Raw genomic sequence first — 56958 nt, 5'->3', positions numbered from 1 at the left:
TGGGGCGGTGCGGGCCAAGACCGGCTCTACGGCGGCCTGGGCGACGACGTCTATCGCTTCGAGAAGGGCGACATCGAGCAGGGGCGCAAGGAGATCATCGTGGACGAGGGCGGTACCGACCGCATCGAGTTCACCGCCGGCCTGTCCGCGCAGGACCTGTACGTCCGCCGCGTGGGCGGGGAGATCGTGCTGTCCATGGCCGGCGGCGGCAGCCTGGGCGTGCAGGGAGACATCCGGGTCATCGAATCCGTCCAGTTCTCGGATGGAACCCAGTGGTCTTCCGCCGATCTGGTGCGGGAAGCGACGCGCACTAGCGACGGAGGCGATACCGTCCAGACCGTGGTGGCCGATTCGGCCGTGGATGGCGGCAAGGGGGACGACAGCCTGACCGGCGACGACTGGAAGGACACCCTGCTGGGCGGTGCCGGCGATGACACCCTGCAGGGCAAGGGCGGGGACGATGTGCTGGACGGCGGCGCCGGCAATGACAAGATCATGGGCGGGAGCGGACGCGACACCGTGCTGTTCGGGCGCGGCGACGGCCGGGACGATTACTACGCGGGTGCGGCTGCGCAGGGGTCGGGCGATGTGCTGCGCCTGAAGGAGGGCGTGGCGCTTTCCGACCTGGTGCTGCTGCGCGCGCAGGACGATCTGGTCGTGCGCATCGCGGGTGGAACGGACCAGTTGATCGCACACTCGGCGTTTTCGACGCAAGCGCTGGACCGGCTGGAATTCGCGGACGGCAGCGTGGTCGCGCTGGCGGATCTGAAGCTCGCATCCGGGCAGTCGCAGGCCACGGAGGGTAACGACGTGATCTACCTGCCCGCGGGCGGAGATACCGTGAATGCCCTGGGGGGCAACGACACGGTGCAGGGCGGAGCGGGCAATGACACCATCGATGGCGGCGAGGGTGACGATCTGCTGAGAGGCGATGCCGGCAACGACGTGCTCACGGATTTCCGGGGGGATAACACCTTTGATGGCGGAGATGGCGACGATCGCATCACCGGGACAGGTTCGTCTGTTTACGCCGGAGCGGGCAACGATACCGTGGACGTGCCGGATGCCACGCTGATGCTCGGCACCGGTGACGATACGGTGGTGCTGCGCAAGGCCTCCGGTGCACCTAACCGCTATGCGCGGCTGATCGACGGCGACCTGGGTGCAACCGCCCAGCGCACCATTCGGTTCGCGTCAGGTATCGCCCCGTCGGATGTGGCGTTCTCGAGTGTGTCCACACAGGGCCGCAAGGACCTGCGGGTCACCTGGCCTGGCGCTACGGCGGATCGCCCGCAGGCGCTGCATGTCGAGGGCTTCATGGATTTCTCGCAGGCTGCACGGGCGGGCTTCCGCTTCGTGTTCGAGGATGCGCCGGACACCGTGTGGAGCTTCGACGACGTTTTCCGGCGTGCGAATTCCGGCACGCCCGGCGACGACGCGCTGCGGGGAACGGATGCGGACGACACCCTGTCCGGGCTGGCCGGCAACGATACCATCGATGGCCTCGCGGGCAACGATGTGCTCGATGGGGGCGCTGGATTCGATACGCTGCGTGGCGGGACCGGCAACGACGTTCTGAGGGCCGGCGAGGGAGGACCTGGCGGGACGGATGTGCTCTATGGCGACGATGGGGACGATACGCTGTATGCCGCTGTCGGCGGAGCATCGACGGAGATGCGTGGCGGCGCCGGGGCCGATACCTTCCATGTGGGAGCGGGCGGTGGCACGCACACGATCATGCGCGACGATGCGGTGGCGCAGGACGTGCTGGAGTTCGACGCGTCCATCGCTCCGGGCGACGTGAGGGTGCGCCGTTCTGGAGACGGGGCTGCATTGCAGGTCAAGGATCCGGTGACAGGGGCGGTGCGCACCACGGTGATGATCGTGGGCCTCTTTGCCACCGCGCAACCCGGCGGCGTGGCCAAGGTGCGCTTCGCGGGCGACCCATCCACGGTGTGGACCGTGGAGGATCTGCGCCAGCGGGCCCTGATCGGTGAGAAGACGGCCGACGAGCTGGCAGGCTTCGACTTTGCCGACGACCTCTTGACGGGCGGCGCCGGAAACGATGTTCTCGCAGGCCAGGGCGGCAACGACGTGTACCTGTACCGCCCGGGCGATGGCCGCGACGTGATCACCGAAACCAGCGGCAACGACACCCTGCGCTTCGGCGCCGGCATCTCTGCTGCCGATGTACGCCTGGTGCGTACGTCCAGCACACCGGCGGATTGGAGAGGCGAATCCACATACTACAAGGCCACCGACACACTCGTCGTGGCCTTGCCCGACGGGGGACAGGTATGGATTCCCGGATTCTTCACGGAGGCCGGTGCCCTGGAGACCTTCGAGTTCGCCGATGGCACGCGATGGAATGCGCAGGACATCCAGGCCCGCATCACCGATGTGCGCGGCACGGCCAACGCACAGCAGGGCTCCACGTCCGACGATATCTACACGGTGGACCACCCGGACGATTCCGTGGCGGAAGGCGCGAACCAGGGGCAGGACATCATCCGCAGTTCCGTGTCCTACACGTTGCCCGACAACGTCGAGAACCTCACGCTCACCGGTACGCTGGATATCGCCGGCATCGGCAACGGCGTCGGCAATGTCATTGTCGGCAACGCAGGCAACAACGTGCTCAACGGGATGGGGGGTATCGACCGCCTGGAGGGCGGGGCGGGCGATGACGTCTATGTGGACCTCAACTACAACCCGTACAACTCCGATCAGGACCAGATCGTCGAGCAGGCCGGTGGCGGCTACGACACCCTGCTGCTGGATGCCCAGAGCCGCAGGCTGCCGGACAACGTCGAAAAGCTCGTGCTGGTCGATTGGTCGAATAGCGTTCGACGGTTTTCCACCAATCCCTTCTTCGGCTTTCAGCATTCCTACCGCGCCTACGACGCGCAGAGCGACGACACGAGGGTGTGGCTCGGAGGTAACTCCCAGGACAACGTCATCGATGCCACCAATGAGGGGCGCATTTCCCAAGCCATGATGCGCGACCGCTCCAGCTACTTCGGCGGCGTGGTGCTGGACGGTGGCGAGGGCAACGACACGATGATCGGTGGAGCGGAAGACAACTTCTACGTCGTGGACAGCCTGGGCGACAAGGTGATCGAGACGGGCGGAAAGGAGAGCCAGGACACGATCGTGTCCTCGCGCATCTCCGTGGACCTGGCTGGCCAGACCGGCATCGAGAACATCGAACTGCTGGGCTCCTCGGAGATATCGGCGACCGGCGACGACAACGCCAACACGATCCGCGGTTCGCGGAACACGGCCCGCAACGTCCTTGCGGGCAAGGGCGGCGACGACACCTACTACGTGGGGCTCAACGACGTGGTGGTCGAGACTGCCGGCGGCGGGACGGACCGTGTGATCCTGGATGTGACCGCCATGGGGCAGGCGGCCTGGCGATCCAGTGGGAAGGTATTCCACCTGGACGACTATGCGAACGTGGAGAACATCGCGGCCAATGGAAAGCTCCGCGGACAGGATGCGGCGCAGGGCATTCACCTGGTGGGCAACGCGGGCAACAACACCATCAGCGGATCGTTCCAGGATGACATCGTGGACGGCGGTGATGGCGATGACGTGGTGGAAGACCAGTACGCCGCCATCGTTCCCGGTGACGGCCCCGGCTATGTACCAATGGACCAGGATGAACTGAAGGGGGGTGCGGGGAACGACCGGCTGGTGAGCTATGCCGGCCTGGACACGATGGATGGAGGTGCGGGCGACGACGTTCTGGTCGGAGGCGATATCTATCTCTTCGGGCGCGGCGACGGAAACGACACGATCGAGTCCTGGACGGGAAGCGTGAATGGTGGCCGCACCCAGACGTTGCGCTTCAAGTCGGGTGTCGGCGCGCAGGATGTGCTGCTGCAGCGTGACGGCGACGCGCTGAAGGTGAGCCTGCGCGGGTCGCAGGATTCGATCACCGTCCGCTCGTTCTACAGCCAGAACGCGTCCGCAACCGGTGTGCGCCGCATCGAGTTCGCCGACGGTACCGCGTGGGGCTATGACACCTTGGTGCGCAGGGCGGACCCTACCGTGGTAAACCACGCACCGGTGCTCGCCTCGCCGCTGCCCGACGTGCGTGCCGCGGCCGGTACGGCGTTCCAGATGTCGGTACCTGCGGGAACCTTCACCGATCCCGACGCCAACGATGCGCTGGGTTACCGCGCAAGCCTGAAGGGCGGAGGCGCGTTGCCGTCCTGGCTTCGCTTCGATGCTGGAACTGGGTTGCTCAGTGGAACGCCTGCTGTGACGGATGCGGGGACCCTGGACGTGGTGTTGACCGCCTCCGATTCCATGGGGGCGGAGGTGTCTGACCAGTTCACGATCACGGTGGCGAGTCCTAATCGCGCGCCGGTCGTCAACGGCTACATACCGGAACAAGGCGCCACGAAGAACATGCCATTCCGTTTCACCATCCCGGACGGGTTGTTCGTGGATCCGGACGCGGGCGATCACCTCACCTTCAGCGTGAGCATGTCATACGGCGAGTGGCCTGCCTGGCTGACTTTCGATGCCGCCACGCGGACTTTCAGCGGCACCCCTGCGGCGATGGACGGAGGCAAGGACGCGCGCTTCATCGTGAGGGCGACGGACACCGCGGGTGGATGGAATGCCGCGGAGTTTTCGCTGTTCGTCAACCAGCCCCCCGAATCCCGCAAGACCATCGCTGCGCAATCGTTCAAGCAAGGATCGGCGTGGAGCTACACGGTACCGGCAGGTACGTTCGTCGATGACGACGCGGATGAGATCCTGACCTACAGCGCCTCGCTGTCGGACGGTGCCGCGCTGCCCGCCTGGCTGACGTTCGATGCCAAAACCCAGGCCTTCAAGGCCGGCAGCAATGCTCCGGTTGGAAGCTATGACATAGCGATCAAAGTCCAGGACTACTGGGGCGCCAGCGTGAGCCAGCGCTTCTCGATCACCGTCCAGGCCGGTGCCATCACCGGCACCTCCCGCAACGACACGCTGACCGGCACGAGCGGCAACGACACGATCGACGGGCTCGCTGGCGCCGACACCATGTCCGGCCTGGCGGGGGACGACACCTATATTGTGGACAACACCGGAGACAAGGTGGTCGAGTCGGCCAACGCCGGCACGGACACGGTGATGTCGAGTGTCACCTACACGCTGCCATCCAACGTGGAGAACCTCGTGCTCACCGGTTCCAGCGCGATCAACGGCACGGGCAACGCGTTGGACAACCGGCTCACCGGCAATGCGGGCGCCAACGTGCTGACGGGTGGCGCGGGCGCCGACTACCTGGATGGCGGGGCAGGGGCCGATACGCTGGCGGGTGGCCTGGGCAACGACACCTACTGGCTCGCGCGTGGCCACGGGACGGACACGGTCCAGGAGAACGACACGACCAGCGGCAACCTGGACACCGCGAAGTTCGCGGGCGACGTGTCCTCGCGCCAGTTGTGGTTCCGCAAATCGGGCAACAACCTGGAGGTGAGCGTCATCGGCACGAGCGACAAGTTCCTGGTGACCGATTGGTACCTGGGCTCGCGCTACCAGGTGGAGCGGTTCGAGGCCGGCGACGGCAAGGCGCTGCAGGCCAGCCAGGTGCAGAACCTCGTGCAGGCGATGGCATCGTTCTCACCGCCGGCCGCAGGGCAGACGCAGCTGCCGGCGAACTACCAGAGCAAGCTGGAGACGACCCTGGCGGCCAACTGGAAGTAAGCCCCAGCGCGCGGCCGTGGCGGCCGCGCTGCTGTCGTGCTTTGCAAATCCGGCCATTGCGGCGATCATGTTTCCCGCGGCGCCCGGCGCCGTGCCGGGCGCCCGCGCGCGCCCGTCTTTGCGCCCGAGAGAAACAAACATCGTTCACCCAACGGAGACAAGCGCATGGCCTGGCAGCAAATCTACGACCCGTTCGGCAGCATGGTCCTCTCCACCGCCCTCGCCGCGGTGCCGGTGGTGGTCATGCTCGCGGCCCTCGGCTTCTTCCACATCAAGGCGCACATCGCCGCGGGCATGGGCCTCGCCGCGGCCCTGCTCGTGGCCGTCTTCGCCTATGGCATGCCGGCGAACATGGCCGGCCGGGCGGCGCTGCTGGGGGGCTTCACGGGCCTGCTGCCCATCGGCTGGATCGTGCTCAACATCATCTTCCTGCACCAGCTCACGGAGCAGAACGGCAGCTTCAAGGTGCTGCAGGATTCACTCTCGGGCATCACGGAGGACCGGCGCATCCAGTTGCTGCTGATCGCGTTCTGCTTCGGCGCGTTCTTCGAAGGGGCGGCGGGCTTCGGCACGCCGGTGGCGGTGACGGCGGCCATCCTCATCGGGCTGGGCTTCTCGCCGCTCGCGGCCTCGGGGCTCTCGCTCATCGCCAACACGGCGCCGGTGGCGTTCGGTGCGCTGGGCACGCCCATCCTCACGCTCGCCAAGGTGCACGGCTACGACGTGATGGCGGTGACGGCCATGGTGGGCCGCCAACTGCCGTTCTTCTCGCTGCTGGTGCCGTTCTGGCTGATCTGGGCCTTCGCCGGGCGCAAGGGCATGGTGGAGATCTGGCCCGCGATCCTGGTCACGGGCGTGTCGTTCGCCGTGCCGCAGTTCCTGGTGTCCAACTTCATCGGGCCGGAGCTGGTGGACATCATCGCGGCCATCGTGTCCATGGTGTGCCTGATCGCCTTCCTGCGCGTCTGGAAGCCAAAAACGGTATGGACTTCGCCTTCGCTGCGCGGCAACGACGTGAGCGCGGCCGAGGCCAAGCCGCCTCAGCCCGTGGCGCGCCACACCCGGGCCGAGCTGGTGGCCGCGTGGATGCCCTGGGCCATCCTGTCGGTGTTCGTGTTCATCTGGGGGCTGCCGCCCGTCAAGGCCTGGCTCAACGGCCTGTTCGCGCCGTCCTTCCCCATGGCGGGGCTGCACAACCTGATCGAGAAGGTGCCGCCCGTGGTGCCCGTGCCCACCAAGGAGGGCGCGGTCTATACGCTCAACCTGCTGTCGGCCACCGGCACGGCGATCCTGCTCTCGGCGGTGGTGAGCGCTTTCCTCATGAAATACAACCCGCTGACCATCGTCCGCACCTTCTTCAAGACGATCTGGCTGGTGAAGTTCTCGCTGCTCACCATCGTGCTGATGCTGGCGCTGGGCACGCTCACCCGCTACTCGGGCACGGACACCACGCTGGGCCTGGCGTTCGCCAACACGGGCGTGCTGTACCCGTTTTTCGGCACGCTGATGGGCTGGCTGGGCGTGGCGCTCACGGGCTCGGATACGGCTTCCAACGTGTTGTTCGGCGGCATGCAGAAGGTGGCGGCCGAGCAACTGGGGCTGTCGCCCAACCTCATGGGCGCGGCCAACAGCTCGGGCGGGGTGATGGGCAAGATGATCGATGCGCAGTCGATCGTGGTGGCCTCCACCGCCACGCGCTGGTTCGACCGCGAGGGCGAGATCCTGCGCTACGTGTTCTTCCACTCCATCGCGCTGGCCTGCCTGGTGGGGCTGTATGTGACGATGCAGGCGTATGTCTGGCCATTCACGCTGATGGTGGTGCATTAATGTCGGTTCACATGGAACCTGGCGGCAGTTCCTTCAGTGCATCGCGGATCGTGCGCGCGACCAGCTGCTGGCGCTCGCGCGGCATGCGCGCCAGCGTGGTGGCCACGCTGACGGCCGCCACCGGCCGGCCGCGCGCGTCCCGCACCGCCATGCCCACGGCCAGCACGCCGCGCGTGGCGTGGTTGCCGATGACGGACCAGCCGCGCTCGCGCGTGGCGCGCACCAGCAGGCGCATGCGCTCCGGCGTCATGCCGCCGTAGGCGGCCAGGCGCGGGGCGTTGGCCGCGATGATGGCTTCCACTTCCGCATCCGGCAGGGCGGCGAGCAGAGCCAGCCCCGCCGCCCCCACGCCCAGCGGCTGGCGCGTGCCCACCTCGATCACCAGGATCTGCACCGGGTGCGTGCCCACCTGCCGCGCGATGCAGTGCGACAGCGGCCCTTCCCGCACGATGGCGAAGGCCGCGTCGCCACAGGCGGCGCTGATGCGCGCGAGCAGCGGCTGCAGGTGCACCGCGCGGTTGGGCAGCGCGCCGGCCGGCGCGAGCGCCGCCATGCGCGGCCCGGGCACGTAGCGGAAGCGCCCCTGCCGCGCGACGTGGCCGGCCTCGAGCAGCGTGGACAGCAACCGGTACACCGTGGCCCGCTCCAGCGCCACGCTGCGGCACAGGTCCACCACGCGCACCCCTTCGGGGCCGCCGGCCAGCACGGCATCGAGCACCTGCAGGCCGCGCCGCAGCGTGCGGCTGCCCGGATCGTCCGTCTCCTGATCCGGGGCCTGGTGGCGTGGATCGTCCGGCTGGCGGACGTTTCGATTCGTGGTGCGTGGGGGCATTGCGAAGAATCCAGGTGTCGATGAAGTCCGTGCGCAGTGTGCCCCAGGCCGCGCGACCCGGACCGCGATCGCCCCGTGCCCACCCAGGAGACAAGACCATGACCGCTGCACCCCTGCACCCTGTTCCCGCCGACCCCTGCGCCTGCCCCCTCCCGTACCTCATCGCGCGCCGCCGCATCGCGGGCCTCGGTGTCGCCCTGTGCGCCGTTGCCTGCGTGGCCGGCGCGGCACTGCATGCACCCGCCGCGCATGCGGAGACCTCATCTTCCGGAGCATGGCCGACGCGTCCGATCCGTCTCGTCGTCGGCTATGCGGCGGGCGGCGCGACCGACGTGATCGCGCGCATCGTGGCCGTGAAGCTGGGCGAACGCCTGGGGCAACCCATGATGGTGGACAACCGGGCGGGAGCCAACAGCAACGTGGGCGCCGAGGTGGTGGCGAAGTCGCCGCCGGACGGCTACACGCTCTACGTCTTCACCATCGCCAACACCATCAACGCCTCGCTGTACGGCCGGCTGGGCTACGACCCGCAGAAGGACTTCGAGCCCATCGGCCTGATCGCCAAGATTCCCAACATCCTGGTGGTGAACAACCAGCTGCCGATCAAGAGCGTGGCCGACTACATCCGCTTCGCCAGGGAGTCGAAGGACGGCATCACCTTCGCCTCGTCGGGCAGCGGCTCGTCCATCCACCTGTCGGGCGAGATGTTCAAGATGCAGACCAAGCTGAACATGCTGCACGTGCCCTACAAGGGCAGCGCGCCGGCCATGACCGACCTGCTGGGCGGCCAGGTGCAGTCGATGTTCGACAACACGCCCTCGGCCCTGCCGCACGTGCAGGCGGGCCGGCTGCGGGCCATCGCCATCACCAGCGCGCAGCGCTCGCCGCTGCTGCCCGACGTGCCCACGGTGGCCGAGTCGGGCTTCCCGGGCTTCGACGTGCAGTCGTGGTTCGGCCTGGCCGCGCCCGCGGGCACGCCGAAGCCCGTCATCGAGCGCGTGAATGCCGAGCTGGTCAAGGTGCTGAACATGCCCGACGTGCGCCAGCGCCTGCAGGACCTGGCCGCCACGCCGGAGCCTGGCACGCCGGCGCAGATGCGCAGCTTCGCCTCCGCCGAGATCCAGCGCTGGCGCGAGGTGGTGAAGGCGTCCGGCGCGAAGGCCGAGTGAGCCGCCACCCGTTTCCGGTCCGCTGACCCGATCCCTTATTCGCAAAGGTTCCCGAGCCCATGTTCCCGATCGATTTCTTCTGGCGCGCCGCCACGCGCTGGCCCGACCGCATCGCCATCGACGCGCCGGAGGGCGCCATCCGCTACGACGTGCTCGCCGCGCGCGTGGCCGCCCTGGCGGCGGCGCTGGTGGCGCGCGACCCGGCGCCGCAGAGCCGCGTCGGCATCTGCGCGCACAACAGTGCCGACCACATCGCCGCGCTGCTGGCGGTACTGGCCTGCGGCAAGGTGTGGGTGCCGCTGAACCCCAAGAGCACCGCGCCGGAGATCCGCCGCATCACCGACGCCACCACGCCCAGCATCCTGGTGCTGGACGCCGATTGCGCCCCGCTGCTGGAGGGCGTGGCGGGCGCCCGCATCCATGCCCACGGGCCGCACAGCGAGGCCGTGCCTGGCGTGGCGGCGCTGGTGCAGCGGCATGCGGGCGCGCCGCGCCCGGTGTTCGACCTGCCGGACACCGCCACGCAGGCCATCAAGTTCACGGGCGGCACCACCGGCGCGCCCAAGGGCGTGATGCAGCCCTACCGTGCGTGGATGGCCAACATCGCCAACCAGATCCATGCCTGGGGCTTCGACGAGCACGAGCGCTACATCGTCGCCGCGCCGATCACGCACGGCACCTCCACCTACCTCCTGCCCATCCTGGCGCAGGGCGGCTGCCACGTGGTGCTCCAGGGCGCGGGCGCCGAGGCGGTGCGCACCGCGTTCCGCGAGCGCGGCGGCACCGTGTGCTTCATGCCGCCCACGCTGGTGTACATGCTGATGGCGCTGCCCGGCGCCAGCCGCGCGGACTTTCCCCGCCTGCGCCGGCTGATCTACGGCGGCGCCCCCATGCCGCCCGAGAAAATCCGCGAGGTGCGCGCGTTTTTCGGGCCGGTGCTGGGCACCACCTACGGGCAGACCGAGGCGCCGCAGATCCTCACCGTCATGCGGCCGGAGGATTTCGAGGACGAGCGCAACTGGGCCGCCGTGGGGCGCACCACCTGGTTCAGCGACGTGGCCATCATGGCGCCGGACGGCCGCCTGCTGCCCCCGGGCGAAGTGGGCGAGGTGGTGGCGCGCGGCGACCTGCTCATGACCGGCTACTGGCGCCTGCCAGAGAAGACGGCCGAAACCCTGGTGGACGGCTGGCTGCACACGGGCGATCGCGGCCTGATCGACGAGCGGGGCTACCTCTACCTGAAGGACCGGCTCAAGGACATGGTCATCACCGGCGGGTTCAATGTCTATCCGGTGGACGTGGAAAACGCCCTGGGCCAGCACCCGGCGGTGCACGAGTGCGCCGTGTTCGGCATCCCCGACGACAAGTGGGGCGAGGCGGTGCAGGCCGCCGTGCAACTGCGCCCCGGCCAGCAGGCAGGAGAGGCGGAGCTGATCGCCTTCGTGCGCGAGCGCCTGGGCCCGGTGCAGACGCCCAAGCGCATCCACTTCCACGCCAACCTGCCCCGATCGCCCGTGGGCAAGGTGCTCAAGAACGCCGTGCGCGAGCAGGCGCTCGCCACCCCCTGAACCGGAGAACCCATCCCATGACATCCGTCCGCAACGACGCCCCCGTCACCCGCCTGTGCACGCACACCCTCACCAGCCTGCATTACCGCGATGCCGACCTGGTCGAGGACCTGATGGGTAAAAAGACCTTCACCGAGGTGATGCTGATGCAGATCCTGGGCCGCACGCCCCGCCCGGTGGACCTGCGCATCACCGACGTGGTGCTCATCGTCCTGATGGAGCACGGCCTCACGCCCAGCGCCATCGCCACGCGGTTGATCTACATGAGCGCGCCGGAAAACCTGCAGGGCGCCGTCAGCGCCGGCCTGCTGGCCGTGGGCAGCTCCTTCGTGGGCACCATGGAGAACTGCTCGCGCCTCCTCGACCGCATCATGGCCGCGGAGGATCCCGATGCCGAGGCGCTGGCCATTGCGCAGGAGTGCAGGGCGAGGAAAAGCGCCGTGCCCGGCTTCGGCCACCACCTGCACAAGCCCGTCGATCCACGCGCCTACAAGCTGCTGGAACTGGCGCGCGCCGAGCCCGACCTGGCCGGCCGCCACATCCGGGCGCTGGAAACACTGTCCAAAGCCGTGGAAGCGGTCGCCGGCCGGCCCGTCACCATCAACGCCACGGGCGCCGTGGCCGCGCTGCTGGGCGAGATCGGCGTGCCCACCGCCGTGATGCGCGGCTTCGCCGTGATCTCCCGGGCAGCGGGGCTGGTGGCCCACATCGTCGAGGAGCAGCAGAGCCCGTCGGGCCGCTTCATCTGGGACACCGTGGAGCATGCCATTCCCTATGTCGGCGAGGGCGGCAGGCCTGCGGCCGGCGGGGAGCCGGCATGAATGGCGGCGACGCCGGCGCGGGCGCCCGCCGCCCGCCCGCGCTGCCATTGGACCTGTCCGGCCGCGTGGTCTTCGTCGCCGGCGGGGGCTCGGCCGGCCCCGGCTGGAGCATTGGCCGCGCTGCCTGCGTGACCTATGCCCGCCTGGGCGCCACCGTCTGCGTGGCCGACCGCGATGCGGCATCGGCCGAGGAAACGACCGCGCTCATCCGGGCCGAGGGCGGCGAGGCCGTCACTTTCGTGGGCGACGTGGCGCTGGAGGCCGACGTGCAGCGCCTGTTCGCCGAGGCACGGGCGTGTTTCGGCGCCATCGACGCGCTGCACCACAACGTGGGCATCGGCAAGACCGGTGGCCCCATGGATACGAGCGCGGAGGACCTGGACCGCATCCATGCCGTGAACGTGCGCAGCCTGCTGCTGTGCAGCCGGCAGGTGCTGCCGGACATGGTGGCGCGCGGGCGCGGATCCCTCATCGCCATCTCGTCCGTGGCCGGCATGCGCTATGTGGGCTATCCGCACCTGGCCTACAGCGTCACCAAGGCCGCGGTGACCCAGTTCACGCGCATGGTGGCGCAGCAGTACGCGCCCCACGGCATCCGTGCCAACACGGTGGTGCCCGGCCTGATCGACACGCCGCGCATCGCCACCACGGTGGCGAAGATGTTCTCGGATGGAAACCTGGACGAGGCCCGCGCCGCCCGCGCGCGGCAGGTACCGATGGGCCGCATGGGCACGGCCTGGGAGGTCGCGCATGCCTGCGCCTTCCTCGCTTCCGACGCCGCCGCCTATGTCACCGGCACGGAACTGGTCGTGGACGGCGGGCTGACGGGCAAATACGCCTGAGGGCCGGCCCCCGGGACGGCTGCGCAGCGCAGGGGTATCCGCCGCACGGGTTGGCTTTCCGGGGCCGGGTTGTGGATACTGTGGGCCTGCCGGCTCATCCGTCGGCACTGCCGACCTGCCACAGCCTGCCCCGGACCATGCACGACCCCTCCACCAAGGCCCTGGCCGATGCCCCGGATACCGGCGGCATCGGCGATCTCCTGATGCGGCAGTGGATGGCGCTTGTCGAAGTCTCGCAGCAGGGATACGCCCTGTACGACGGCGACGACTGCCTGCGCTACGCCAATGCGGCCTTCCGGTCCGCGCTGGGCGTGGGCGAAGGCGAGTTCCTCCCCTGGGAGGAGCTCATGCGCAAGAGCTACCGTTCTTCCACCGGCACGGTGGTCGAGACCAGCGATTTCGAGGTCTGGCTGCGCTCCGCCAGGAGCCGGCGCGGCAAGCTGCCCTACCGCACCATCGAGACGAGCCTGAACGACGGGCGCTGGGTGCTGACCACGGAAACCACGCTGCCCGGGGGCTGGATGCTGTGCGTGGTCACCGATGTCTCCGAGCTGGGCATCGGCTTGCGCGAGCTGCGGCAGGAGCGCGACAAGGCCATGAAGTCGGCCCTCAGCGACGAGCTGACCGGCCTGAGCAATCGCCGCTACGCCATGGACTTCCTGCACCAGAAGCTGGGGCCGAACAAGGCCCAGGCCATGGCCGTCGCGGTCATCGACATCGACCATTTCAAGGCGGTGAACGACCGCTTCGGGCACGCGGGCGGCGATCTGGTCCTCAAGGACTTCGCGGCGCGCCTGGCGGAGGCCGCCGGCCGCGACGACATGGTCGCGCGGATCGGCGGGGAAGAGTTCCTGCTCGTCCTGCAGGGCGCCCGCACCCTGGGTGCCGACAGCGTGCTGCGCTGCCTGGGGGCCAGCCTGGATACGGTCTCCCCGCTGCCCGAGGCACCGGAGTTCCGCTACAGCTGCTCCGCAGGCGTCGCGCTGGTCCGCCCCGGTGAAACGGTGGGCGAGGTGCTGCGCCGCGCGGACGAGGCCCTCTACCAGGCCAAGCGCGCCGGGCGCAACCGCGTCGTCATCCACGCAGAGAGCCAGCCGGCCGGCGACGGGCACCCCTGCGCAGGCAACGCTGCCTGAGCGGATCAGCCGCGGCGGGCGTCCGGATCGCTGGGCCCGTTGCGGTCGGACAGCACTTCCGCGGGGGGGTCCAGGTCGCCGCTGTCGCCGCCCTCGGCCTCCCAGGTGCCGCCCTCGCGGCCGGTCTTGCCGCGCGGGTAGCCCATGGTGGTGCCGTCGTCGAAGTTGAGCGGGCCACCCTCGCGCGGATCGTCGAAGGGCTGGGCCGAGATTTCGTCGATGCCGTCGGAGACATCGCGCTCCGCGTTCAGGTGGTCGTTGAGGTCGTCGCCCTCGGGCAGCTCCGCCGTGGGGTCGTCGCTGGGGTCGATGCCGGGTTCGTCGTCGATGGTGGGGGTGCGCATGGCGGTCTCCTGGGTGGAAAGGGCCCCGCTGGCAAGCCGGGCCGCGATGCCCGCAGCTTCGCGCAGGTGCGGTATCCAGGCGGTGGGCCCCCTGCCTGAACGCGGGTAGGAGAGGTGCCATGCCGCGGCGCGGTACGCCCGTCGCAGGCCGCGAGCGCCTAGGAGGCGGAAGTGGTGCCTGGCAGGGCGTCCGCGCGGCCGAACACGTTCAGCGGTATGCGCAGGTACGCGATGCCCTCCGGTCCCGGCTCCGGCAGGCGCCCGCCGCGGACGTTCACCTGGATCGACGGCAGCAGCAGGCGTGGCACGGCGAGGGTGGCGTCGCGCGCCTGGCGCAGCGCCACGAAGGCGCGCTCGCCGGCCTGCCGGCCCACGTGGATGTTGCTCCGCCGCTGGGCCTCCACCGTCGTCTCGCAGGCCGGTGCCCGGCCTTCGGGCGGATAGTCGTGGCACACGAACATGCGCGTGTCCCCCGGCAGGTCCAGCAATCGCTGGATGGAGCGGTACAGGGCCACCGCATCCCCGCCGGGAAAATCCGCCCGGGCCGTGCCCACGTCGGGCAGGAACAGCGTGTCGCCCACGAACACCGCTCCATCGATCCGGTAGGCCATGTCCGCCGGCGTATGGCCCGGCACGCCGATCGCCTGCGCCCGGGTGGCGCCGATGCGGAACGCCTCGCCGTCTTCGAACAGGTGGTCGAAACCGTCGTCCTGTGCGGAGGGCTCCATGCCGAACAGCGGGCCGAAGGTGCGCTGCACCGTGCGAATGGCGGCCCCGATGGCCACCTTGCCGCCCGTGGCTGCCTGGATGCGGCGGGCGGCGGAGAGGTGGTCCGCATGGGCATGCGTCTCCAGGATCCATTCCACGCCCAGGCGCTCTGCCTGCAGGTAGTCCAGCAGCAGCTGCGCGGAGGCGTCGTGCGTGCGGCCTGCATCGGGGTCGTAGTCCAGCACCGGGTCGATCACCGCTGCCTGGCGGGTGGCATGGTCCCAGACCACGTAGGACACGGTTCCTGTCCTGCTGTCGTAGAACGGTTGCACCGTGGCGGTGGCTCCGGTGGAAGAGGGCAGGGGAAAGGATGTCATGGTGGCTCCGTCCATCAGTATGTTCCTTAATATTATGTTTTTTGGTATATTGATGTCAATGCCATCCACAAGCCCTTCCCTGCCGCGCCCATCTTCCGCCGCGCCGCCACCGCTCGATCCCCAGGCGCTGCGGCAGGCCGCCGTCCAGGCCGTCGCCCGGCTCAAGGTGCTCGCCAACGAAGACCGGCTCCTGCTGCTGTGCCAGCTCTCCCAGGGAGAGATGTGCGTGAGCGAGCTGGAGGCCTGCCTGGACATCCGCCAGCCCACCCTGTCGCAGCAGCTCGGCGTGCTGCGCCGGCAGGGCGTGGTGGCCACGCGGCGCGAAGGCAAGAACATCCATTACCGGGTGGCCGATCCCGCGCTGCTCGAGGTGCTCGCGGTGCTCTACCGCCTCTACTGCCCCAAGGAGTGATTCCCATGGCTGCCATCGACTGGTCTTCCTTCACCCCCGGCACGGCCCTGGCCGGCGGCGCGCTCATCGGCCTGGCGGCCGGCGCCCTCATGCTGGTGTCCGGCCGCATCGCCGGCATCAGCGGCGTGCTGGGCGGGCTGCTGCGCCCGGCGCGTGGCGACATGGCCTGGCGCGCGGCCTTCGTGGCGGGCCTGGTGGCCTCGCCCTGGCTGCATGCGCTCTTCGCCCCGCTGCCGGAGCCGCGCATCGACGCGGGCACCGGCACCCTGGTGGTGGCCGGCCTGCTCGTGGGATTGGGCACGCGCTACGGCGCGGGGTGCACCAGCGGGCACGGGGTCTGCGGGATTTCGCGGCTGTCGGGGCGTTCGCTGGCGGCCACGCTGGTGTTCATGGCCGCCGGCATGGCCACCGTGTATGTGCTGCGGCACGGGGCGGCGTGGGTTGCCTGATGCCGTCGGCGCAATGGAATGCACAACGGCAATCAAGGAGCGAATGATGGCAAATATCCTGGCGGCCCTGGCCGTGGGCCTGGTTTTCGGCCTGGGGCTGATCGTCTCGGGCATGGCCGATCCGGCGCGCGTGCTGGGTTTCCTGGACGTGGCGGGCCTGTGGAACCCCTCGCTGGCCTTCGTGATGGCGGGCGCCGTCGCCGTTGCCCTGGTGGCGTTCACCATCGCGCGGCGGCGGGGCCGCACGCTGCTGGGCGGGGCGCCGCTGCAGTGGCCCACGGCTCGGGGGCTGGATGCGCGGCTGATCGGGGGGGCGCTGCTGTTCGGTGCGGGCTGGGGCCTGGCGGGCTTCTGCCCGGGCCCGGCCCTGGTGGGGGTGGGCATGGGCCTGCGCGGAGCGGTGGTCTTCGTGGCGGCCATGCTGGCCGGCATGGCGCTGTTCGAACTGCTGGAGCGCCTGCGCCATCGGCCCTGACGCATTGCATCCCGCGGAGCCTCCTGAACATGACGCTGCCTGGCATCTTCCTGCCATGCTCCCTGCCTGTCTGGGCCGGCGCCCTGGCCACCCTGGGCATTCCGCTGGCCTACGAGGCCTGGTCCTCCGCTGCAGCGCGGCATCGCCCGTTCTCCCGGGCCCGCGGGGCCCACGCGCATCTGCGTGCCGATTGGCTCGATGCCGTCTCCGCCCAGCCCGGCTCCGAAATCCTGGCGGTGCAGACGCTGCGCAACGCGATCATGTCGGCCACCATGGCCGCCTCCACCGCCATGCTGGGGCTGATGGGCACCGTCGGCATCGCCGCGCCGTCGCTGCATGCCCTGCTGCAGGGAGCGGCCACTCCGGCGCCTGACGCCCCAGTGGTGGCTTCCGCCCTGCTGGAGTTGGCGCTGCTGGTACTGCTCTGCGCTTCGCTCACCGCCCTGGTGGCGGCCGTGCGCCACTACCACCACGCGGGCTTCGTGGCCGGCATGCCCGTCGGCTCCCCGGCGCGCCAGCGCTGGACCCCCACGGGCCAGGACCATCTTCGCCAGGCCGGACTCTTCTACAGCCGCGGCCTGCGCTGGCTCCTCCTCGGCGTGCCGGTCACCGCCGGCCTGCTCCATCCGCTCGCAGGCGTGCTCGTGGCCGTTCTCTGGGTAGCGGGGTTGATGTGGTGGGATGCGCCGCACGCAGTGGCGTAGGTGGGGCGATTTACGCATCATCAATTATTCGATGATTAATGAAAAATAAGATTATTTGAATTAACTTGCAGAGGTTGAGCCATAAGATCAAGGGCCTTTCCATTCAGCCGTTGCAGGCTCGTGAAAATGGCACTACCTCAGGACGATAGAAATTACTGGATGCTTCCGCAAAATCCGGAAGAGGGCGGTTATTAAAACTATGGTACGCCCATGCACGGAGCCGGCCAGTATTGCCACCCTCAGCTCCTGAATTTTCTCCTGGCTGCGGGGCGCAAATGGGCGTTGATGGACCACCGACGCTTCGGCGTCGGAAACATCAGTCTGGCTGGCGGTGCAACGTTCAGCCCGCACCACAGCCACCGTAACGGGCTGCAGGTCGACATCCGCCCGCTCCGGAAAGATGGCCGGCAGCTTCCTGTGAAGCACGGCAGCCCTGACTATGACCGGCAGGCCACCGCCAGACTCGTGGCATGCTTCCAGTCCACTGGAATGGTCCGGACAGTATTCTTCAATGACGGCCGCATCCCCCGGGTCCACCCTCTCGCGGGGCATGACGACCATCTGCATATCGAGGTGCATGGATGATCCGATCCCTGGGAAGGCTATTGCCTCTGCTTTTTATCGCGCTTTTCTGCCAGGCGGTCCTCGCCGCAGGCGAAGAATGGCAGTTCCAATACAAGCCGCTTGCAGGCGCCTATGAGGTCTATTCCGGGGCGCTGGGCGAGCCCCGGCCTGCTGGGAAATCCGGTTCCAGCCTTGCCATCCGGATCGACAAGGATGCTGCCCGCCAGATCTTCGAACAGATGGAGCGAGACACCCCCAACCTGTGCCCTTCCGAACCCGGCGAGAGGATGCGGCAGAAGAACGACCTGACCTGCTACCGGACCCGGTCCGGAAAGCACACCTGCTACGTGGGATTCGACCTGAAAAGCGGCAGGAGCCAGGCCGGCCACATCTGCTGAGGGGCCCCGGACTTCAGGCGTTGTCTGCGGTCCTGCGCGTGACCCACCAGGCCGCCCCGACGATCAGCAGCCCGCCGATCCAGCCCTGGACCGTCATGCGCTCGCCCATCCACAGCATGGCGATGAGGGCGCCCCACAGCGGCTCGCTGCCCATGAGCAGGGCCACGCGCGAGGGGCTGGTGCGCGATGCCGCGTGGTTCTGCACGAAGAACGCGAACAGCGTGCACAGCAGCACCAGGAACGCCATGGCCCCCCAGAACGGCGCGGTGCGCGGCAGGGGCGGCCAGGCGGGGCCCTGCACCGCGAGCATCAGGGCCGCCGAGCCCAGGGCCATCACGCCCATCTGCACCGCGGTCACGGTGAGCGCGGGCAGTCCGTGCCGCCGGCCGTGGCGGGGCGTGAGGCAGACCATCGCGCCGCGCAGGAAGGCCGCGAGCACCATCAGGCCGTCTCCCCAGGCGAGTCCGGAGACCCCGCCGTGCTGGAAAGCCAGCAGCCCGGCGCCCAGCAGCGACAGCGCGGCGGCCGACAGCACGGCGCGGCCGGGCCGTTCCCTGAGCAGCCACCATTCGCACAGCGGCGTGAAGGCCACGCAGAGGCTGATCAGGAAGGCCGCGTTCGATGCCGTGGTCAGCGAGACGCCGAAGGTCTCGCACACGAAGATCGCCAGCAGGTTCAGGCCCAGCACCGATGCACCGGCGAGCGCCGCGCGCCAGCCCGGCACGGCCAGCCCGCGCAGTGCCGGCAGCAGGAGCAGGAAGGTGAGGCCGAAGCGCAGCACCAGGAACTGCAGCACGGGCACCTGGGCGGTGGCGGTCTTGGCAGCGCTGTAGCTGCCGCCCCAGATCACGGCCACCAGGAGCAGCAGCGCCTCGGTGGCGCCGAACCGCGGCATGCGCCGCGCACCGATGTTTCCGTCAACGCGGATGCCGCTTGCCTGCATGCCTGTGCTCCTGGGGTCCTGTGTGCCGGGATTGTTCGCCGCGCTGCCGGGCATTGACTAGACTGTGCGGCAGAACAGGAGCTGTGCCCGGTGAGAACAGATGACGCCCTCGAGGTGATGGTGGAACTCGTGGCCTTCGTCCGCGTGGCAGAGGCCGGCAGCTTCTCCGCGGCCGCGCGCCGGCATGGGCTGACACCTTCCGCCGTGAGCCGGCAGGTGGCGCGCCTGGAGAAGACCCTGGGCGTCTCCCTGCTGCAGCGCACGACCCGGCAGCTGCGGCTGACGGAGGCCGGGCTGGAGGTGCTGGAACGCGGGCGGGCCATGGTGGCCGAGGCCCGGGCCACCCTGCAGGCCGCCGAAGGCCATGTCGGTGCGCCCCGGGGGCTGGTGCGCCTCAGTGCGCCCAAGGCCTTCGCGCGCCATGTGCTGCACGGGCCCCTGCTGTCCTTCCTGCGCCTGCATCCGGAGGTGGACCTGCACCTGCTGGTGCTCGACCGGCCGGTGGATGCCCTGCGCGAGGACATCGACCTCGTCGTCCGCATGACCGACGATCCGCCGCAGGGCATGGCGGCCCGCGCGCTGATGCCGGTGCGGCAATGGGTGCTCGCCAGCCCGGGCTATCTCGCCGCGCGCGGGGCCGTGCGACGCCCCGAGGACCTTGCCAGCCACAGCTGCCTGCCGCTCGGCGAGCAGGCGGGCGACAGCCGCTGGCGCTTCGTCCGCGACGGCGACGGCCGCCGCGGCGACGGCGTGGTGGAGGTGCAGGTCACCGGCCGCTATACGGTCAACCACAGCGAGATGCGCCTCGCGGCGATCGAGGCGGGGCTGGGCGTGGGCTGCGTGCCGGATTTCGTGGCGGGCGACGCGCTGCAGGACGGGCGGGTGGTGCGCGTGCTGCCCGGCTGGACCGTGGACAGCCATTACCAGGGAATCGCCTACCTGGTGTTTCCCGCGTCCCGCCATACCGCGCCCAAGCTGCGGGCGCTGATCGACCACCTGGTCGCCGAACTGGCACCTCCATGAATCAAGGATGGCTATCGGATAGGGATCGCCCGTAAACTACGGCGAGAGAGGGCTGCGCAGCGCCGCAAAGGGCTGTGCAGGCAACAAAGGAGTGATATGGCAACGACCACCTACTCCGACCCGCTGGCACCGTTCTTCGAGCATTCCGTCAGCGCCACCGGGCTCGAGCGCGTCCTGCAGGTCGTCCGCCGGCATCTGTCGATGGATGTCGCGTTCATCTCCCGCTTCCAGGAGAGCGACCGCGTGCTCGACTACGTGGATGGCGAGGCACCCTGCGTGCTCCGGCCCGGGCAGGTGATTCCGCTCGGCAGCGGGTACTGCCTGAAGGTGATCCGGGGCGAATTGCCGGAATACATCCCCGACACATCCCGCGTGCCGGCGGCCCTGGAGATTCCGGAGACGAAGTCCATCCCCATCGGCTCGCACCTCAGCACGCCCATCGTGCTGGAGGACAAGCGCCTGTTCGGTACGCTGTGCTGCTTCAGCCACGCGCCCGTCGCTTCGCTGGCCGAGCGGGACATGGACGTGCTGCGTGCTTTCGCCGAATTCCTCGGCTTCTATTTCGACGCGGCGGCCCGGCGCGAGAAGGAGCAGGAGGCCGTCGCGCGCGTCATCCGTACGGCGATGCAGGGCGGCCACCTGCGCATCGTGTTCCAGCCCGTCTATGACCTGGCGCGGCGCAGCCTCCACAGTTTCGAATGCCTGTCCCGGTTCGACGTGGAGCCCCTGCGACCGCCGGACCAGTGGTTCAGCGCGGCCCACAGCGTGGGGCTGGGCATGGACCTGGAGTTGCATGCCATCCGCCGTGCCCTGGCGTCGCTGGCGTGCTTTCCCGCCGATGTCCCGTTCAACGTGAACTGCTCGCCGGACTTCATCCTTTCGGGCAGGTTGCAGTCGCTGCTGGATGACGGTACCGACCTGTCCCGCGTGGTGCTGGAGGTGACAGAGCATGCCTCCGTGAACGACTACGCTGCCCTGGCCGAGGCCCTGCAGCCGCTGCGCGCACAGGGTGCCCGCCTGGCCGTGGACGATGCGGGGGCAGGCTATTGCAGCATGCGCCACATCCTCCAGCTGCAGCCCGAGATCATCAAGCTCGACATGAGCATCACGCACTCCATCGACCGCGACATCCACCGGCGGGCGCTGGCCAAGGGGCTGATCAGCTTCGCGCACGAGATCGGCAGCCAGATCGTTGCCGAAGGGGTGGAAGAGGCCGCCGAACTGGAGACCCTGGGCCGATTGGGCGTGGACTTCGCCCAGGGCTATTACCTGGCCCGGCCCCTGGCGCTGCAGGATGCCGTGCTGGCTGCCCGGGGGGCCGGTGCCTAGGCGCGCCGCCGCACGAAGCGCTGCTCCAGCACTTCCCGCCCCCACTGGCTTCCCGGACGCTCCTCCACGCAGGTGAAACCCTGCGCCTCGTACAGGCGGCGTGCAGCGTGCAGGCCGCTGAAGGTCCACAGGTGCGTTTCGGCGAAGGCCGGCCGGGCGTCCACGAACGCGAGGGCGGCCGCCAGCAACTGGCGGCCGACGCCACCGCCGCGCACCCCGTCATCCACGATGAACCAGCGCAAGTGGGCAGTGCCCGGGCCGAGGTCTTCGCCGTCGATGGCCACCGAGCCGGCGATCCGTCCGTCCACCTCCGCCGTCCACACGGCGTTGGGGGATGGATCCTGGGTGTCCAGCCGGCCGCAGAACTCCGCCAGGCCGCCCGCCACCACGGATTCGAACCGCTGGCCGAAACCCGCCTCGCGCGCATAGAAGAGCGCATGCATTTCGGTGACACGGGCGATCAACCCGGGGCGGTAGCCCGAGCACAAGGCCACCGCGGGCCGTGGATGCGGTGGCTGTGGAGGCCGAGGGGCCTCTTCGCGCCCGTCCTGGCCCACCCGGGCCAGCGCGGCGGCATACAGGCGCACGCCTTCGAGCACGGCGCGGTCCTCCCCCGGCCCCAGGTGCCCCAGGGCGCCGACTACCTGTGCCCGCGCGAACGCGTGGATGTCCGCCACCCGTCGCCGGCCGCGCGCGGTCAGCGCCAGTTGCTTCACGCGCCCGTCCTGCGCACCGGCCGTTTCCCGCACGTCGCCCGAGGCCACCAGCTTGCGCAGCATGCGGCTCACGCTGGATTTCTCCAGCCGCAGGCGCTCGCCCAGGTCGCGCGCCGTCAGCCGTCCGCCGTCCTGCCCGATCTCGATCAGGGCGTGCACCGCGGAAGGCGAGAGATCGGTGCCCGCGAAATCGCCCCCCATGAAACCGAGGGCACGCACCAGGGCGCGGGATGCGGCGCGGAGTTCTTCGACCAGTGCGGGAGGGGTGGACATGGATGGGCTCCGATTGGTTGTATCGTACAACCAATTGGAAGACCCGCCTACATGCGTTCGATCCCCGCCATCTCCACCCACTGCGCCCAGCGGCGGATGTCTTCCTGGATGAATCGCTGCAGGTCCGGCCCGGAGCGCCATGCGTTCTCGAAGCCACGCGCGGCGTAGGCCTGCTGCACCGAGGGGTCGGCCATGGCCTGCTGCAGCGCGCGGCCCATGCCCTCGACGGCCGCGGCCGGCGTGCCGGCCGGCGCGGCCAGGCCGAACCAGCCCTGCAACTCCAGGCCGGGCACGGCGGCGCTGGCGGGCGGCACCTGGGGCAGCGACGGCAGCGGCCGGGGGCTGGTGACGGCGATCGGGCGCAGCCGGTCGTTCTGCAGCGCGGGTGCGGCCGAGAGCGTGTCGATGAACACGAAATCCAGCTGCCCGCCGATGAGGTCCGTCAGGATCTGCGTTACCGACTTGTACGAAACCCCCTGGTAGCGCAGATGGGCGAGCACGCGCAGCAGTTCGGCCGGTACCTGGGAGGAAGAGCTGTAGTAGCCGTAGTTCAGCGTGCCGGGGCGGGCGCGCGCCGCCGCCACCAACTCCTCGAGGCTGCGGTAGGGCGCGTCGGAGCGCACCAGCAGCACGGAGCTGAAGCGGCCGAACATGCCCACCTGCACGAAGTCCTTCAGCGGGTCGTAGCGCAGGTTGCGGTACAGGCTGACGTTGGCAGCGTGCGTGGAATTGCTGGTGAGCAGGAAGGTGTAGCCGTCCGGCGGCGCGGCCTTGGCGGCCAGCGCGCCCAGGATGCCTGCGGCACCCGGGCGGTTGTCCACCACCACGTTGGCCTGCGGCAGGGTGCGGGGCACGTGGCTGGCGAAGGTGCGCGCCACGAAGTCTGCCGCACCGCCCGCCGCGGAGGGCACGATCAGGCTGATGGGGCGGCCGCCCGGCCACGGGGCGTCCGCCGCGCGGGCGGCGGGCAGGGCCAGCGGGGCGAGCGGCAGGCAGGCCAGGCCGCGCAGCAGGGCGCGGCGCCGGGGCAGCGGCGGGGTGTGAGGGGCGGTACGGCGCATGGGAATGTCTCCTGGGGGCTGGTCTTGGAATGGGGGGGGCGAGCGGATGGCGGCGCGTGTGTCACGCCTGTGCCGGCTGGTGGGCGAGCGCGGCCAGGAACGGGTGGAGTGCCTGCAGGTACTGCGGCAGGCAGTCCACCATGGGTGTGTGGCCGCCAGGCAGCAACCGCAACTGCGCCGAGGGCAGGCAAGCCGCCAGTTCCTCGGCATCGGCCACGCTGCGGCGCACGTCCCGTTCCCCGTGCAACACGAGTGCCGGGCAGTGCAGCGAGGGCAGCAGGGGACGCAGGTCCACGGCGCGCAGGCCCTCGACGCTCTGCAGCAGCGCCTCGGGCGCCAGGCTGTCCAGATAGGCGCACAACTGCGCGAAAAGCATGGCCGGCGGCGTGCGGGCGAAGCAGGTGCGCAGGAAATCCCGCCGGGCCTCCGCGGTCCAGCCTTCGCGCACCCGGCGGGCGAAGCCTGGGTCGCCATGGCGGCTGCTGTGCGCGCCGGTATTGCCCGCCACCACGCCCGCCACCGGCAGCCCGGGCTGCAGCGCGGTCAGCAGGGCCAGCACCCCGCCCACGGAATAGCCCAGCAGGACCACCGGCCCGGCATCCCCGTCCTGCACGCGCGGGCGCAGGGCGTCGGCCAGGCGCCGCGCCACTGCGCGCGGTTCGCAGGAATGCGGACTGCGGGGCGGTTCGGCCCAGTCCACGGGCTGCACGGTCCAGCCCGGAGCGTGCAGGCGCCCGAACACGGCGGGCGAGCAGCCGGCGCCGGGCAGGGCCACGAGCAGCGGCCCGCGCAGCGCGCACCAGTCCACCGCATCCATGGCCGCGGGCGGAAGGGGCGGCGCTCCGGGGGCATCGATGGGGTGGGGGCGGGACACGGGAAGCGGGGGCATGGCGGCCATCGTAGGCAGCCGCCGCCGATGTGGATAAAGAATAATTTTCATCCGTTGATGAGCAAGAGGAATCGACTGCCATGGCTTCTCCGTACCCGCTGCTGCCCGACCTGCCGGTCACCCAGGTGCGCCATTTCCTGCTCGTGGCCGAGCATGGCGGCTTCCAGGCGGCGGCGGACAAGGCCTTCCGCACGCAGCCGGCCATCACCAAGTCCATCCAGGCGCTGGAGGAGCGCCTGGGCGGCGCGCTGCTGGAGCCGGGCCGGCGCTCGGTACTGACGCCCCTGGGCCGCCAGTGCCTGCCCTTCCTGCGCGAACTGGTGCTCCACCACGACCGCACGGCCGCGGCGGTGTCGGCCTTCGTGCGCAAGGACCGGGGCACGCTCACCGTGGCGGCCATCGCCGCCGTGGCCGGCAACTGGCTGCCGGGCCTGGTGAGCGGCTACCTGCGGGACCATCCGGGCGTGGCCGTGCGCCTGCTGGACGACAACTCGCGCAACGTGGAGCGCATGGTGCGGGATGGCGAGGTGGATTTCGGCGTGGGCAGCCTGGTGTCGGAAGCACCGGAGATCGCGTTCGAGCCGCTGGTGGACGATGCCTTCGGCCTGGTGTGCAGCCGCCGCCACCCGCTGGCGCGGCGCCGCCAGCTGCGCTGGGACGAACTGCAGGGCCTGCCCCTGCTGGGCACCACCGCCCACCACCAGCTGGCCGCCTGGCCGGAGGAGGCCCGCTGGCTGCAGGCGCCGGTGATGCAGGTCAGCACCATGCTGACCATGCTGGCGCTGCTCGACGCCAACGTGGGCGTGACCGTGCTGGCCCGCCTGGGCGTGCCGGCCATGCTGGCCGACCGGCTGGCCTTCGTGCCCCTGGTGGCGCCCCGGCGCGAGCGGCGGCTGGGCATCCTGCGCCTGGCGGGCCAGTCGCTCAGCCCGGCCGCGCAGGCGATGCGCGAGCGGTTGCTGGCGCATGCGGAGGCCCTGCGGGCGGTCTGACATTCCGCCCCGGGCTGCCAACTAAGATCGGCAAGTTGGGCAACCCTCCTTGCCCCCTTACCGTCAACCAATAACGAATCCAGCCCTCGGGACACATGCTCGACGACATCAAGAAGACCCTCTGGGCCACCGCCGACAAGCTGCGCGCCAACATGGACGCTGCCGAATACAAGCACCTGGTGCTCGGCCTTATCTTCCTCAAGTACATCTCGGACACCTTCACCGCCCGCACCGCCGAACTGGCCGCGCGCCTGCGCGACCCCGACGACGAATACTTCTACGGCGATGCCAGCGACGAAGACATCGCCGCCGAGCTCGAAGACCGCGACTACTACACCTCGGCCAACGTGTTCTGGGTGCCCGAAGCCGCCCGCTGGGAGGCCATCCGCGCCGCAGCCAAGCAGACCACCATCGGCAAACACATCGATGACGCCCTGGGTCTGATCGAAGCCGAGAACCCCAAGCTCAAGGGCATCCTCGACAAACGCTATGCCCGCGCGCAATTGCCCGGCGGCAAGCTGGGCGAACTGGTGGACCTGGTCTCGACCATCGGCTTCGGCACCGACCCCGCCGTGGCCCGCGACGTGCTGGGCCAGGTGTACGAATACTTTCTGGGCATGTTCGCCAGCGCCGAAGGCAAGCGGGGCGGGCAGTTCTACACGCCCGCCAGCATCGTCAAGACCCTGGTGGCCGTGCTGGCCCCGCACCACGGCAAGGTGTACGACCCCTGCTGCGGCTCGGGCGGCATGTTCGTGCAGTCCGAGAAATTCATCGAAGCCCACGGCGGCAAGCTGGGCGACGTGTCCATCTACGGGCAGGAGGCCAACCCCACCACCTGGCGCCTGGCCGCCATGAACCTGGCCATCCGCGGCATCGACTTCAACCTGGGAAGAGAGCCCGCCGACACCTTCACCCACAACCAGCACCCCGACCTGCGGGCCGACTACATCCTGGCCAACCCGCCGTTCAACATCAGCGACTGGTGGCATGGCAGCCTGGCAGGCGATGCCCGCTGGCACTACGGCGACCCGCCGCAAGGCAACGCCAACTACGCGTGGCTGCAGCACATGCTGCACCACCTCAAGCCCACGGGCCGTGCCGGCATTGTGCTGGCCAATGGCTCGATGTCCAGCAGCCAGAACAACGAAGGCGTGATCCGCGCCGCCATGGTCGATGCCGACGTGGTGGAGGTGATGGTCGCCCTGCCGGGGCAGTTGTTCTTCAACACCCAGATCCCGGCCTGCCTGTGGTTCCTTAGCCAAAGAAAGAAGCGCAAGGGCGAGGTGCTGTTCATCGACGCCCGCAAGCTCGGCAAGATGATTTCACGCGTGCAGGCCGAGCTGGACGATGCGGCAATAGCCCGCATTGCTGAGACCGTGGCTGCCTGGCGTGGCGAGGTGGAGGCGGGCGCCACCATCACCACCTATGCAGACGTACCGGGCTTCTGCCGCAGCGTGCCGTTGCCTGAGATTGCGCAGCACGGCCATGTGCTGACCCCGGGCCGCTACGTGGGCGCCGAAGCCGTGGAAAACGACGATGAGGCCTTTGCCGAGAAGATGCAGAAGCTCACCGAGAAGCTGGGCGAGCAGATGGCCAAGGGCGCGGAGCTGGATGCGCTGATTCGGCAGAAGCTAGGGGGGCTGGGGTATGAGTTCTGAGTGGAGAACTTATCGCCTTCAAGAAGTCGGGCGGCTAGTTACGGGAAAGACACCAAAGAGTGGTGTTCCCGCTTTCGATGGTGACGACGTGCCGTTTGTGTCTCCTCCCGACTTCACAGGGAGCAAGTGGATCACTAAGACCGTTCGCAGTATTTCCGAGGCTGGAGCGCAGTCAGTCAAAGGTAGCCTGATACCGCCTCGCAGCGTGTTGGTGACATGCATAGGCTCAGACATGGGTAAGGCCGCAATTGCTGCCTCTCAATGCGTTACCAATCAGCAGATCAATGCGATTTTGGTTGACGAATCGCGCTTCTGCCCTGAGTTTGTCTATTACAACCTGAGCCTGCGGAAGGATGAGATTCGCAGCCTTGCCGGTGGCTCCGCGCAGCCAATTCTGAACAAGTCAGCGTTTGGTCAAATTTTCCTCGAAGCGCCCTGCCTTGAGGTGCAGCGCACGGTGTCTGCAGCATTGCGTCCGCTCGACGACCGCATCACTCTCCTGCGCGAAACCAACGCCACTCTCGAAGCCATCGCCCAGGCCCTATTCAAGTCGTGGTTCGTCGATTTCGACCCCGTGCGCGCCAAGATGGCAGGCCGCGCCCCCGAAGGCATGGACGAGGCCACGGCCGCGCTGTTCCCTGATGCGTTGGAAGAGACGGAGTTGGGGATCGTGCCGAAGGGGTGGCAAGTTGGCGTACTGGATTCCATTGCCGCACTGAACCCTGAAAGCTGGAGTACGAAGCATCATCCCGACCGCATCTTGTACGTGGATCTTGCGAACACCAAAGCGAATCAGATCGAGGGTATTACAGAGTTCCGTTTCGACGATGCGCCCAGTCGTGCGCGCCGAGTGCTGCGTGAAGGCGATGTCATCGTTGGAACCGTTCGGCCTGGGAATGGGTCTTTTGCCCGCATTTCAGTGGACCGGGCTGGGCTTACAGGCAGCACGGGCTTTGCCGTTTTGCGAGCGCACCATCTCTTTGATCAGGCATTGGTCTACATCGCTGCGACCCGAGAGGAGTCCATCGAGCGTCTGGCCCATCTTGCCGATGGAGGTGCATATCCGGCGGTGAGGCCGGAAGTGGTTGCGGGGACCCCGGTCGTGATTGCGCCTAGAAAGGTGCGTGAAGCTTTCGGTGGCGTGGCTAACCATCTGCTTGCGCAGATAGGGGGCAATCAAGAGCAGTCCCGCTACTTGGGTGACATTCGAGACACCCTGCTCCCCCGCCTCATCTCCGGCCAACTCCGCCTCCCCGAAGCCCATGAATTTGCGACGGAGCTCACTGCCCACTGATAGCATCTGCACACAACAAACAATCGGGAGGGGTCATGAGTCGGATACAGGTGGGTGTGTTGCAACCTGGTGCGCGGGCTATCAGGATGGGAGTGATGGGTGCCCGTCGCGGAGTGGCCATGTTTGCTGGCGTGCCGCGTGGCGTGGTCGTCAAAGATTGCCCTCTTGAGGAGATGGCCGCTGAGTGTTTTTGCGCCCTGTTGGCCGATGCGTTGAGTGTGTCCACGCCGCCTTGTGGCATCGTGTATGAGCAGGGGCGGCCCTTGTTTGCCAGCATCGATTTGCACAGCCCCAACCTGATGCAGCAGTATTGTCTTGATCCGGTTCAGCCTGCTGCACCCGAGTTGCAGGCTTTGGTGCAGGAATTGTCGCAATGGATTGGCCTGGGGCGATTGATCGCGCTTGACGTGCTGATCCGCAATGCTGATCGCCATCCTGGTAACCTGCTGACCGATGGGCAGGATTACTGGGCTATCGACCACGGTCGAACCATGGGTTTGCACCCCTATCAAGGGCACAAGTCATACCAGCTCATTTCTCTCTACGCGGATGTACTCACCTGTGCCAACATCGAGGCGAGCGCCGTCAGTCAGGCCCTGACGTTCCCTGTGGGCGCAGAGTCGGCTGCGGTGGCAGAGATAAACGCGCAGACATTGGTGTCCGCCTTTGCCCATCCGTTTGCGCAGGCGATTGCATCGCGGCTGCCAACGCTGGCCGCTTCCATCAAGGGGTTGCTATGAACACCTTGCCCGATACCCATCAAGTGCCCGCCCTGCCGATCACCGCCGGCCAGTGGTGTGCCATCTATTGGGAGCCCGTGATGCTCACCGGGGAGCGAATTTGTGTTGGCTTCCTGACCTGCTGGGACGGGCGCGCCAAGGCCGAGCTGACTGTGCGTCCCGATCTGCTGATCACTTTGTTTGGAGGCGCTGGCGCGAAGGCTCAGACCTTGCTGGAACGTGCGTTCAAGTTGATGCAGGCTCAAACCGACGCTGTCGGTGGCATTCATGATATCCGTCTCCCCATCAGCGGCCTATATCTTGGTGGACTGGAAACTAGCCATGTGAACAGCTACGCTGAGTTGCTTCAAGTGGCCAAGCTGATGAGCTCCAGCCTGAGCACGTTGGCCGAGCCCGATGCCGAGCTGCCCGAGTTGACAGATGCGCGTGGCGAGCAGGCGGTACCAGCCAGGCAATTTGCGACCAGAGTGCGTGATCTGGTCTTGCTGCGTAACAGCAATCTGGCGGTCTACTTTCACAAAGAAGCCTATCTGCTTGGCAAGCGCCGAGCCACACGGTTTGGTTTTTTGTCCGACAGCTTGGCGGCTCATTTCGGTTTGTTGCAACCTACTAATGTCCGTAACTCTGCTCGCATGGCGCGCGGACTGATCGCTGAGCTATCCATTGCTCAGCGAGCCAGTGGGCGCACCGCGCTGCTGGTGCTGGGTTTCCCATCCCTAGACAGTCCGACGCTGACTGACAAGGAGCGTAGCGCAATCGAGGATTACACCGAAGAACTGGGTTTGGAAGCCAGCGAGTTCAGTGTGCGTTATGCGGCTACGGACACGGATGCCGCTGCTTGCGATGCTTTGATGAGCGCGCTTTAAAACATAAATATTTTAAAACCAATGATTGGTTCAACTCGCCGAAATGCATGTCGTCGAGTTGGCATGACCCAGCATGAAAATTCCGCTCGGCAAACTCGAACGCATCCCCCTGCGCCAGGCCTGGGCCCATGAGGCCGGCGAGTTCACGCCCTGGCTGGCGCAGCCCGACAACCTCCTGCTGCTGGCCGAAACCTTGGGGCTTGGCGAACTGGAGCTGGCCGGCACCGAGCACCCCGTGGGCGACTTCAAGGTGGACATCCTCTGCACCGACGATGGCGGCAAGGTGATCATCGAAAACCAGCTCGAAAAAACCAACCACACCCACCTGGGCCAGATCCTGACCTATGCCGCAGGCGTCGGGGCGCGCAAGGTGATCTGGCTGGCCGAGTCCTTCCGCACCGAACATGTGGCCGCGCTGGAGTTCCTGAACCAGCACACCACCGACGAGCTGGACTTCTTCGCGGTCGAGATCGAGCTGTGGCGCATTGGCGATTCGCCCATGGCGCCCAGCTTCAACGTGGTCGTCAAGCCCAATGACTGGGCCAAGACGGGCCAGCAGAACGCCAAGGCGGCGGCCACCACCACACCCACCAAGCAGCGCCAGCTGAAGTTCTGGACGGGCTGGCAGGCCTGGCTGCAGGCCAAGGGCTCCACGCTGCGCACGCAAAGGCCCTTGCCGCAGCACTGGACCAACATCGCATTGGGCCGCACGGGCATACACCTCTCCGCCACCGTCAATTCGCGGGAGAGCCGCGTGGGCATGGAGGTGTACATCAATCACGACAATTCCAAGAGCATTTTCAAGCAGCTCCAGGCCCGCCAGGCGGAGATCGATGCTGCCTTGGGTGCCCATCTCGAATGGATGGAACTGCCCGACTGGCACGTTTGCCGCATCCTGCAGGTGCGGCCTGCATCGCCACTGGAAAACGAAGAGCAATGGCCCGCCTCTACGCCTGGCTGGAGCAGGCGGCGCTGCGCATGTCCCAGGTCTTCCGGCCCCTGGTCAGGGAGTTGAGCTGACATGCGTTCCGCCGGCCAAGGACCATATTTTTCTTGCATTTCCTATACACATCGGCTTTGATGTGTATGGAAATCTCGAATTTTTATACACGTAAGGCCGGCCTGCTCTTCCATGCACCTCCTTTCGCCGCTCGAATCGCTCGACGCCAGCCGCTTCGACACCCCCGCCATCCTCAAGAAACTGGCTAGCGCCAGCCGCTGTCTGGCTGAACTCAAGGGCGTGGCGGCAGCCATTCCAAACCAGGGCATCCTGATCAACACCCTGGGCCTGCAGGAGGCGAAGGACAGCTCCGAGATCGAGAACATTGTCACCACCCACGACGAGCTGTTCAAGGACGATGCCGACCCCGCGGCCTTCGCCAACCCCGCGGCCAAAGAAGTTCTGCGCTACCGCCAGGCCTTGCGCGTCGGATTCGAGCAGGTGCGGACCACGGGGCTGCTGACCGCCAACCAGATCATCAACATCCAGGCCGAGTTGGAGCGCAACAACGCAGGCTTTCGGAAGCTGCCCGGTACGGCGCTCAAGGATGGCGCAGGGCGCACGGTGTACACCCCACCCCAAGACCCGGCAGAGATTGTCGAGCTGATGCGCCAGCTGGAGCGATTCATGAATGACCCGGCGCTGTCCGAGGCAGATCCGCTCATCAAGATGGCGCTGATCCACCACCAGTTCGAGAGCATCCACCCCTTCTACGATGGCAATGGCCGCACGGGGCGCATCGTGAATGTGCTGTACCTCGTCAAGGAGGGGCTGCTGGACATTCCCGTGCTCTATTTGAGCCAGCACATCGTGCGGACCAAGGCGGATTACTACCGGCTGCTGCAGACCGTGCGCGATGAAGACCGCTGGGAAGATTGGGTGCTCTACATGCTGGAGGCGGTGGAGGCCACCGCGCAGCGAACCATCCATACCGTGCTGGCCATCAAGTCGGCGCTGATGGACTACAAGCATCGCATCCGCGCGCAGCACAGGTTCTACAGCCAGGACTTGATCAACAACCTGTTCACGCACCCCTACACGAAGATCGAGTTCGTGCAGCGGGATCTGGATGTGTCGCGCCTCACGGCCACCAAGTACCTCGACCTGCTGGCGGAGACGGGCTTTGTCCAGAAGCAGAAGATCGGGCGCAGCAATTACTACATCAACCTGGCTCTGAACCGGATCCTGCAGGGCCAGTACGAGGGCGGGACATGACAGAAGATCAACTCGAACAGGACGCACTGAGTTGGCTCGTCGAAGTCGGCTACACCCACCTGAGCGGCTACGACATCGCCCCCGATGGCCCCGCACCTGAGCGCGACAGCTTCCGCCAGGTGCTGCTGCCCCAGCGCCTGCGCGACGCCATCGCCCGCCTGAACCCGCACATTCCCCTGGCAGCGCGCGAAGACGCCTTCAAGCAGGTGCAGGACCTGGGCACCCCGGTGCTGCTGTCGGCCAACCGGCACTTCCACCGGCTGCTGGTGGGCGGTGTGCCTGTGCAGTACCAGCAGGACGGCGAAACCCGGGGCGACTTCGTGCGCCTGGTGGACTGGGGCAATGCACAGGCCAATGAATGGCTGGCTGTCAACCAGTTCTCGCTCAAGGGGCCGCACCACACGCGCCGCCCGGACATCATCCTGTTCCTCAACGGCCTGCCCGTGGTGCTGCTGGAACTGAAGAACCCGGCGGATGAAAACGCCAGCATCTGGAAGGCCTACGAGCAGATCCAGACGTACAAGGCGCAGATCCCCGATGTGTTCCAGTACAACGAGGTGCTGGTGGTGTCGGACGGCTCCGAGGCGCTGATGGGCTCGCTTTCCAGCAATGCCGAGCGCTTCATGGCCTGGCGCACCATCGATGGCGTGGCGCTGGACCCGCTGGGCCAGTTCAACGAGCTGGAAACCCTGGTGCGCGGCGCGCTGGCCCCGGCCTATGTGCTGGACTATCTGCGCTACTTCGTGCTGTTCGAGGACGATGGCGGCCTGGTCAAGAAGATCGCGGGCTACCACCAGTTCCATGCGGTGCGTGCGGCCATAGAGCAGGTGGTGGCCGCATCCCGCCCGAGTGGTTCGCACAAGGGCGGGGTGGTGTGGCACACCCAGGGCAGCGGCAAGAGCATCACCATGACCTGCTTTGCCGCCCGGGTGATGCAAGAGCCGGCCATGCAGAACCCCACCATCGTGGTCATCACCGACCGCAATGACCTGGACGGCCAGCTCTTCGGCGTGTTCAGTCTGGCGCAGGACCTGCTGCGCGAGCAGCCCGTGCAGGTCGAGACCCGGCAAGACCTGCGCGCCAAGCTTGCCAACCGGCCCTCCGGTGGCATCGTGTTCGCTACCATACAGAAGTTCATGCCGGGCGAAGACGAGGACACCTTCCCGGTGCTCTCGAACCGCAGCAACATCGTCGTGATCGCCGACGAAGCGCACCGCACGCAGTACGGGTTCGAGGCGAAGCTCAAGACCATCAGGCGCAAGGCTGGCCAGCCGGAGGGCGCAGCGACTGCAAGGACCACGGGTGACGCAGCCAGCTCGGCGCTGACCGTCGATTTCGTTCCACCGGCGTATGAGGTGGAACACAAATACCAGGCCGGCTACGCCCAGCACTTGCGCGACGCCTTGCCCCACGCCACCTTCGTGGCCTTCACCGGCACGCCCGTGTCCAGCGAAGACCGCGACACGCGCGCCGTGTTTGGCGATTACATCCATGTCTATGACATGCAGCAGGCCAAGGAAGACGGCGCCACCGTGGCCATCTACTATGAAAGCCGCCTGGCCAAGCTCAGCCTGAAGCAAGACGAGCTGCCGCACCTCGACGAAGAGGTGGACGAGCTGGCCGAAGACGAGGAAGAAAGCACCCAGGCCAGGCTCAAGAGCCGCTGGGCCGCCCTGGAAAAGGTGGTAGGCGCCGAGCCCCGCGTGGCGGCCGTGGCGGCGGATCTGGTCAAGCATTTCGAGGAGCGCAACAAGGCACAGAGCGGCAAGGCCATGGTCGTGGCCATGAGCCGCGACATCTGCGTCCACCTGTACGACGAGATCACCAGGCTGCGCCCCGGCTGGCATGACGCAGACCCTGAAAAGGGCGCCGTCAAGATCGTGATGACCGGCTCGGCCAGCGACAAGGCCTTGCTGCGTCCGCACATCTACGGCGGCCAGGTCAAGAAGCGGCTGGAGAAGCGCTTCAAGGACCCGGCCGATCCGCTGCGCCTGGTGATCGTGCGCGACATGTGGCTGACCGGCTTCGACGCCCCTTGCGTGCACACCCTGTATGTGGACAAGCCCATGAAGGGCCACAACCTCATGCAGGCCATCGCCCGCGTGAACCGCGTGTTCAAGGACAAGCAGGGCGGCCTGGTGGTCGATTACATCGGCATTGGCAACGAACTCAAGGCCGCGATGAAGGAGTACACGGCCAGCAAGGGCCGAGGCAAACCCACGGTCGATGCCCACGAGGCCTACGCCGTGCTGGAGGAAAAGCTCGACGTGCTCCGCGCCATGCTGCATGGCTTCGACTACAGCGGCTTCCTCACGGGTGGGCACAAGGTGCTGGCGGGTGCGGCCAACCATGTACTGGGCCTGAAGAGCGAAGGCCGGCGCGATGGCAAAAAGCGTTTCGCGGATACCGCTCTGGCCATGAGCAAGGCCTTCACCCTGTGCTGCACGCTGGACGAAGCCAAGGCCGTGCGCGAAGAAGTGGCCTTCATGCAGGCCGTGAAGGTGATCCTGACCAAGAAGGACATCACCCAGCAGAAGAAGACCGACGAACAGCGCGAGCTGGCCATCCGCCAGATCATCGGCTCGGCGGTGGTGTCCGACCGCGTGGTGGACATCTTCGATGCCGTGGGTCTGGACAAGCCCAACATCGGACTGCTGGACGACGATTTCCTGGCGCAGGTGAAGAACCTGCCCGAGCGCAACCTGGCGGTGGAACTGCTGGAGCGCCTGCTGGAAGGCGAGATCAAGAGCCGTTTCGCCACCAACGTGGTGCAGGAGCGCAAGTTCTCCGAGCTGCTGGGCAACGTCATCAAGCGCTACCAGAACCGTTCCATCGAAACCGCCCAGGTCATGGAAGAGCTGGTGGAGATGGCCAGGAAATTCCGCGAGGCTGCATCACGCGGCGAGAGCCTGGGCCTGACCGACGACGAGGTGAAGTTCTACGACGCGCTGATCCTCAACGAATCGGCGGCGCGGGAACTGAGCGACGAAACGCTGAAAAAAATCGCTCATGAGCTGACGACCAGCCTGCGCCAGAACATCAGCGTGGACTGGGCGCACCGCGAGAGCGTGCGGGCCAAGCTGCGGCTGATGGTCAAGCGCATCTTGCGCAAGTACAAGTACCCGCCTGACTTGGCTGATGCCGCGGTGGAGCTGGTACTGGAGCAGGCCGAGACGATCGGGGATGAGTGGGTCAAGTAAGAGCGATTGATCGGATGGCAGGCCATCACGTCAGGAAGAAAAGCCCCGGGTGACAAGCACTTGGGGCTCCCTGTTTGCCATTCTGGCAACGGCAAATCTCAGAACGGAATATCGTCATCCATGTCATCGAACCCCGACGCCGCGCGCGGCGCCTGTGCCGCGGGTGCCGGAGCAGGCCGGGGCGCCGGTGCCGGCCGCGGCGCAGCCGCCTGGGGAGCAGGGCGGCGCGCGGGCGCCGGTGCGCTGTTGCCGCCGCCGTAGCCATCGTCGCCACCACCGTAGCCGCCGTCGTCATAGCCGCCGCCACCGCCCTGGCCGCCGCCCATGCCCTGGCGGCTGCCGAGCATCTGCATGGTGTCGGCACGGATTTCGGTGGTGAATTTTTCCTGGCCCGACTGGTCGGTCCACTTGCGGGTGCGCAGGCTGCCTTCGACATAGACCTGGGATCCCTTGCGCAGGTACTGGCCCACGATCTCGGCCAGGCGGCCGTTGAAAACGACGCGGTGCCACTCGGTGGCTTCCTTGTTCTCGCCGGTGTTCTTGTCGCGCCAGCGGTCGGTGGTGGCGATGGTGACGTTGGCGACCTGGTCGCCGCTGGGGAAGGTGCGCATCTCGGGGTCGCGCCCGAGGTTGCCGACGATGATGACTTTGTTGACGGATGCCATGGTGTGAAGGGGCCTGTAGAGAATGGTGGAGGAAAGGCACTACGGCCTGCGCGGCGGCCACGGGGGCGCCGCGAAGAGGGAGCGGGGATTGTGCCCCAAGCGGCCGATGCCTGCGTTGCAGGCCGCGTGGTGCCACAATGCACCTCCCCTGCCGCCCCTGGATTCAGCCCGCAGACGGCACGAGCCGGCCTTTCCGCTGCCTCCTTCCTGCCTTGCCCATCCCATGCCCAGAGATCCCGATTTCCTGCACAACCTGCGCCTGGAACTGCGCGATGGCCGCCGCTGGCTGGATCGCAGCATCGTGCTGGCCTATGCGGCGGTGGCCGGCCTGTGCGTGGTGGCGTTCACGCTGCTGGCCGAGTGGGCGTCCGAGGTGTTCATGCGGGTGTGGCACTGGCAGGGCGGCTGGGCCGTGCTGCTGTGGATGCCGGCCGTCACGGCGGCCGTGGTGTGGGCCACGCGGCGCTGGGCGCCGACTGCGTCGGGATCGGGTATCCAGCAGGTGGTCGCCGCGCTGGAGCCGGGACTGACGGAGCCGCAGCGCGGACTGTTCGTCTCGCTGCGTATTTCCTGCGCCAAGATCGTGCTGACCGCCATGAGTTTCCTCGCCGGCCTGTCCACCGGACGCGAAGGTCCGTCGGTGCAGGTGGCAGCCGGGGTGATGCACCACGCGCGCCGCTGGTTCGGCCCGCGCTCGGGCATCACGCCCCATGCGCTGCTGGTGGCCGGGGGCGCCGCGGGCATCGCCGCGGCCTTCAACGCCCCGCTGGCGGGCGTGGTGTTCGCCATCGAGGAACTGTCCCGCAAGCTCGAATCGCGCAGCAGCGGCCTGATCATCGCGGCCATCGTGCTGGCGGGCCTGATGGGGGTGTCGTTCTTCGGCAACCTGAGCTATTTCGGGCGCATCCAGGTGCCGCGCCTGGGCTGGGAAGCGTTGCTGCCGGGCCTGGGCGTGACGCTGGCCTGCGGTGTGCTGGGCGGCCTGTTCTCGCGGCTCACGGTGCTCTCGCTCACGGGCGCGCCCGACCGGTTCAATCGCTGGCGCGCGCGCCGGCCGGTGGCGTTCGCAGCGGCAGGTGGGCTGGCGGTGGCGGTGATCGGCATCGTGACGGGCGGCGCGACCTTCGGGGCAGGGGGCGAGGCCGTGCGGCACATGCTGGAGGGCCATGCCGACGTGCCCACCTTCTTCGTGCTGCTCAAACTCATCGCCACTTGGCTGTCGGCATGGACGGGTATCCCTGGCGGGATCTTCGCGCCGTCGCTGTCCATCGGCGCCGGCGTGGGGCATGACGTGGCGCTGCTGGTCGGCGGCAACATCGGCCCGGCACTGATCGCCATGGGCATGGCCGCCTTCCTGGCAGCGGTGACGCAGGCGCCGCTCACATCCTTCATCATCGTGATGGAGATGGTGGACGGGCATGCCCTGGTGCTGAGCCTGATGGCCTCCGCCATGCTGGCCAGTCTGGTGTCGCGCATGGTGGCGCGGCCGCTCTACGAGACCCTGGCCGAGGCCCTGCTGAGCGCGTCGCGCCTGCCCGTGGCGCCCGAGCCCGCGGCAGGGGCCGTTCCGGAAACGGCAGACCTGCCCGCATCGGAGCGTCCGCAGCCGGACCGCTGACGAAGAGGCCCGCCAGGGCGCCATTGCGGCGCCTGCGTCGCGCGGTAACGGGGGCTCCCCCGGTGCGCCTGCGAGGGCCGGTGGTGCCGGGCCGCCTTATCCCCGCCCACGACCGGCCTGCGGAGGAACCGGCCGCATCCCCCAGGCCGCCGCCAGCCAGCCGAGGCAGAGCAGGGAGGTCGCCACGAACAGGCCGTGCGCGCCGCCCCAGCGCAGTAGCGCACCACCCAGGGCGCCGCCCGCGAACAGGCCCAGCGACTGCAGCGTGTTGTAGGTGCCCAGCGCCGCGCCGCGCACGGCCGGCGGCGCGGTGCGGGAGACGAGGCTGGGCTGGCTGGCTTCGAGCGCGTTGAAGCCGCAGAAGAACAGGAACAGCAGTCCACCCAGGGCCCACAGCCCCGGCGGCGTGCCGGCCGAGGCCGTCCAGCCCAGCCCGAGCTGCACCAGCAGTACGAGGCCGATGGCACCCAGCAGGGCGCCGCGCAGCCGGCCGGCGCGTTCCAGGGCGAACAGGCCGCCCATGGCCAGGAAGGACAGCACCACGGCGGGCAGGTAGAGGTGCCAGTGCGCGCTCTTGGGCAGCCCGGCCTGCACCAGCAGCGCGGGCACGGCCACCCACATGGCCAGTTGCACCGTGTGCAGCGCGAAGACGCCGAGGTTGAGGCGCAGCAGGTCGGGGTGGCGCAGCACGTCGGCCAGGCGGCCGCGCGGCGCGTCCGCGTGGCGTGCGGGCTCGGGGGGCACCACCCAGAGCACCACGGCGATGCCGGCCAGCGCCAGCGCGCAGGTCAGCCCGAAGATGCCGGGCAGGCCGAAGCGGGCCGCCAGCGGCGGGGCGGCCACGAGCGCCACGGCGAACATCAGCCCGATGCTGCCGCCCACCAGGGCCATGGCCTTGGTGCGCACGCCGTCGCGCGTCTGGTCAGCCAGCAGGGCGGTGACGGCGGCGGAGACGGCCCCCGCGCCCTGCAGCGCGCGGCCCAGCAGCAGCCCGCCGAGCGAATCGGCCAGTGCCGCCAGCAGGCTGCCGACCGCGAACACCAGCAGGCCGAGCACGATCACCCGCTTGCGCCCGAAGCGGTCGGAGGCCATGCCCAGGGGCAGCTGCAGCACGGCCTGGGTGAGCCCGTAGATGCCCATGGCCAGGCCGACCAGGGCGGGATCGTCGCCACCCGGGTACTTGCGCGCTTCGAGCGCGAACACCGGCAGCACCAGGAACAGCCCCAGCATGCGCAGCGCGAAGATGAGCGCCAGCGACAGGCTGGAGCGCCGCTCCAGCGGCGTCATCGTGGTGGCGGAGGCGGCGGGGATGTCGGTCGCGGGCGTAGGCGGCAGGGGGTCCGGCACGGCAGTGGTCATCGGTTGCGGGCGATGGAAAGACGGCGATTCTCGCCCATCGCGCGCGCCCCGCGCCGGCGGGCCGTCAGCGGCGGCGCTGCCGCCAGCCGAGCACGCCGGCCGCGCAGGCCAGCAGCACCAGCGCGGCGGGGGAGAGCGTGGGCACCGGCGTGGCCTGCGCGGGTGCCGGTGCGGAAGCCAGCAGTGCCGGGCCGCCCGGATCGGCGATCACGCCCACCGTGGGGTCGGTGTCGCCCGCGCCGTTGTCGGTGATGGTGAAGGTGATCGTGTCGCCCGCGATCTGCGCGTCCGTCCACTCGAACCAGGTGTAGCGGTCCGCCCCGGGGCCGGAGGGGCCGAATTTGATGAGGCGGGTGCCGTCGGGCAGGGCCTGGGGGTATTTCAGCGTCACCGTCACGCTGCCGGTGCAGCTGGTGGCGACGAAGCGGAATACGCCATGGGGGAACTGCGCGCCGGCCGGGCCGCCGGAAGGTATCTCGAAGGCGGTCTGCGTGGTGTCGAACTGGCAGCCGCCCGCGACGGCCGGGCCGGACAGCGTGGCCGCGATGGTGCCCGTGCCGGTGGCCGACGTGCCTGTGAACGTGGTCTGGCTCAGGCGCTGCACGAGGTGCAGCGTGGAGTCCTTCTGGATGTTGTAGTCGGAGAGCGTGTGGCCGTCCTCCAGTTGCTTGCCCGCGAAGATGAGGCGCTGCTGCTCGGGCGGAATGCCCTTCTGGTCCTGGATCTTCGACTTCACGTCTTCGATGGAGTCGCTGGGCTCCACGTCCAGCGTCAAGGTTTCGCCCGAAAGCATCTTCACGAAGATCTGCATGGCCCAGGCACCCTGCGTCCCGAAGGCGAGCACGCAGATGAGCGCAAATCGGGCGAAGGCGCGGCGCAGGGGGGCGGTGGCGCGCAGAGGGAAAGCGGGGGAAAGACCGGAAGGCATGGGAAAACGGTGGCACGACCGGAAGGCCGGTGGGCCAAAGGGCGGGGGTACAGAAAGCGTAACCGTCGGGCACGGAAAGCGTAACCCTCCATCATGACGGAACCACCTCGCTATGGAAAGCGCGTTCTGCGCAGTTTCCGCAGCCCATGGCCGAACCACCGCCGGGCTGCGGGCCGGCGGGCCTGCGGATCAGGAAAGGTGGGCCTGGGTGGGCGGCAGGCCCAGTTGCGCGCGCAGGCGCTGCACGCACTGCGCCACGGAAAGCGCATCGGTGCGCAACTCCAACGCGGGAGCCTCCGGCGGCTCGTAGGGCGAATCGATCCCCGTGAAGCGCGGCAGCGCACCGCTGCGGGCGCGCCGGTACAGGCCCTTGGGATCGCGCTCCTCGGCCACGGCGAGCGGCACGTTCACGTACACCTCGAGGAAATCCCCGGGCGCGAACAGCGCCTGCGCAGCCGCGCGCTCGGCGCGGAATGGCGAGATCAGCGCGACGATGGCGACCATCCCCGCATCCACGAATAGCCGCGCCACGTGCGCGGCCCGCCGGATGCTCTCGGCCCGGTCCGCGTCGGTGAAGCCCAGGTCGCTGCTGAGCCCGGCGCGCAGGCGGTCGCCGTCGATCACGAAGGTGCGCAGGCCGTCGCGGTGCAGCGAGGCCTCCAGCGCGTGCGCGAGGGTGGTCTTGCCCGCGGCCGAGAGGCCCGTGAGCCAGACGGCCCGGGCGGGATGGCCCTGCAGGCGTTCGCGGTCCTGGCGGGTGATGGCGGTGGAAGCGGTGGGCGGCAAGGTCATGGCGCGGGCGCCGGTGGAACGGGCTCTGATTATGGGCACGGGCGCCGCCGGCCCGCCTCACCTATCATGGTGGGTTTCCCGCTTGCCGACGCCCTCAGTGACCGAGCCCACCGCCCCCGATAATCCGCGCCCCGGCGAAGGCGCCTATCTGGCCCGCGCCCTGCGCGAGCAGCGCATCAGCATCCGCGGCGCGCGCACGCACAACCTCAAGAACATCGACCTGGACCTGCCGCGCAACCAGTTGGTGGTCATCACCGGGCTGTCGGGTTCGGGCAAGTCCAGCCTCGCGTTCGACACGCTCTATGCCGAGGGCCAGCGGCGTTACGTGGAGAGCCTGTCGGCCTATGCCCGGCAGTTCCTGGGCCGGCTGGACAAGCCGGACGTGGACCTGATCGAGGGCCTGTCGCCCGCGATTTCCATCGAGCAGAAGGCCACCAGCCACAACCCGCGCTCCACCGTGGGCACGGTGACCGAGATCCACGACTACCTGCGCCTGCTCTACGCCCGCGCCGGCACGCCCTATTGCCCCGAGCACGGCCTGCCGCTGGCCGCGCAGACGGTGAGCCAGATGGTGGATACCGTGCTGGCGCTGCCCGAGGACACGCGCCTGATGGTGCTGGCCCCGGTGGCGCGCGGCCGCAAGGGCGAGTTCACCGAACTGTTCGCGCAGATGCAGGCGCTGGGCTACGTGCGCTTCCGGGTGGATGGAACGATCCACGAGGTGGAGAACCTCCCCCAGCTCAAGAAGACCGAGAAGCACGACATCGACGTGGTGATCGACCGGCTGAAGGTGCGCCCGGACGCGCAGCAACGGCTTGCCGAGAGCTTCGAGGCCGCGCTGCGCGTGGGCCAGGAGGCCGCGGGCGCCGACGGCAACGGCCGCGTGCTGGCGCTGGAGATGGATTCGGAGCGGGAGCACCTGTTTTCCAGCAAGTTCGCCTGCCCCATCTGCGGCTTCTCGCTACCCGAGCTGGAGCCGCGCCTGTTCTCGTTCAACTCGCCGATCGGCGCCTGCCCCACCTGCGACGGCCTGGGCCAGCAGGAGGTGTTCGATCCGGCGCGGGTGGTGGCCTTCCCGTCCCTGAGCCTGGCCAGCGGCGCCATCAAGGGCTGGGACCGGCGCAACGGCTACTACTTCGCCATGCTCGAGAGCCTGGCCCGGCACTACGGCTTCGATGTCGAGGCGCCGTTCGAATCGCTGCCCGAGCGGGTGCGGCATGCCGTGCTGCACGGCTCCGGCGAGGAAGAGATCGCCTTCAGCTACATCCTGGACAGCGGCGCCAACAAGGGCAAGGCCGTCGTCAGGAAGCACCCGTTCGAGGGCATCCTGCCGAACATGGCGCGGCGCTACCGCGAGACCGATTCCACCGTCGTGCGCGAAGACCTCGCGCGCCTGCGCAGCACCCAGCCCTGCCCCGACTGCCACGGCACGCGCCTGCGGCTGGAGGCGCGCCACGTGCGCGTGGGCGAGGGCGAGCAGTCCCGGGCCATCTACGAGGTGAGCCGAGCCACCCTGGCCGAGGCCCGGGCCTGGTTCGAGGCGCTGCAGCTGAGCGGCGCCAAGGCCGAAATCGCCGGCAAGGTGGTGCGCGAGATCGCCACGCGCCTCACCTTCCTGAACGACGTGGGCCTCAACTACCTGAGCCTGGACCGCAGTGCCGAGACGCTCTCGGGTGGAGAAGCGCAGCGCATCCGCCTGGCCAGCCAGATCGGCTCGGGCCTGACCGGCGTGATGTACGTGCTCGACGAGCCCAGCATCGGCCTGCACCAGCGCGACAACGACCGGCTCATCGCCACGCTGCAGCACCTGCGCGACATCGGCAACAGCGTGATCGTGGTGGAGCACGACGAGGACATGATCCGCGCCGCCGACCACTGCGTGGACATGGGCCCGGGTGCGGGCGTACATGGCGGCCGCGTGATGGCGCAGGGCACGAGCGACGAGCTGAGCGCCCATCCCGAATCGCTCACCGGCCAGTACCTCTCTGGCGCGCGGACCATCCCCGTGCCGGCGCGCCGCACGCCCTGGCTGCCGGTGCTGGAGGCGCAGGCCGAGCCCGAGCCGCCGAAGAAGGGCAAGTCGCGCTTTCCTGAAACCGACGCCAGCCGGCGCCGCGCGGAGCGCATGGCGGAGCACCGCGCGAAGCAGGGGCGCCTGCAGGCGCTGCGCGTGGTGGGCGCCACGGGCCACAGCCTGAAGAACGTGAGCGTGGAGTTCCCCGTGGGGCTGCTCACCTGCGTGACGGGCGTGTCCGGCTCGGGCAAGAGCACGCTGGTCAACGACACGCTCTACGCCGCCGTGGCGCGCCAGCTCTACCGGTCCCACGACGAGCCCGCGCCGCACGAAGCGATCGAGGGCATCGAATACTTCGACAAGGTCATCAACGTCGATCAGTCGCCCATCGGCCGCACGCCGCGCAGCAACCCGGCCACCTACACGGGACTGTTCACGCCGATCCGCGAGCTGATGGCGGAGACGAACACTGCGCGCGAGCGCGGCTACGGCCCCGGGCGCTTTTCCTTCAACGTGGCAGGCGGCCGCTGCGAGGCCTGCCAGGGCGATGGCGTGGTGAAGGTGGAAATGCACTTTTTGCCCGACGTCTATGTGCCCTGCGACGTCTGCCACGGCCAGCGCTACAACCGCGAAACCCTGGAAGTGCAGTGGAAGGGCCTGAACATCGCGCAGGTGCTGGAGCTCACCGTGGAAGACGCGCACGCCTTCTTCAAGGACGTGCCGGCGATCGCCCGCAAGCTGCAGACGCTGCTCGATGTGGGCCTGTCCTACATCCGCATGGGGCAGGCCGCCACCACGCTCTCGGGCGGCGAGGCCCAGCGCGTCAAGCTCGCGCAGGAGCTGTCGAAGCGCGACACCGGCCGCACGCTCTACATCCTCGACGAGCCCACCACCGGCCTGCATTTCGCCGACATCGACCTGCTGCTGAAGGTGCTGCACCAGCTGCGCGACGCCGGCAACACCATCGTCGTGATCGAGCACAACCTGGACGTCATCAAGACCGCCGACTGGATCATCGACATGGGGCCCGAGGGCGGAGCGGGCGGCGGCACCGTGGTGGCCGAGGGCACGCCCGAGGACGTGGCGGCGAACCCGGAAAGCCACACGGGGCGGTATCTGCAGCGCTACCTGCCATAGCGCCCCGCGGACCGGGCGCGCCACCCTTCAGCGCTGCACGAATGCGCCGTCCACCAGGCGCCAGAGCGCGAGTGGGTTGCCGTCCTGCAGCGCCGCAGGCCGCAGGCCATCTGGCAGATCCTGGTAGCACACCGGCCGCAGGAAGCGGTCGATGGCGGCGGAGCCTACGGAGGTGAACAGGGCGTTCGAGGTCGAGGGGAAGGGCCCGCCATGCACCATGGCGTGGCAGACCTCCACCCCGGTCGGGAAACCGTTGGCCAGGATGCGGCCAGCCTTGCGTTCAAGCACCGGCAGCAGCTGCGCGGCATCCGCCTGGTCGTCCGCGTCGATCTGCAGCGTCGCGGTCAGCTGGCCTTCCAGGTGCTCGGCCACCGCGCGCATCTCTTCCAGGCTGCGGCAGCGCACGACGACGGAGGCCGGCCCGAACATTTCTTCCATCAGTGCGGGAGACGACAGCAGGCACTGCGCATCGGTCGCGTAGAGCGCTGCGCTCGCGGCGTTGGGCATGTCGCCGGCGGACAGGCCTGATGCGGCCTTCTCCACCCCCGCCACCTCCTCGGCCCGGGCCGTGCTGGCGGCGTAGGCCTGGTGGATGCCCGGCGTCAGCATGGTCTGTGCGGGCTTGGCCGCCAGTGCCTCACTGGCCGCGGAGACGAAGCGCTGCAGGCCTGGGCTGTCGATGGCGATCACCAGACCCGGATTGGTGCAGAACTGGCCCGCACCTAACGTGAGCGAATCCACGAAGCCCCGAGCCATGGCCTCTGCGCGCGCAGCGAGCGCCGCCGGAAACAGGAAGACCGGGTTGATGCTGCTCATCTCCGCATAAACGGGGATCGGCTCGGGCCGCGCGTTGGCCACCCGTACCAGCGCCAGCCCGCCCTGGCGCGAACCGGTGAAGCCCACCGCCTTGATGGCCGGGTGCGCCACCAGCGCCTCGCCGATCTGGTAGCCCGCGCCGAACAGCAGCGAGAACACGCCCTCGGGCAGGCCGCAGTCGGCCACCGCCTGCTGGATCGCGCGGCCCACCATTTCCGACGTGCCCAGGTGCGCTCCGTGGGCTTTCACCACCACCGGCGCACCGGCCGCCAGGGCCGCGGCAGTGTCGCCGCCCGCCACCGAGAAGGCCAGCGGGAAGTTGCTCGCGCCGAACACCGCCACCGGGCCGAGCGGGATCTTCGCCAGGCGCAGGTCGGCACGCGGCAGCGGTTGGCGCGCGGGCAGGGCCGGGTCGATGGTCGCGCGCAGGAAGTGGCCGTCCCGCACCACCTGGGCGAAGAGGCGCAGCTGGCTGACGGTGCGGGTGCGCTCACCCTGCAGGCGGGCGGCGGGCAAGCCGCTTTCGGCCTGGGCACGGGCGATGAGCGCATCGCCCAGGTCCAGGATGCGGCCGGCGATGGTTTCGAGGAAGGCGGCGCGGCGCTCCAGCGGCAGGGCGCGGTAGGGGTCGAAGGCGTCGCGCGCCAGGGCGCAGGCGCGATCGACTTCCGCCGTGCCGCCCATGCCGAAGGCGGGTTCGGCGATCTCGCTGTTGCGCGCAGGGTCGAAGGCGCGCTGGCTGCCCTCGGTGCCGCGCGCCGTGGCGACGCCGATGACCATCTCGCCCGTGGGTTGGAAATGCGTGAACTGATGCTGTTGCATGGTGCTGTGGTGCTGTGCAGGAAATCGTGGCGGTGCTGCGTCAGGCGCCTTCAGGCAGGCGCACCACGCACGAAACGTCGGGCTCGCGCTGAGTGGCGATGAAGCGGCTGAACTTCAGGGTGTCCATGTCGAAGATGCCCACCCGGTCGTCGTCCTGCGACACGAAGGCGATGGGCCGCTCCGGGTGGTAGCTCAGGGCGATCGCGCGCGCCGGCATCGGCACGTGCGCCAGCTCTTCGAGGGTGTGCGGATCGACGATCGAGAGGCTGCGGTCGCCGTAGTTGGTCACCACCAGCCGGCCGTCGCGGTAGAGATAGAGCCGGGTGGCATCGTCGCGCGAGGGCGCACGGCGCACGACCTGCATGCTCTCCGTGTCGATGGCGCACAGCGTGTTGCTCCAGCGGCAGGTCACGTAAAGCGTCTTCTCGTCGGCGCTGAGCGCGTAGCCTTCCGGCTTCTCGCCCGGCATGCAGGCCAGTGGCGCCACGGTGGCGTCGTGGGGCCGCACGCGGGTGACGGTGTGCGAGAGCAGGTTCATCGCGAAGGCGGTCTGCCCGTCGCGCGTGAGCGCGAAGAGATGGCTCTTGATGCCGCCCACGGGCACGGCGCGGCGCGGCGCCGTGTCGGTGGCCGGATGGTCCAGCACCACCAGCTGGGCGCGGTCTTCGCTGAGCACGTACAGGCGTCCGTCGCGGTCCATCTGCATGCCGTGCAGCCGGTTGAAGGGCGCCAGCTCGATGGTGCGCACCAGCCGTTTCGCGGCGATGTCGATCTGGAAGATCGCCGTGCCGCCCGCGCCGATGTGGCCGGAGGTTTCCACGCCGTAATGCCCCACGTAGGCGAAGCGACCTTCGGGATCGGCGACGAACTCGTGCGGAAACTCGCCCAGCGCGATGCTGTGCAGGCGCTGCCCGCTCTCGATGTCGTAGTAGCTGAAGCAGTGGCTGCATTTCTCGACCAGCAGCAGGGTGTCGCGGAACGGGGTCATGGCGTCTGGATTCCTTGGGTGTGCAGGGTGATGCGGTAGAGCGAGGTGCTGGCCGCGATGTAGAGCTCATTGCGCAGCGGGCCGCCGAAGGTGAGGTTGCCGACCTTCTCTGGCACCGGGATGCGACCGAGCCGCGTGCCGTCCGGCGCCAGCACCTGCACGGCGTCCTCGCTGCTGGTGTAGATCCAGCCGTGTCGGTCGATTCGAAAGCCGTCGGGCACGCCTGGCGCGATGTCGGCAACCACGCGCATGGCGCCAAGCCGCGTGCCCTGCACACTGAACGCCACGATCCGGTGGCGGCCACCCTGGGGCCGCAGGGCGGCCGAGGTGTCGCTCACGTAGAGCGTTTTCTCGTCGGGCGAGAAGGCCAGTCCGTTCGGCTCCTCGACTTGCGACGTGGCTGCGGTGAGCTGGCCGGTGCGCGGGTCGAAGCAGAACACGTGGTTGGCCGCCTGTTCGGAAGGCGCCTTGTGGCCCTCGCGGTCGCTCAGGATGCCGTAGGGCGGATCGGTGAACCAGATGGTGCCATCGCTGCGCACCACCACGTCGTTGGGCGAGTTGAGTCGCCGGCCCTGGTAGTGACTCACCACCACCTCGTCCGCCGTGGCCGCATCCACGCCGCTCGGGCCGCAGCGGGTGCGGACGATGGCGCGCTGGCCGTGGGAACAGTGCAGCAGGTCGCCGTTGCGCTCGCGCGCGTGGCCGTTCGTGAAATCGACGCCGGCGCGCCAGACCGTCATGCCGCTTTGCGGCGACCAGCGCAGCATGCGGTTGGCGGGAATGTCGCTCCAGAGCACGGAGGCATCTTCGTGCATCCAGACGGGGCCTTCGCTCCAGGTGGCGCCAGTGCAGAGGCGTTCTAGAACCGCACCTCGCAGGACGGGTGCCAGGCGATCGTCGAGGATTTCCGGCGCAGGGAAGGTGGGTGGGGGCGGGGTGGTCATGGCGTTCAGGCAGGCTGGGATGGCGAGCAATGAGGACACGGCGGAGCGCCGGTTGATGGAAGAGTGCTGCATGAGGATCTTTCTCAACCCTTCACGGCCCCGGCCGTGAGCCCGGTGATGATCTGGCGTGCGGCAAGGAAGGTGAAGATCAGCGGCGGAATGGCGATCAGGCTGCCGAGCGCCATGACCTTCCCCCAATCCACGCCGATGTCGGTGACGTAGAGCGAAGCGGCCACGGGCAGCGTGCGGGTGGCGCGGTCGGTGAGCACCAGCGCCAGGATGAATTCGTTCCATGCGATGCGGAAGGTGAAGATGGCGGCCGCCGCCAGGCCCGGCCGGATCAGCGGCAGCACGATCCGCCAGAACACCTCCACCGGTCCGCAGCCGTCGATGGCGGCGGCCTCTTCCAGCTCCACGGGCACCTGCTGGATGAAGCCGTACAGCAGCCAGATGGTGAACGGCAGGTTGACCGCCACGTAGAGCAGCACCAGGCCCGCGAGCGAGTTGGCCAGGCCCGCCTGCGACCAGATCATGAACACCGGCACCGCCAGCACCGCCAGCGGCACGGTGCGCAGCAGCAGCGTGGCGTAGCCGATCGCCTGCCGGCCGCGGAAACGCAGCCGCACCAGGCCGTAGGCGGCCATGCAGCCCAGCACCAGCGTGATGGCGGTGGCGCTGACGCCCACGATCAGGCTGTTGACCAGGTAGCGGTCGAAGTTGTCGCCGAACAGCACCTCGCGGTAGTTCTCCAGCGTGGGCACGAACAAGAAGTTCAGCCCCGTCGAGAACAGCTGGCTCTGCAGCTTGAACGAGGTGGCGAACATCACCGCGATCGGCAGCACGCAAAAGAGCGCCAGCAGCGACAGCACCGCGTAATGCAGCAGGTCCGCCGGCTGGAAGGCGCGGTAGCGGCCGGGGCGCCGCAGGGCGGCGGTCGGAGGCAGGGCGGGGGCGTTCATGAATGCTCCTCGGCAAGCGGGTTGGACAGGCGCAGCGCGAGGCAGGAGAGCCCCGCCACGACGGCGAGCAGCAGCACGGAGATCGCGGCGGCGGCGCCCAGCTGCTGGCCGACGAAAGCCGTTTTGTAGATGTGCAGCGAGAGGATCTCGGTCGAGGCGCCCGGCCCGCCGAAAGTGAGGATGTAGATCACTTCCAGCACGCGGAAGGCGTCGATGAGCCGCATCAGCAGGGTCACCACGATGACGCTCATCACCATGGGCAGCTTGACCCGGAAGGTGGTCTGCCACCAGTTGGCGCCGTCCATGCGCGCCGCCTCCAGCACCGATCCGTCCACATTGGCCAGAGCGGCGATCATCATGATGAAGACGAAGGGCGTCCACTGCCAGATGTCGGCGATGACGATGGCAGCGAAGGCAAGGTGCTCATCGGCCAGCCAGGCCTGAGGTGCGGCGCCGACCACGCCGAGCAGTGCGTTGAGTAGCCCGAACTGCGCATCGAAGACATAGCGCCAGATGAGGCCGACCGCGATCGGCGCGATCATCATCGGCAGGATGAAGAGCGTGCGGAAGAACGCGGTACCGCGCAGCGGCCGGCCCGGCCGGTCTTCCAGCGCCAGCGCCAGGGCGATGCCCAGCACCATCTCCGCCGTCACGCAGACGAAGGAGAACAGCAGCGTGATCCAGAGCGATTGCCAGACGGCCGGCTCCTGCAGCGTGCGTGTGAAGGTGTCCAGGCCAACCCAGCGTGCGTCGGACCAGGGGGTGCCGATGCTCCAGTCGTAGAAGCCCAGCCGCAGCGCGGACAGTACCGGATAGAGGCAAGCCGCGGCCATGACGAGGGCCGCCGGCCCGACGTAGATCCACGGCACCCAACGGGGAGTCTTCATGGCCGATCACCCTTTGAGATAGCCGCCGCGCCGCATGATGTCGGAGACCTTGGGCACCACGCCGTCGAGGGCTTCCCGGGGCTGCTTCCTGCCGATCAGGACTTCGGAGATCGCGACCCCCAGCGCCTGGATATTGATCTCGTCCCACTCCGGGATGATCGGGCGCCAGTCCGGGTCGGAATACTTCAATTGCTCGCGCATGACGGTGTATTCGGGGTATTGCCGCACCAGGTCGGGGTTCGACAGGGTGCTGTTGCGGCTGGGGATGCCGCCTGCCTTCGCCACCGCGATGTCCTGCGGCTTGGAAGCGAGCCACTGCATCAGCAGGAAGCCGGCGTCCGCATTGCGGGCGTTGCGCGGAATCGCCAGGCCCAGTCCGCCCGACTGCGAGGCCTGCCGCACGCCCTTGGGATGCAGCATGTAGCCGACCTTGCCGCCCACCTTCGAGCGGGCCGGGTCGTTGACCTGCCCGAAGAGGATGGTCGAGTCCAGGTACATCGCCGCCTGGCCTTGCAGGAAGGCGGTCATCATCTCGCCCTGGCCGTAGCCCGGGATGCCGGCGGGCCCGGTGTCCGAGATCTCCTTGAGCAGTTGCAGCGCCTTGACGCCGGCCTCGTCGTTGAAGCGCGGCTTCCAGTCGTCCGTGAACACCTTGCCGCCCAGCGGATCGAGATGCAGCAGCCAGGCATGCACGCACTGGTGGCCCGCCTGCCCGCGCGATGTCAGTGCGCCGATGCCTTCCTTGGCCTTGATGACGGGCAGCAGCGCCTGCAGCTCGGCGTAGGTTTCCGGTGGCTTCAGCCCGTGCTTGGCGAAGATGTCGGTGCGGTAGGCCAGGATCGAGGTTTCTGCGCCGTAGGGCAGGCCGTAGAGCTTGGCGCCCGGACCGGCCAGGTAGCCGCGCGGCCCGCCGACCAGGCCGATGTTCTCGCGGTAGATCGGAACGATGTCCTGCAGGTCGAAGGCCGGGTCCGCGAGCGCGGGGTTCTGCAGGAAGGGGTCGAGTTCGCGGATCAGGTTCTTCTTGGCGTATTCGCCCTTCCACATCACCACATAGCTCACCAGGTCGTAGTCGCCCTGCGGCTTGGCCATCTCCAGCAGCTGCTTGTCCTTCATGCGCAGGATCTGCAGCTTGTCCACCTCCACCTTGATGCCGGTTTCCTTGGTGAAGGCGGGCAGCAGCTTGTGCATCGCATCGTAGTGCGGGTGCGACGGCACGCTGATGACGATGGTCTGCCCGCGGTATTTGGCGTAGCGGTCCTGCGCCTGGCTGCTGGCGATGGGAAAGGCGGCTCCGAAGACGCTGAGGCCGGCGGCCTTGACGATGTCGCGACGTTGCATGGTTGTCTCCATGGGATGGTGGTTGTGGATGGTGCCCCGGGGGTGGATGCAGCGAAACGGGCTCAGGCCTGCAGGCGTTGCCCGGAAGCGGTGTCGAAGAGGTGCAGGTCCGAGGGCTGCACGGCCAGATCGGCGCTCTGGCGTGTGAGGTCGCTGCGGTTCCCCGGCACCACGGCGGTCAGCCGCGTCTGGGAATGCCCTTCCAGATGGCCCACCAGCACGCTCTCCGAGCCGAGGTACTCGACCACCTTGACCTGCATGCGCAGCGACGGCTCGTCGCCCTGCGCAAGCCGCAGGGCCTGGGGCCGTACGCCCAGGGTGCAGTCCCTGCCCGCCGATCCCATGCCCGCCGGAACTGCGAGCGCAAAGCCCGGGCCCTGGATGAATCCATCGTCCGTCAGGCGGCCCGGCAGCAGGTTCATGGTCGGCGAGCCGATGAAGCTCGCAACGAACAGGTTCGCCGGGTGGTTGAACACTTCCGCAGGCGTGCCGATCTGCTGGATCACGCCCTTGTCGAAGATCACGATGCGCGAGGCCAGCGTCATCGCCTCCACCTGGTCATGGGTCACGTAGACGGTCGTCTTGCCCAGTCGCTCGTGCAGCACGGCCAGCTCGGCCCGCATGTGGCCGCGCAGCTTGGCATCCAGGTTGGACAGCGGTTCGTCGAACAGGAATACGTCGGGCTCGCGCACGATGCAGCGGCCGATGGCCACGCGCTGGCGCTGCCCGCCAGACAACTCCTTGGGCTTGCGCTGGAGGAGATGGTCGATATTGAGGATGCGGGCGGCGTTGCCTACGCGCCGCGCGATCTCCTCGGGCGGCGTGCCGGCCAGGCGCAGGGCGAAGCTCATGTTCTCGGCCACGTCCATGTGCGGATACAGCGCATAGCTCTGGAACACCATGGCGATGTTGCGGGCCTTGGGCGGCGCCTCGGTCACGTCCCGGCCGTCGATGAGGATCTGCCCCGCGGAGACCGATTCGAGGCCGGCGATCATGCGCAGCGTGGTGGACTTGCCGCAGCCCGACTCGCCCAGCAGCACCACGAATTCGCCGCGCTCAATGCGCAGCGAAAGCTCCTGTACCACGGTCGTGTCGCCGAAGCGCTTGATCACGCCGCGCAGTTCCAGACCGGCGTCCTGCGCTTGCGATGTATCGGGGTTTTTTTGTTGTCTCATGGTGTTGTCGGTATGTTGGGAATGTGAAAATGGCAGATGTACGCCAGGCCCCAAGTCAGGAGGGCGGGCGTCCGAAGCGCCGAGCGAAGCTGTCGCGGTCGTAGCGGCGGATGCCGGGCCCGATGGGAGGCAGGTGCTGACCCGGGTGCGCCGGGTCGTCGCCCCAGATCGCCTGGTAGGTGTCGATGCAGCGGCCCTGCCGCTGGAGCGCCACGAAGACCATGCACCAGGCGCACCACCAGCCCCCGATCACGAGCCACATCCAGCGCGGCGCATCGGCCAAGCGCAGCCCCAGCACCACCACGGCGGCGGCCAGCAGTAGGGCCGCGTATCCCACGACCTTGTGCAGCCGCTCGAAAACCCTGCGGTGGCGCGTCATGTCGTAGTGGTCCCCGCGGAGCCCTTCGCGTGCCGTCGGGCCCCCCTTGCTGCCGCGTGCGAGGCCGCCGAGGGTCTGCAGCAGGCCCAGCACCACCACTGCCATGCCCAGAACGTGATGCCACTGCGCCAGCGCGCCGGCTCCGGTGCCCCGGCCCCAGGCCAGCCAAAGCCCCGCCAGCATCGCCGCCATGCCTGCCGACTGCAGCAGCCGGTGAGCGTGCCACCAAGCCTTGTGGTCGAGTTCGTCCGGCCAGCGCTGGCCGGGCACCACCTTGAAAAAGCGGGCTGCCAGCACGCCCAGCGGCAGCAGGAACGCCCAGGCGAGCACCATCAGTCGGCCGTGCCAGGCAGCCCAGGCAGGCAGGTGGTGCTCTGCCGCGCCGCTGGCGGGCAGCAGGAGCCAGGTCCACCAGGAGGAGAGCATTGCCGTATCCATGGGAAAGTCCGCCTCAGTAAGGCAGCGCTGCCAGCGCCAGCGGTATGCAAGCGGTTGCAATAAGGATTGAAGAATAGTCCACAGGCGTATGATAGATCTCGACGCAAGCGATTTGCAAGCGCTTGCAATTCGGTATTTCAACCTATAGCCAAACGGAGATCCGACATGCAAGGCGATAAACCCCGCAAGGGGGCGCAGGCCCGCGTGCCGACGCTCGACGAGGTCGCGCGTCTGGCGGGGGTGTCCACCTCCGCCGTGTCGCGCGCCTACACTCCCGGGGCCAGCGTGTCCGAAAAAACGCGCGAGAAAGTGATGGCTGCCGCCAGCGCCCTGGGCTACCGGCCCAATCTGCTCGCGCGTTCGCTCAGCACGGGCCGCACGCGCACGGTGGGCATCGCCGTCACCCGGCTGGAAAACAGCTTCCACGCGGAACTGCTGTCCCATCTGTCGCGCGGATTGCGCGAGGCCGGCTTCGGGGTGCGGCTTTTCGTATCGGCCGGCGACGAGGATGCGGGCCCGGGCATCGGCGAGGTGCTGCGCTACCGGGTCGATGCGCTCGTGCTGTGCGCGATCGGCCTGTCTTCGCGCATGGAGAACGAATGTGCGGCGGCCGGGGTGCCGGTGGTGCTGGTCAACCGCACTACCGTGGCTCCGATGACGGCCTGCGTCACCGGCGCGAATCGCCAGGGCGGCGAAACCGTCGCGGCGTTTCTGCTGGCCGCGGGGCACCGCCGCTTCGGATTCATCGCGGGCACCGAGGGTGCCTCGACCAGCGGAGAGCGCTTCGAGGGCTACCGCCATGTGCTTGCCGAGGCGGGCGTGCGCCCGCCGGTGGTGGTCGGCGCCGCCTTCGATGCCGATCGCGCCGCCGACGCGGCGCGCCGGATGCTGTCGGCGCCGAACGCGCCCGATGCGGTCTTCTGCGCCAACGACCACATGGCGATCGCCGTGCAGATGGTCGCCATGCGTGAACTCGGTCGCGTGCCCGGTCAGGATCTGTCGGTGGTGGGTTTCGACGACACGCTGGCGGCGCGCATGGTCGGCCTCACCACCTTTTCCCAGTCCGCCGCCGGACTCGCCGCTGTAGCCATCGCCATGGTGTCCGATCCGATCGAAGACGGCCTCTCCGGCGTCCGGCGGGTGGTGGAAGGCGAACTGGTGGTGCGCGGGTCGGCGCGCCTGCCGGCCGAGGGCCTGCGAACCGCCGCCGGCAGGACGATCTGGACGCCGACACAGCGGCCGTAGCGCCCGGCCCCTGGCGGGGGGAACAGGTATCCGCGGAACGCTGCCGGTCTGCTGGGCCCTGCCGCTCGAAGATGTCTCGCAGGCGTGACGGACGGTCTCAGGGCTTGCCGCGAGCCTGCTCGATCGCCGCGAAGAACGCGCGCGCGGTGTCCTCGCCGGCGCATGCGGTGTGGCTGTAGGGGCTCTTCTGTGCATCCACGGTATGCGACTCCAGCTTGGTGACCGGCATGGGCACCGCATGGGCGCCCAGGCCGCTGAACATGTCGATGCAGGGGCTGTTCTGGCTGTCGGGCAGGCTGGTGCCGAAGCGAGCCGGGGACGGGGGTACACGTCAATCGAGCCCGTACAGCCGGGCTGCGTTGTCGCAGAACAGCGCCAGCCGCTGCCGCGCCGGACGCGCGGCCGTCAGCTGCTTGAAACCTTGAAAGATCTGGGCGAGCGGCGCTACCAGCGCGTCCACCGGGTGGTTGCTTGCGAACAGGCAGCGCTCCCAGCCGAAGATGCTGATCGCGTCGTGCACCACGGGCGCCTGCAACTCGGGCGTCCAGCGCCGACCTGGGACGCCCAGGCCGGAGATCTTGAGAAAGACCTGCGGTTCGCGCGCAAGCGTCTCCAGTGCACGACGCCATGCGGCCAGGGATTCGGGGCCGCGCTCGACGGGAAGCCCGGCGTGGTTGACGATGATGCGCGTGCGCGGAAAGTCGCGGGCCAGCTCGGCCGCCTCGCCGAAGTGCCACCAGGGTGCCTGCAGCTCGAACATCAGGCCGGCGTGCTCCAGCCGCGCATAGCCGCTGCGCCAGCGCGGGCAGCGCATGGAACCAGGTGCCGCGTAGCCGGCACGGTGCTCGGCGCGGGGCACACTGCGCGGCTTGTGGCGCACGCTGCGTACCAGGGGGAGGCGGGCATAGGCCTCCAGCTGCGCGTCCAGTTCCGGGCCGTCCAGCCAGGCCTGGGCCGCCAGGGCGTGGGGTTTTCCGGTCCTGCGGGCCAGCTGGTCCACCCACAGCGCTTCGCCGATAGGGTCGCGCGGGTCCCATCCGCCTTCCATGAGCACATGGCGCAGCACGCGGTGCCCGCCCTGCTCCGCCTGGTAGTGCTCGGGCAGGAAGTCGCGCCGGATGGCGCGGTAGTCGCCGTAGCGGAAGGCGATGGGCGGCTCCCGCTGCAGCCAGAGATGCGGGTTGCGTCCCAGGTCCCAGAAGTGGTGGTGGGCATCGACGATGGGCAGCAGCCGGTCGTCCTGCGCGGCGAGGAACTCCTCGCGCGCGGCCTGCAAGTCGGCGTTCATGCGTCGATGCGGTAGAAGCGCAGCGCATTGCCGCACATCACGGCATGCTGCCGTTCGGGGCCCAGGTGGGCTGTCATGCGGTACATGGCGGACACCAGCTCCCGGTAGCCGATGCGCAGGCCCGCCACGGGGAAGTTGCTGGCGAACATGCAGCGCTGCCAGCCGAAGATGTCCAGCGTCTCGCGCACGATGCGGGCGTTGTCGGCTTCGATCCAGGGGCCGTGCCGCAGGCCGAATTCCGAGAGCTTGACGTGGACGTTGGGCTCGCGCGCCAGCCGCTCCATGCCCTGGCGCCAGCACTGCAGGCCCGCCTCGCTGCGGTCCCAGGCGAAGCCGTGGTGGTTGAGCACGATGGCCAGCTGCGGGAACATCGCGGCCACTTCGGCCGCCTCGGCCAGGTGCCAGCTGGGCACGCGCAGGTCCCAGCTCAGGCCCAGCCCGGGCAGCAGGGCGAGACCGCGCAGCCAGGTCTCGTCCTGCAGGGTGCCAGGCCACCCCCGAACGCTGGCGTCGGGCGTGGGCGCCGTGACGGGCTTGCTGCGGATGCCGCGCACCAGGGGGTAGCGCAGGTGCTCGCGCAGGCGCTCCTCGGTGTCGGGCCGGTCCAGCCAGGCATGGGCCACCACGGCATTGGGAAAGCCGTGCTCGGCATGCAGGGCGTGCAGCCAGGCGGTTTCGGCCACCTGCTCGCCGCGGTCGCGTTCGGCCTCGACGTGCACCGTCGCCACCACGTTGCAGCCCGCGCTGGCGGCGCGGTAGTGCGCGGGGAGGAAGTTGTGGCAGAGCGCGCGGTAGTCGCCCAGGAAGAAGCGACCGGCGTCGTAGTCCTGCTGCAGCCAGGGGTAGCGGCCATGGGCGAAGCTCCACAGGTGGTGGTGGGCATCGACCACGGGGCCCTCCGCGGCCGCAGGGTCTCCGGTGGCGTCGATCATGTCAGCGCGCCTGCAGCACGGCGTCGATCAACTGCCGGCCGTACTTGTCGGCGAACATCTGCTGCGTGGGCTCGGCCACCAGCTTGCGGAACGGCTCGGGATCGACGTTCTCCTCCACCTGCATGCCCTGCGAGCGCAGGAAGGCGATGTCGCCGGCCTCGCTCTTCCGGATCAGGTCGCGCTGGAACGTGGCCGCCGCGCGGGCCGCGTCGATCAGCGCCTGCTGCTGCTCGGGCTTGAGCGCCGCGAACTTCGCCTTGTTCATCACCACCGGCATGGCGGTGTAGGCGTGCCGCGTGAGCGACATGTGCTTCTGCACCTCGTAGAGCTTGTTGTTGCGCACGATGTTGACGGGGTTCTCCTGTCCGTCCACGGCCTTGTTCTCCAGCGCGGTGAACACCTCGGCCAGCGGCATGGGCGTGGGCGTGGCGCCCAGGATCTGGAAGGCCTTGATGTGCGCCGGGTTCGGCGTGGTGCGGATCTTCAGGCCTTTCACATCGTCGGGCACGCGCACCGCGCGGCGTGAATTCGTCAGGCTGCGGAAGCCCACCTCCCAGTACGCCAGGCCCTTCATGCCGTGGCCTTCCAGCTCGTCGAGCAGGCCGCGGCCGATGGGGCCGTCCAGCACCTTGTAGGCGTGCTCGGTGCTGGTGAAGAGGTAGGGCAGGTCCAGCACGTTCATGCGGCCGACCATGCC

General features: G+C 68.4%; 49 protein-coding genes (2 of these 49 running past the window's edge). 26 read left to right on the top strand and 23 right to left on the bottom strand.

Annotated elements, in window-relative coordinates:
- Together ACAV_RS23335 and ACAV_RS23330 are read left to right on the top strand one after the other, a co-directional pair.
- Positions 1–5709: the 3' portion of a putative Ig domain-containing protein gene (locus tag ACAV_RS23335; protein WP_013597040.1), read on the top strand. It extends 3354 nt beyond the left edge of the window; the window shows 5709 of its 9063 coding nt (coding positions 3355–9063); its start codon lies beyond the left edge, outside the window; its stop codon occupies positions 5707–5709.
- Between the two features lie 165 nt (positions 5710–5874).
- Positions 5875–7536 carry an L-lactate permease gene (locus tag ACAV_RS23330; protein ID WP_013597039.1) on the top strand — a complete coding sequence of 554 codons (1662 nt, stop codon included), beginning with the start codon at positions 5875–5877 and terminating at the stop codon, positions 7534–7536.
- A gap of 7 nt (positions 7537–7543) precedes the next feature.
- Here ACAV_RS23330 and ACAV_RS23325 read toward each other — a convergent pair whose 3' ends face one another.
- Positions 7544–8368 carry an IclR family transcriptional regulator gene (locus ACAV_RS23325; RefSeq protein WP_013597038.1) on the bottom strand — a complete coding sequence of 275 codons (825 nt, stop codon included), beginning with the start codon at positions 8366–8368 and terminating at the stop codon, positions 7544–7546.
- Positions 8369–8466: 98 nt separating this feature from the next.
- Between ACAV_RS23325 and ACAV_RS23320 the strand changes: the two genes are divergently transcribed.
- The 5 genes from ACAV_RS23320 (at position 8467) to ACAV_RS23300 (ending at position 13904) form a co-directional block, all read left to right on the top strand.
- The gene (locus ACAV_RS23320; protein ID WP_013597037.1) at positions 8467–9537 is read left to right on the top strand and encodes a tripartite tricarboxylate transporter substrate binding protein; all 1071 of its coding nucleotides are present in this window, start codon (positions 8467–8469) and stop codon (positions 9535–9537) included.
- A gap of 59 nt (positions 9538–9596) precedes the next feature.
- Entirely contained in the window at positions 9597–11105 is a 1509-nt protein-coding gene (locus ACAV_RS23315; protein ID WP_013597036.1) for a class I adenylate-forming enzyme family protein, read from the top strand.
- Between the two features lie 17 nt (positions 11106–11122).
- Positions 11123–11926, top strand: coding sequence for a citryl-CoA lyase (locus tag ACAV_RS23310; protein ID WP_013597035.1), 804 nt, complete (start codon positions 11123–11125; stop codon positions 11924–11926).
- The gene (locus ACAV_RS23305) at positions 11923–12768 is read left to right on the top strand and encodes an SDR family NAD(P)-dependent oxidoreductase (protein ID WP_013597034.1); all 846 of its coding nucleotides are present in this window, start codon (positions 11923–11925) and stop codon (positions 12766–12768) included. The genes ACAV_RS23310 and ACAV_RS23305 overlap by 4 nt, the downstream gene beginning before the upstream one ends.
- Before the next feature lie 137 nt (positions 12769–12905).
- Positions 12906–13904 (top strand): sensor domain-containing diguanylate cyclase, encoded by a 999-nt coding sequence (locus ACAV_RS23300; RefSeq protein WP_013597033.1) that lies wholly within the window; start codon positions 12906–12908, stop codon positions 13902–13904.
- A 5-nt stretch (positions 13905–13909) separates the two neighbouring features.
- Here ACAV_RS23300 and ACAV_RS23295 read toward each other — a convergent pair whose 3' ends face one another.
- Entirely contained in the window at positions 13910–14248 is a 339-nt protein-coding gene (locus tag ACAV_RS23295; RefSeq protein ID WP_013597032.1) for a hypothetical protein, read from the bottom strand.
- 158 nt (positions 14249–14406) lie between these two features.
- The gene (locus tag ACAV_RS23290) at positions 14407–15333 is read right to left on the bottom strand and encodes an MBL fold metallo-hydrolase (RefSeq protein WP_041829456.1); all 927 of its coding nucleotides are present in this window, start codon (positions 15331–15333) and stop codon (positions 14407–14409) included.
- 58 nt (positions 15334–15391) lie between these two features.
- Between ACAV_RS23290 and ACAV_RS23285 the strand changes: the two genes are divergently transcribed.
- The 6 genes from ACAV_RS23285 (at position 15392) to ACAV_RS23260 (ending at position 18335) form a co-directional block, all read left to right on the top strand.
- Complete coding sequence (locus tag ACAV_RS23285) at positions 15392–15745, top strand: ArsR/SmtB family transcription factor (RefSeq protein WP_013597030.1); 354 nt, start codon at positions 15392–15394, stop codon at positions 15743–15745.
- A gap of 5 nt (positions 15746–15750) precedes the next feature.
- The gene (locus ACAV_RS23280; protein WP_013597029.1) at positions 15751–16194 is read left to right on the top strand and encodes a YeeE/YedE family protein; all 444 of its coding nucleotides are present in this window, start codon (positions 15751–15753) and stop codon (positions 16192–16194) included.
- 46 nt (positions 16195–16240) lie between these two features.
- Complete coding sequence (locus tag ACAV_RS23275) at positions 16241–16669, top strand: DUF6691 family protein (RefSeq protein WP_013597028.1); 429 nt, start codon at positions 16241–16243, stop codon at positions 16667–16669.
- Between the two features lie 29 nt (positions 16670–16698).
- Complete coding sequence (locus ACAV_RS23270; RefSeq protein ID WP_013597027.1) at positions 16699–17373, top strand: DUF599 domain-containing protein; 675 nt, start codon at positions 16699–16701, stop codon at positions 17371–17373.
- 210 nt (positions 17374–17583) lie between these two features.
- A complete protein-coding gene (locus tag ACAV_RS25255; RefSeq protein WP_081463151.1) occupies positions 17584–17958 on the top strand; it encodes a penicillin-insensitive murein endopeptidase in 375 nt (124 codons plus the stop codon).
- Positions 17955–18335, top strand: a complete 381-nt coding sequence (locus ACAV_RS23260; RefSeq protein WP_013597025.1) for a hypothetical protein — start codon at positions 17955–17957, stop codon at positions 18333–18335. The genes ACAV_RS25255 and ACAV_RS23260 overlap by 4 nt, the downstream gene beginning before the upstream one ends.
- Positions 18336–18348: 13 nt before the next feature.
- Here the strand turns inward: ACAV_RS23260 and ACAV_RS23255 are convergent, their stop codons facing one another.
- Positions 18349–19278, bottom strand: a complete 930-nt coding sequence (locus ACAV_RS23255) for a DMT family transporter (protein WP_013597024.1) — start codon at positions 19276–19278, stop codon at positions 18349–18351.
- A gap of 90 nt (positions 19279–19368) precedes the next feature.
- On the opposite strand from ACAV_RS23255, the gene ACAV_RS23250 reads away from it, so the two are divergent.
- Complete coding sequence (locus tag ACAV_RS23250) at positions 19369–20301, top strand: LysR family transcriptional regulator (RefSeq protein ID WP_013597023.1); 933 nt, start codon at positions 19369–19371, stop codon at positions 20299–20301.
- 96 nt (positions 20302–20397) lie between these two features.
- The gene (locus ACAV_RS23245; protein ID WP_013597022.1) at positions 20398–21630 is read left to right on the top strand and encodes a sensor domain-containing phosphodiesterase; all 1233 of its coding nucleotides are present in this window, start codon (positions 20398–20400) and stop codon (positions 21628–21630) included.
- On the opposite strand, the gene ACAV_RS23240 is transcribed toward ACAV_RS23245, so the two are convergent.
- From ACAV_RS23240 to ACAV_RS23230, 3 genes are all read right to left on the bottom strand, one after another.
- Positions 21627–22619: a MarR family winged helix-turn-helix transcriptional regulator gene (locus ACAV_RS23240; RefSeq protein WP_013597021.1), complete on the bottom strand. Its 993-nt coding sequence runs from the start codon at positions 22617–22619 to the stop codon at positions 21627–21629. The genes ACAV_RS23245 and ACAV_RS23240 overlap by 4 nt on opposite strands.
- 47 nt (positions 22620–22666) lie before the next feature.
- On the bottom strand, positions 22667–23680 hold the full coding sequence (locus ACAV_RS23235) for a Bug family tripartite tricarboxylate transporter substrate binding protein (RefSeq protein WP_013597020.1): 1014 nt from the start codon (positions 23678–23680) through the stop codon (positions 22667–22669).
- 61 nt (positions 23681–23741) lie between these two features.
- Positions 23742–24569 carry an alpha/beta fold hydrolase gene (locus tag ACAV_RS23230; protein ID WP_244875505.1) on the bottom strand — a complete coding sequence of 276 codons (828 nt, stop codon included), beginning with the start codon at positions 24567–24569 and terminating at the stop codon, positions 23742–23744.
- 80 nt (positions 24570–24649) lie between these two features.
- Between ACAV_RS23230 and ACAV_RS23225 the strand changes: the two genes are divergently transcribed.
- The 8 genes from ACAV_RS23225 to ACAV_RS23190 all read left to right on the top strand — a co-directional run bounded on the left by ACAV_RS23225 (position 24650) and on the right by ACAV_RS23190 (position 35534).
- The gene (locus ACAV_RS23225) at positions 24650–25561 is read left to right on the top strand and encodes a LysR family transcriptional regulator (protein WP_013597018.1); all 912 of its coding nucleotides are present in this window, start codon (positions 24650–24652) and stop codon (positions 25559–25561) included.
- Between the two features lie 95 nt (positions 25562–25656).
- Complete coding sequence (locus ACAV_RS23220; RefSeq protein WP_013597017.1) at positions 25657–27219, top strand: type I restriction-modification system subunit M; 1563 nt, start codon at positions 25657–25659, stop codon at positions 27217–27219.
- On the top strand, positions 27209–28513 hold the full coding sequence (locus tag ACAV_RS23215; RefSeq protein ID WP_013597016.1) for a restriction endonuclease subunit S: 1305 nt from the start codon (positions 27209–27211) through the stop codon (positions 28511–28513). The genes ACAV_RS23220 and ACAV_RS23215 overlap by 11 nt, the downstream gene beginning before the upstream one ends.
- Positions 28514–28608: 95 nt before the next feature.
- Entirely contained in the window at positions 28609–29253 is a 645-nt protein-coding gene (locus ACAV_RS23210) for a protein kinase family protein (RefSeq protein WP_157768811.1), read from the top strand.
- Entirely contained in the window at positions 29250–30119 is an 870-nt protein-coding gene (locus ACAV_RS23205; protein WP_013597014.1) for a hypothetical protein, read from the top strand. The genes ACAV_RS23210 and ACAV_RS23205 overlap by 4 nt, the downstream gene beginning before the upstream one ends.
- A gap of 73 nt (positions 30120–30192) precedes the next feature.
- Complete coding sequence (locus tag ACAV_RS23200; protein ID WP_013597013.1) at positions 30193–31134, top strand: DUF4268 domain-containing protein; 942 nt, start codon at positions 30193–30195, stop codon at positions 31132–31134.
- Between the two features lie 117 nt (positions 31135–31251).
- Complete coding sequence (locus tag ACAV_RS23195; protein ID WP_013597012.1) at positions 31252–32334, top strand: Fic family protein; 1083 nt, start codon at positions 31252–31254, stop codon at positions 32332–32334.
- Positions 32331–35534 (top strand): type I restriction endonuclease subunit R, encoded by a 3204-nt coding sequence (locus ACAV_RS23190; protein ID WP_013597011.1) that lies wholly within the window; start codon positions 32331–32333, stop codon positions 35532–35534. The genes ACAV_RS23195 and ACAV_RS23190 overlap by 4 nt, the downstream gene beginning before the upstream one ends.
- A gap of 98 nt (positions 35535–35632) precedes the next feature.
- Here ACAV_RS23190 and ssb read toward each other — a convergent pair whose 3' ends face one another.
- Positions 35633–36199: a single-stranded DNA-binding protein gene (gene ssb, locus ACAV_RS23185; protein ID WP_013597010.1), complete on the bottom strand. Its 567-nt coding sequence runs from the start codon at positions 36197–36199 to the stop codon at positions 35633–35635.
- A gap of 223 nt (positions 36200–36422) precedes the next feature.
- Here ssb and ACAV_RS23180 point away from each other — a divergent pair, with 223 nt between their 5' ends.
- Positions 36423–37817 carry a chloride channel protein gene (locus ACAV_RS23180; RefSeq protein WP_013597009.1) on the top strand — a complete coding sequence of 465 codons (1395 nt, stop codon included), beginning with the start codon at positions 36423–36425 and terminating at the stop codon, positions 37815–37817.
- Between the two features lie 96 nt (positions 37818–37913).
- Here ACAV_RS23180 and ACAV_RS23175 read toward each other — a convergent pair whose 3' ends face one another.
- The 3 genes from ACAV_RS23175 to cysC all read right to left on the bottom strand — a co-directional run bounded on the left by ACAV_RS23175 (position 37914) and on the right by cysC (position 40896).
- Positions 37914–39104 carry an MFS transporter gene (locus ACAV_RS23175; protein WP_041829453.1) on the bottom strand — a complete coding sequence of 397 codons (1191 nt, stop codon included), beginning with the start codon at positions 39102–39104 and terminating at the stop codon, positions 37914–37916.
- A gap of 136 nt (positions 39105–39240) precedes the next feature.
- Positions 39241–40104, bottom strand: a complete 864-nt coding sequence (locus tag ACAV_RS23170; RefSeq protein WP_013597007.1) for a ubiquitin family protein — start codon at positions 40102–40104, stop codon at positions 39241–39243.
- Positions 40105–40293: 189 nt separating this feature from the next.
- On the bottom strand, positions 40294–40896 hold the full coding sequence (gene cysC / locus ACAV_RS23165; protein ID WP_013597006.1) for an adenylyl-sulfate kinase: 603 nt from the start codon (positions 40894–40896) through the stop codon (positions 40294–40296).
- Positions 40897–40993: 97 nt separating this feature from the next.
- Between cysC and uvrA the strand changes: the two genes are divergently transcribed.
- On the top strand, positions 40994–44047 hold the full coding sequence (gene uvrA, locus ACAV_RS23160; RefSeq protein WP_013597005.1) for an excinuclease ABC subunit UvrA: 3054 nt from the start codon (positions 40994–40996) through the stop codon (positions 44045–44047).
- A 27-nt stretch (positions 44048–44074) separates the two neighbouring features.
- On the opposite strand, the gene ACAV_RS23155 is transcribed toward uvrA, so the two are convergent.
- The 8 genes from ACAV_RS23155 to ACAV_RS23120 all read right to left on the bottom strand — a co-directional run bounded on the left by ACAV_RS23155 (position 44075) and on the right by ACAV_RS23120 (position 52796).
- Positions 44075–45685 carry an aldehyde dehydrogenase (NADP(+)) gene (locus ACAV_RS23155; protein WP_013597004.1) on the bottom strand — a complete coding sequence of 537 codons (1611 nt, stop codon included), beginning with the start codon at positions 45683–45685 and terminating at the stop codon, positions 44075–44077.
- 40 nt (positions 45686–45725) lie between these two features.
- Positions 45726–46673, bottom strand: coding sequence for a YncE family protein (locus ACAV_RS23150; protein WP_013597003.1), 948 nt, complete (start codon positions 46671–46673; stop codon positions 45726–45728).
- On the bottom strand, positions 46670–47617 hold the full coding sequence (locus ACAV_RS23145) for an SMP-30/gluconolactonase/LRE family protein (RefSeq protein ID WP_110089979.1): 948 nt from the start codon (positions 47615–47617) through the stop codon (positions 46670–46672). Before ACAV_RS23145 ends, ACAV_RS23150 begins: the two co-directional genes overlap by 4 nt.
- Before the next feature lie 83 nt (positions 47618–47700).
- Complete coding sequence (locus ACAV_RS23140) at positions 47701–48576, bottom strand: carbohydrate ABC transporter permease (RefSeq protein ID WP_013597001.1); 876 nt, start codon at positions 48574–48576, stop codon at positions 47701–47703.
- A complete protein-coding gene (locus ACAV_RS23135; protein WP_013597000.1) occupies positions 48573–49463 on the bottom strand; it encodes a carbohydrate ABC transporter permease in 891 nt (296 codons plus the stop codon). The genes ACAV_RS23140 and ACAV_RS23135 overlap by 4 nt, the downstream gene beginning before the upstream one ends.
- Positions 49464–49469: 6 nt before the next feature.
- Positions 49470–50804, bottom strand: coding sequence for an ABC transporter substrate-binding protein (locus ACAV_RS23130; protein WP_013596999.1), 1335 nt, complete (start codon positions 50802–50804; stop codon positions 49470–49472).
- 62 nt (positions 50805–50866) lie between these two features.
- Positions 50867–51979, bottom strand: a complete 1113-nt coding sequence (locus ACAV_RS23125) for an ABC transporter ATP-binding protein (RefSeq protein WP_013596998.1) — start codon at positions 51977–51979, stop codon at positions 50867–50869.
- Between the two features lie 55 nt (positions 51980–52034).
- Positions 52035–52796 (bottom strand): cytochrome b561 domain-containing protein, encoded by a 762-nt coding sequence (locus ACAV_RS23120; protein WP_013596997.1) that lies wholly within the window; start codon positions 52794–52796, stop codon positions 52035–52037.
- 165 nt (positions 52797–52961) lie between these two features.
- On the opposite strand from ACAV_RS23120, the gene ACAV_RS23115 reads away from it, so the two are divergent.
- Positions 52962–54041, top strand: coding sequence for a LacI family DNA-binding transcriptional regulator (locus ACAV_RS23115; protein ID WP_013596996.1), 1080 nt, complete (start codon positions 52962–52964; stop codon positions 54039–54041).
- 97 nt (positions 54042–54138) lie between these two features.
- On the opposite strand, the gene ACAV_RS24845 is transcribed toward ACAV_RS23115, so the two are convergent.
- The 4 genes from ACAV_RS24845 to ACAV_RS23100 all read right to left on the bottom strand — a co-directional run.
- Positions 54139–54303 carry a hypothetical protein gene (locus ACAV_RS24845; RefSeq protein ID WP_157768810.1) on the bottom strand — a complete coding sequence of 55 codons (165 nt, stop codon included), beginning with the start codon at positions 54301–54303 and terminating at the stop codon, positions 54139–54141.
- A gap of 69 nt (positions 54304–54372) precedes the next feature.
- Complete coding sequence (locus tag ACAV_RS23110) at positions 54373–55329, bottom strand: amidohydrolase family protein (protein WP_041828856.1); 957 nt, start codon at positions 55327–55329, stop codon at positions 54373–54375.
- Positions 55326–56261 carry an amidohydrolase family protein gene (locus tag ACAV_RS23105; RefSeq protein WP_013596995.1) on the bottom strand — a complete coding sequence of 312 codons (936 nt, stop codon included), beginning with the start codon at positions 56259–56261 and terminating at the stop codon, positions 55326–55328. The genes ACAV_RS23110 and ACAV_RS23105 overlap by 4 nt, the downstream gene beginning before the upstream one ends.
- 1 nt (position 56262) lies before the next feature.
- A protein-coding gene (locus ACAV_RS23100; RefSeq protein WP_013596994.1) for a TRAP transporter substrate-binding protein crosses the window boundary here: on the bottom strand, positions 56263–56958 show its 3' portion. 297 nt of this gene lie beyond the right edge of the window; only the last 696 of its 993 coding nucleotides appear in the window; its start codon lies off the right edge, out of view; its stop codon occupies positions 56263–56265.

The organism is Paracidovorax avenae ATCC 19860, from assembly GCF_000176855.2.
GTDB classification, from domain to species: Bacteria; Pseudomonadota; Gammaproteobacteria; order Burkholderiales; family Burkholderiaceae_C; genus Paracidovorax; species Paracidovorax avenae.
The sequence above is the reverse complement of the archived record's forward strand: the minus strand, read 5'-3'. Positions and strand labels throughout refer to the sequence as shown.

Excerpts from the sequence above, each read along its gene's own strand:
- ACAV_RS23330 (WP_013597039.1), top strand. The coding sequence starts at position 5,875 with ATGGCCTGGCAGCAAATCTACGACCCGTTCGGCAGCATGGTCCTCTCC.
- ACAV_RS23325 (WP_013597038.1), bottom strand. The coding sequence starts at position 8,368 with ATGCCCCCACGCACCACGAATCGAAACGTCCGCCAGCCGGACGATCCA.
- ACAV_RS23320 (WP_013597037.1), top strand. The coding sequence starts at position 8,467 with ATGACCGCTGCACCCCTGCACCCTGTTCCCGCCGACCCCTGCGCCTGC.
- ACAV_RS23315 (WP_013597036.1), top strand. The coding sequence starts at position 9,597 with ATGTTCCCGATCGATTTCTTCTGGCGCGCCGCCACGCGCTGGCCCGAC.
- ACAV_RS23310 (WP_013597035.1), top strand. The coding sequence starts at position 11,123 with ATGACATCCGTCCGCAACGACGCCCCCGTCACCCGCCTGTGCACGCAC.
- ACAV_RS23305 (WP_013597034.1), top strand. The coding sequence starts at position 11,923 with ATGAATGGCGGCGACGCCGGCGCGGGCGCCCGCCGCCCGCCCGCGCTG.
- ACAV_RS23300 (WP_013597033.1), top strand. The coding sequence starts at position 12,906 with ATGCACGACCCCTCCACCAAGGCCCTGGCCGATGCCCCGGATACCGGC.
- ACAV_RS23295 (WP_013597032.1), bottom strand. The coding sequence starts at position 14,248 with ATGCGCACCCCCACCATCGACGACGAACCCGGCATCGACCCCAGCGAC.
- ACAV_RS23290 (WP_041829456.1), bottom strand. The coding sequence starts at position 15,333 with ATGACATCCTTTCCCCTGCCCTCTTCCACCGGAGCCACCGCCACGGTG.
- ACAV_RS23285 (WP_013597030.1), top strand. The coding sequence starts at position 15,392 with ATGCCATCCACAAGCCCTTCCCTGCCGCGCCCATCTTCCGCCGCGCCG.
- ACAV_RS23280 (WP_013597029.1), top strand. The coding sequence starts at position 15,751 with ATGGCTGCCATCGACTGGTCTTCCTTCACCCCCGGCACGGCCCTGGCC.
- ACAV_RS23275 (WP_013597028.1), top strand. The coding sequence starts at position 16,241 with ATGGCAAATATCCTGGCGGCCCTGGCCGTGGGCCTGGTTTTCGGCCTG.
- ACAV_RS23270 (WP_013597027.1), top strand. The coding sequence starts at position 16,699 with ATGACGCTGCCTGGCATCTTCCTGCCATGCTCCCTGCCTGTCTGGGCC.
- ACAV_RS25255 (WP_081463151.1), top strand. The coding sequence starts at position 17,584 with ATGCACGGAGCCGGCCAGTATTGCCACCCTCAGCTCCTGAATTTTCTC.
- ACAV_RS23260 (WP_013597025.1), top strand. The coding sequence starts at position 17,955 with ATGATCCGATCCCTGGGAAGGCTATTGCCTCTGCTTTTTATCGCGCTT.
- ACAV_RS23255 (WP_013597024.1), bottom strand. The coding sequence starts at position 19,278 with ATGCAGGCAAGCGGCATCCGCGTTGACGGAAACATCGGTGCGCGGCGC.
- ACAV_RS23245 (WP_013597022.1), top strand. The coding sequence starts at position 20,398 with ATGGCAACGACCACCTACTCCGACCCGCTGGCACCGTTCTTCGAGCAT.
- ACAV_RS23240 (WP_013597021.1), bottom strand. The coding sequence starts at position 22,619 with ATGTCCACCCCTCCCGCACTGGTCGAAGAACTCCGCGCCGCATCCCGC.
- ACAV_RS23235 (WP_013597020.1), bottom strand. The coding sequence starts at position 23,680 with ATGCGCCGTACCGCCCCTCACACCCCGCCGCTGCCCCGGCGCCGCGCC.
- ACAV_RS23230 (WP_244875505.1), bottom strand. The coding sequence starts at position 24,569 with ATGCCCCCGCTTCCCGTGTCCCGCCCCCACCCCATCGATGCCCCCGGA.
- ACAV_RS23225 (WP_013597018.1), top strand. The coding sequence starts at position 24,650 with ATGGCTTCTCCGTACCCGCTGCTGCCCGACCTGCCGGTCACCCAGGTG.
- ACAV_RS23220 (WP_013597017.1), top strand. The coding sequence starts at position 25,657 with ATGCTCGACGACATCAAGAAGACCCTCTGGGCCACCGCCGACAAGCTG.
- ACAV_RS23215 (WP_013597016.1), top strand. The coding sequence starts at position 27,209 with ATGAGTTCTGAGTGGAGAACTTATCGCCTTCAAGAAGTCGGGCGGCTA.
- ACAV_RS23210 (WP_157768811.1), top strand. The coding sequence starts at position 28,609 with ATGGGTGCCCGTCGCGGAGTGGCCATGTTTGCTGGCGTGCCGCGTGGC.
- ACAV_RS23205 (WP_013597014.1), top strand. The coding sequence starts at position 29,250 with ATGAACACCTTGCCCGATACCCATCAAGTGCCCGCCCTGCCGATCACC.
- ACAV_RS23200 (WP_013597013.1), top strand. The coding sequence starts at position 30,193 with ATGAAAATTCCGCTCGGCAAACTCGAACGCATCCCCCTGCGCCAGGCC.
- ACAV_RS23195 (WP_013597012.1), top strand. The coding sequence starts at position 31,252 with ATGCACCTCCTTTCGCCGCTCGAATCGCTCGACGCCAGCCGCTTCGAC.
- ACAV_RS23190 (WP_013597011.1), top strand. The coding sequence starts at position 32,331 with ATGACAGAAGATCAACTCGAACAGGACGCACTGAGTTGGCTCGTCGAA.
- ssb (WP_013597010.1), bottom strand. The coding sequence starts at position 36,199 with ATGGCATCCGTCAACAAAGTCATCATCGTCGGCAACCTCGGGCGCGAC.
- ACAV_RS23180 (WP_013597009.1), top strand. The coding sequence starts at position 36,423 with ATGCCCAGAGATCCCGATTTCCTGCACAACCTGCGCCTGGAACTGCGC.
- ACAV_RS23175 (WP_041829453.1), bottom strand. The coding sequence starts at position 39,104 with ATGACGCCGCTGGAGCGGCGCTCCAGCCTGTCGCTGGCGCTCATCTTC.
- ACAV_RS23170 (WP_013597007.1), bottom strand. The coding sequence starts at position 40,104 with ATGCCTTCCGGTCTTTCCCCCGCTTTCCCTCTGCGCGCCACCGCCCCC.
- cysC (WP_013597006.1), bottom strand. The coding sequence starts at position 40,896 with ATGACCTTGCCGCCCACCGCTTCCACCGCCATCACCCGCCAGGACCGC.
- ACAV_RS23155 (WP_013597004.1), bottom strand. The coding sequence starts at position 45,685 with ATGCAACAGCATCAGTTCACGCATTTCCAACCCACGGGCGAGATGGTC.
- ACAV_RS23150 (WP_013597003.1), bottom strand. The coding sequence starts at position 46,673 with ATGACCCCGTTCCGCGACACCCTGCTGCTGGTCGAGAAATGCAGCCAC.
- ACAV_RS23145 (WP_110089979.1), bottom strand. The coding sequence starts at position 47,617 with ATGACCACCCCGCCCCCACCCACCTTCCCTGCGCCGGAAATCCTCGAC.
- ACAV_RS23140 (WP_013597001.1), bottom strand. The coding sequence starts at position 48,576 with ATGAACGCCCCCGCCCTGCCTCCGACCGCCGCCCTGCGGCGCCCCGGC.
- ACAV_RS23135 (WP_013597000.1), bottom strand. The coding sequence starts at position 49,463 with ATGAAGACTCCCCGTTGGGTGCCGTGGATCTACGTCGGGCCGGCGGCC.
- ACAV_RS23130 (WP_013596999.1), bottom strand. The coding sequence starts at position 50,804 with ATGCAACGTCGCGACATCGTCAAGGCCGCCGGCCTCAGCGTCTTCGGA.
- ACAV_RS23125 (WP_013596998.1), bottom strand. The coding sequence starts at position 51,979 with ATGAGACAACAAAAAAACCCCGATACATCGCAAGCGCAGGACGCCGGT.
- ACAV_RS23120 (WP_013596997.1), bottom strand. The coding sequence starts at position 52,796 with ATGGATACGGCAATGCTCTCCTCCTGGTGGACCTGGCTCCTGCTGCCC.
- ACAV_RS23115 (WP_013596996.1), top strand. The coding sequence starts at position 52,962 with ATGCAAGGCGATAAACCCCGCAAGGGGGCGCAGGCCCGCGTGCCGACG.
- ACAV_RS24845 (WP_157768810.1), bottom strand. The coding sequence starts at position 54,303 with ATGTTCAGCGGCCTGGGCGCCCATGCGGTGCCCATGCCGGTCACCAAG.
- ACAV_RS23110 (WP_041828856.1), bottom strand. The coding sequence starts at position 55,329 with ATGAACGCCGACTTGCAGGCCGCGCGCGAGGAGTTCCTCGCCGCGCAG.
- ACAV_RS23105 (WP_013596995.1), bottom strand. The coding sequence starts at position 56,261 with ATGATCGACGCCACCGGAGACCCTGCGGCCGCGGAGGGCCCCGTGGTC.